Source organism: Pedococcus sp. P2_F6 (genome assembly GCF_056403675.1).
On the sequence record NZ_JBFUEZ010000004.1, the window covers coordinates 342692 to 400362 of the forward strand.

Here is a 57671-nt window from a genome sequence, read left to right on the forward strand (position 1 = left end):
CCACGGGCAGGCCGTGCTCCTTGGCGAAGGCGACGATCTCGTCCGCGGTGTCCACCGGGTCGGCGGTGCCGGGCACGAGGGGGGCGTTGGCGCGGGCGGCGATGTGGCGGGCCTTGACCTTGTCGCCGAGGGAGTCGATCGCGGCGGGAGAAGGGCCGATCCACCGCAGCCCGGCGTCCATGACGGCCTGGGCGAAGGAGGCGTTCTCGGCGAGGAAGCCGTAGCCCGGGTGGACGGCGTCGGCACCGGCCTTGCGCGCCACGGCGAGCAGCTTCTCCTGCACGAGGTAGGAGTCGCCGGGGGTGGTGCCCCCGAGCGCGTAGGCCTCGTCCGCGACCTTGACGTGCAGGGCGTCCCGGTCCGGATCGGCATACACGGCAACGGAACCGATGCCACTGTCCGCGCACGCGCGGGCAATGCGCACGGCGATCTCGCCACGGTTGGCAATGAGGACCTTGGAGATCGGCTTCGTCGTCGACTCGGAAATGGGCGCCATGCGCGGGAGCCTAGCCCGTTTCCGCGACGGCACGGCCACCCTGCGGGTGTGGTCTCGCCCACCCGTGGGGCGGCCTCGTCAGCACTCGGCGGGCTCAGCTGAGGACGCCACCCACCTTCGACCAGGTGTAGTGACCGCCGCGGCCGTCATAGGCGTACAGGGCGTTGTCCGTCCCGCGGCCGAGCACGACGTAGCTCGTCGCGGAGCGGCTGGTGACGGCGGGCGCGCCGCTCAGCAGCCCACCGATGGCTGTGGCGAAGCTGCCCTGGGTGATCACCGGCGTCTGGCCGTTCCGGCTGACCATGACGGGCGTGGGGCCCTGTGCCAGGGTCGGCCCGGACCACGTCAGCCGACCGAGGTTGGTGAACCCGCCCGCGACTCCTGTCGCGGACAGCACGACGCGGAAGATCTGCCCGTTGGTGCCACGGACGACCACCGAGACGGTCCCGGCGGCACGGTCCGCGCTCGCGGCGGGCGCGGCGGACAACACGCCGCCGACCTGGGTCCACGGGGTCCAGCGAGCGCCGTCCCACCGGATCCGCGACAGCGCATCCCCGGTCGTGCGGGCGACGATGTCGATCGTGCCGGTGCTCAGGGAGGCAGCCGAGGGAGCGCTGGTCAGCGCGCCGCCGACGTCCTCCCACGCGTGGTAGGCGCCGCCGGTGGAGTACGTGTGCAGGAGGTGGCCGTTGCTGCCCTTGGCGAAGAGGTCGACCCGTGAACCACCCCAGGTCACGGCCGCCGGGGCCGAGGCGATCGTGCCGGGAATGAACCGGAAACCGCTGAAGGCGCCACCGGCGGCGGACTGGGTCGTGTACCAGACACGGTTGTCCGTGCCACGCACGAAGGCGGTCACCGCTGACCCGCGAAGCACCGTCGCGACCCCGCTGGGCGAGACGTCGAGGCCGGGGGACCACCGCGGCAATGCGGGGGCGACCGGGTCGACCCGTGAGATGCGGTCGTTCCCGCCGCCGTTGCTGGTGCTGACGTAGACCGCGCCGCCGGCGGCACTCTGGACGGTGCGGATCCGGCCGATCGTGTCATCGAGCTTGCTCAGCTGCTCCTTGCCGATCACGCGCCCGTCCGGCGTCAGGGAGAGGACCCGGACACCCTGGTTCTTCAGCTCGGCGACCGCGAGCGCGCCTTCCCACCGACCCCAGGCCGCCCCGGCGAGGAAGGTGGCTCCGCTCGTGGCGACCGTCGGGCTGCCGGACCGCCACTTCGCGCGAATCGCCGCGGGGTACGTGACGGTGTCGGTCATCGGGACCGACTGGTCGTAGTTGTGCGTGGCGCCGTCCGGGTCCCAGCCGTAGTTGCCGCCGCTGCTCAGCAGGTTGACCTCGTCGTCGACGTCCGGCCCGTGCTCGGCGCTCCACATCTGGGAGGTGCCCGGGCGCAGCGCCAGGCCCTGCACGTTGCGGTGGCCGTACGTGTAGATGAACCGCGCATTCCCGCCCTCGCTGTAGAACGGGTTGTTCGTGGGCGCGGTGCCGTCCCTGTTGACCCGCAACGTCTTGCCCCCCAGGGACGTCAGGCTCTGAGGGGCCGGCCCGGTGATCGCGTCACCCGTGCCGACGTGGAGGGTGCCGTCCGGCGCGTTGCGCAGCCGGCACCCGCCGTGCTGCCCCGTCGTGATGGGTATGCCGGTCAGCACCGGGGAGCCGCTGCGAGTCGCCGACGTGCCGTCGGCAGCAAGGAGCCAGCGCAGCACGCGGATGTCCACCGCGGACGTGCCGGCCCCCTTGGAGGCCTGGCAGGTGTAGTAGAGGCGGTTGCTCGCGAACGAGGGATCCAGGGTGAGCCCCATCAGCCCGGACTCCGATCCGACGAACAGGTCCGACTGGTTGGTGGCCACGGTCTGCACCGAGCCGTTCGTGCGCCGCAGCCTCGTGGCGCCGCCTCGCTCGGTGAACAGCACCGACCCGTCGGGGAGCACGGCCAGGTCCCAAGGGAGGGTGAGCCCGGTGGTCAGGGTGGTCACCTGGACGCCTGGCGCGGGTTCTGCGGCTGCCGCGACCTGCGGTGCCACCGTGGGGGTGACCAGGCAGGCCGTCGACGCGAGTCCCGCACACAGTCGCACGGCCACCTTGCGGACTGCGTCCTTGCGCACCGCAACCGAACGTGCCGCAACCGAACGTGCCGCAACCGAACGTGCCGCAACCCGACGAACCGCAACCGAACGTACAGAGTCCATGCTTGGGACGGTACCCCCGCCGCACGACCTCGGCCTGTTGTCAGGAGGCGCTTCGCGGCGCCATAGGGTGGCGCCATGAGCGGTGATGACGCACGGTCGGTGCGGGAGATCGAAGAGGGTGTGCAGCGGGACTTCTCGGCTGCGATGTCCTACGGCGACTACCTGGGACTGGACCAGCTCCTCACGGCGCAGCACCCGCGGAGCGAGCCGGCGCAGCACGACGAGCTGCTCTTCATCATCCAGCACCAGACCTCCGAGCTGTGGCTCAAGCTGATGCTGCACGAGCTGCGCTCAGCCCGGGCCCTGCTCACCACCGACGACCTGGCGCCCGCCCTCAAGCGGCTGGCGCGGGTCAAGCGCATCCAGGAGATCCTCACCGACCAGTGGTCGGTGCTCGCCACCCTGACGCCGAGTGAGTACGCCGAGATCAGGCCCTTCCTGGCGACCAGCTCGGGCTTCCAGTCCTGGCAGTACCGCGCCGTCGAGTTCCTGCTCGGCAACAAGAACGCCGACATGGTCACGGTTTTCGAGCACGACCCGGTGGCGCGCGACCTGCTCGCCGAGCTGCTGGTCGAGCCGAGCCTCTACGACGAGTTCCTGCGCTACCTCGCCCGCCGCGGGTATGCCGTGCCCTCCGAGCAGCTCGAGCGTGACTTCACCCAGCCCTATCGGGAGAACGACGAGCTCGTCGACACGTTCGCATCGGTCTATGCCAGCCCGAGCGAGCACTGGGGCGTCTACGAGACCTGCGAGGAGCTCGTCGACCTCGAGGACAACTTCCAGCAGTGGCGGTTCCGGCACCTGCAGGTGGTCACCCGCACCATCGGCCACAAGAAGGGCACCGGCGGCTCGTCCGGCGTCGACTTCCTGCGCCGTGCCCTCGACCTGACCTTCTTCCCCGAGCTCTACTCGGTGCGCACCCGCGTCTGACTGCTGGCGGGCCGCCTCGTCGACCCTTCGCCACACACCGACTTGCCGCGTGTCGGGTCTCGAAGGGCTCTGGATCCCTCGCTCAGGTCTTCCGCAGGAGCAGCCCGTCCACCTGGACCGACCTCCCCTTCGTGGTCGCGCGCAGGGTCACCGTCCCCGAGCGTGCCGACGTGAGCACCGGCAGGGACTTCGCCTGCTTGGCCTTCGTCGTCGAGGACCAGAGGCTCACCGTCCCGATCCGGGTCGAGCCCACGTACACCTCCACAGAGCCACAGGTGGAGCAGGTCGTCGCCACCACGGCGACCCGCCGGAAGGCGCCCGCTGACCGGGTCAGCTTCGCACCCACCGTCGTCGTCCGGGTCAGCGTTCCGGCGTATGCCGTGGACGACGCCGCCCGCGTCCATCCCGAGGTCGTGGTCGAGAGGGAGCGGTCGTCGAGCGGACGTGCTGTGCATCGTTCCTTCGACCATGCGGACGTGTTTCCGACCTTGTCGCGGGCTCGCGCCGAGAAGCAGTACTCGTGGCCCGCTTTCGGCGTCACGACCTGGCTGGTTGCTGTCACCTTCGTCCACACCGTCGGCTGGCTCCACGCCGAGAAGGAGGAGGCGGAGCTCGAGGCGGAGCGGTAGCGGACGTCGTAGCTCGCGACCCCGCTCGCGTCCGTGGCGGCGTACCGGACCGCGAAGGTCCCGGTGAGGACCAGGGCGGGCAGGGCCGTCACGGAGACGGTGGGCGCTGCCGTGTCGACGATCCAGCGGTAGGAGGCGGTCGACGTGTGGCCGTGCGGGTCCGTGGCCGTCACCGTGAGGGTGTGCGTCCCCGCGGCAAGCGTGCCGGCATACCCGCTGGCGCACCGCGGCACCGCCTTTCCGTCCACCGAGCAGGCAACGGTGATGCCGCCGACCGGCACGGTGTCGTCGGTGACCCGAACGGGGATCCGTGCGGAGCCGGACGTCTTGGCGGGCGCTGCGGGGAAGCTGATCGACGGCGCGGCCGTGTCGAGCCTGCGCCACGCGACCGCTGAGATGTCGTTCGTGTGCGCGGGGTTGATCGTCGTGAGGCGCTCGGCCAGAGGAGCGTTCGGACGCCACAACAGCACGTTCTGCCCCGAGTAGGGCTGGTAGGTGGGCACGACGAGGGCGTCGCCTCCGGGAGACCACACCGGCCGGTCGTAGATGGTGTAGACGTCGGAGGCCCTGGCGACCTCCTGGCGCACCCCACCTGCCGTCGGCACGGTCCAGACGTGGTCGTAGCCGGAGTCGTCGGTGGTGACGAAGGCGAGGCGGTCACCCAGCGGGGAGACGGCGGGCCAGGAGCCCAGCTCGGTGCCGGTGACGGGAGTGCGCTTGCCCGTGGAGTCCAGGGAGAGCACGCCTCCCACCGTCACGTCGGTGACGAGGAGGCGGCTGGTGTCGGGGAGGAACGTCGGCTCCACCGTCAGACCGGCGCCCGGGAAGGCCGCCGGCACCGCACCCGTGCCCGTGCCCGTGCCGACGCACCACACGGCCACGGTCGTCGTGGTGAGCCGCGAGTAGCAGACCTTGGAGCCGTCCGGACTCCACGTCGGGTCGAGCTCGTCGGCCGTGGAGCTGTCCACGAGCACCCGAGGGGACGGGCTACCGACGAGCGACCTGACCCAGAGGCCGGCGTCACCCGTCTCGTCGTAGACCACATAGGTCAGTGAGCGGCCGTCCGGCGAGACGACCGGCAGGTCGGTGTCCTGGCCGGTGCCCAGGGCGTACGGCCGTCCCGTGGCAACGGGTGCCGACCAGAGGTCGCCGGTGGGGGAGGAGTCCTGGGTCGATGAGACGACGAGCTCCTCATCCGGGGCGACGAGGGTGGCGATGTCGGCGTCGCTGCTGGGCGTGCTGCCGTACTGGTTCGTCGCGACGAGGCGGTACCGGTACGTGGTGCCAGGGACAACCGTCGTGTCGACCCAGGAGAAGGTGTCGGCCGGCAGCTGCGCCATCGCGACGAAGGCGCCATCGCCGGTGGCGCGCTCGACGGCAATGCCCGTCAGGGGTGACAGTCCGTCGCCGCCGACGTCCCAGTGGACGAGCGCTCGGCCGAGAAGCCCGCTCACGTCGGGACGCCACGACCCGGGCGCACCGGATGCGAGGCCCGAGACCACGAGCTCCTGGGAGCCCACTGGCGTTCCGACGGGCACGACGACCGGGACGTTGTCGACGTTCCCGGTGGTGTGTGGGCGGAAGACGACGTCGACCATGCAGCTGGCCTGCGGGTCGAGCGAAGCCGGGCAGTCGGAGTCCGTGACGAAGTCGCCTGCCCCCGTGCCCGACAGGTGCGGAGCGCCCACGGAGGTCGTGACGCTGCCGACGTTCTGGACCCGGACCTGGAGCGGCGTCGAGGACTCACCCACGACGGCTTCGAGGAGCCTGGTGGCGCTGCTCACCGGCGAGACCTGGACCGCGCGGTACGACGCGTCCGAGCCCACGCGAAGCTGGAGCTCGAGGGGGGCAGTGCCGCAGGTGGCGTGCACGTCGGCGTCCAGGCGGTCGACCGTCCCGTCGGCCCCCACCCATGCCTCGCGCACGTCCACGGTGCCCGTCGGGGTCGAGCAGCCCGACGGGACCGTCGACAGGTTCAGGGGGTATGCCGTGTCGGCAGCCAGCGGGTAGGTGCCGGGTCCGGGGGGGTAGCGCGGCAGGTCGAGAGAGGAGTTGCCCGCGATGAGGGTCGTCGCGTAGGCGTTCGAGACCGGCGCCCTGGACGTGACCGTCCCCCCGGCCATCGTGTCGACCACCGTGACGGCCATCAGGCCCTCCACCACGACGGCGGACCGCCCGCTGGGTGTGGGCAGGTCGGGCAGGTCCGGGCGGGCGACCGCGACGGGCTCGCCGAAGACCTCGCCGGCCAGGTTCACGGCGGCAACCGTGTAGGTGGCGCGCTCCCCCTTGGCGAGCGTGGTGTCGACGAAGCCCGGGCTGGAGACCTCCGCAACGACGACGGGCTCGGCGCCGTCCACGCGGCGCACTCGCCACTTCTCGGGCGGTGGGCTGGTCGAGTCGGTCGACCAGCGCAGGCGCACCCCGTCGTACCCGGCGTCGGCCACGACGTTCGCGGGGGCGAGTGGAGGGTAGACGACCTCGGCAACGGACACGCCCACCCGGAGCAGGCCGGTGTAGAGGGTCGGGGCCGGGATGGCGAGCCACGCGGGATAGCCCCCACCGGGGATGCCGTCGTCGACGTACTCGACCGTGAGGGTGCACTGCGCGCCCGCCGCGAGGGTCTGCCCGGAGCAGGTGTCGGTGCCCGCGACGACCTCGAGGCGAGGCTGGTCGGCGGCCATCGTGGCCGGGGTCGCGTCGCCCAGGGGGAGTGGCTCGGTGCCGGTGTTGCGCAGGGTCATGAGCCGGGCCGACCGCGACCCTGCAGTGACCCTCCCCAGCTTCACGGCCGCCGAGGCGCCGGAGGTGTAGCCGCGCGTACTGGCGACCCGCACGATGCCGGAGAGCGTGCCACCGCCTGAGCAGGACATCTGGTACGACGCAGACAGGCTCGTGAGGACTCCGTCTGCGGCGTACTCGACGTCCTCCACCTCGAGCCGGCCGGGGGCCGAGCTCAGGGTGGTGCAGAAGCTCGGTGGCGACACCACCCGGACGACCGGCTGGGTTCTCGTCCCGCCCGGGAGGTAGCTCGTGGGACGGAACGAACCCACCGTGAGGCGGCCCGTCGAGTCCGGGATCACCTCGATCCCCGGTCCGGTCCGGGCATCGGTGGGCCGCGTCAGTCGCACCCCGCCGGGGGTCGCAGTGGCCGAGACCACTGGCGCGTTCCCGCGCAGCGAGTCGTACAAGGCCTGCGAAGTGTCCGGTCCGTAGTACGACGAGTCGTTGACGTGGTCGACGACGAGGGCGTCGCGCACGACCGGGTCCTCCGCGTGCGCCGTCGCAGGCACGCCGACCCACGTCCCCGCCACCGCCACGGCCGTCACGACCGCCCGGGCCGCCAGCCGCGTGGCCCTGTCCCCTATTCGCATGCGCGCCGTTCCCGTCCACCATCCCCAACCGCCCGGATCGGAGCGGCCGGGGAACCATATCCCGGGCCGGTGCGTGGTCGAGGACGAATCGGTCGGATCCGGACCTTCGGACGCCAGAAGGCTAGGGCGCGAGCCAGCCTTCGGGGCCGCTCGACCCCGCGGCATACGTCTCCAACGGCACCTTGTCGTCCGCCCACGCCTTGATGACCGGTGCCATCACCCGCCAGCACTCCTCCGCGGCATCGCCGCGCACCGTCAGCAGCTGGCTGCCGTCGAAGATCTGCGCCAGTACCTCCCCGTAGGGCTGCATGCGGGGCGCGGCGAGGCCGGCCGTCAGGGTCTTCTGCTCGAGGTCGACCGGGTCGCCCTCGGCGTTCATGGTCACAGTGAGCGAGACGGCGCCGGGCTTGAGGTCGATGGTCAGCAGGTCCCCGTCGGAGCCGCCGGTGAAGCCGGTCGGCAGGTGCGGGACGTCGCGGAAGTGGGCCACGATCTGCTTGCGCGGCGCGCCCATGGCCTTGCCACTGCGCAGCACGAACGGCACCCCGGCCCACCGCTGGTTGGCGACCTCGAGGGTGACCTGCGCGAGCGTCTCGGTGGACCGCTTCGGGTCGACGCCCTCCTCCTTGGCGTAGTCCGGCACCGTCCGGCGGCCGAGCTTTCCCTCGGTGTAGCGCGCGCGCCGCGAGGACCGCTTGGGTGAGCCGCCCCAGATCCTCGTGGCGCGCAGCACCTGGGCCTTCTGGTCCTGGAGCTCACGGGCGTCGAGGGCGGCGATGGACTCCATCGCGAAGAGCGCGAGCACCTGGAGCAGGTGGCTCTGCAGCATGTCCTTGAGCGCCCCGGCGCCGTCGTAGTACCCGGCCCGCCCTTCGAGAGCAAGGTCCTCGTCGTAGACGATCTCGACCCGCTCGATGTGTTCGGCACTCCAGATCGGGGCCAGCACGCGGTTGGCGAACCGAAGGCCAACGAGGTTGAAAACTGTTGCGACACCTAGGAAGTGGTCGATGCGAAAGATGTCCTCCTCCGGCACCACCTTGTGCAGGAGGGCGTTGAAGTGCACTGCTGACGCGTGGTCGGTGCCGAACGGCTTCTCCAGGGCGAGCCGCGTTACCTCGGGCAGCTCGACGTGCCGGAGCAGCTCACAGACCTTCATGGTCACCTGAGGAGGTAGCGCGAAGAAGATGACCAGGGGGCCCGCACCGCAGCCGGCCACCAGCTCGCGCAGCGCCGCCTCGTCGAGCAGGTCGGTCTTGACGTATGCCGTGTGCTTCGTCACCGCGCCGGTCACCGTCGCGGGTGGCTTGGCCTCGGCGAACGACTCCTTGACGCGGGCCTTCCACTGGGCGGCGGTGATGTCGACGCGGTCGGCGCCGACGACCCTGACCCGACGCTCGGGCTCGACCACCAGCAGGCTGGCCAGCCCGGGCAGCAGCAACCGCCTGGTCAGGTCGCCCCCTGCGCCGAGGATGAGCAGGGTCGTCTCCGGTGCCGTCGCCATGCCGTGCAGCATTACACGGCAGGGGGATCAGGTCGCCATGGGTCGCGCGGGGAGCACCGGACGCGCCCACCCGGCATACTCGCTCAGCATGAGCACCCACGAGGGCGCGCCGGACCGCGCGGCGGCTCCGCGGGTCATCCACACCGCACAGGCCCTCGTCGACGAGGTGGTCGTGGTCGAGGCGCTGCCGGTGCGTGGTGGCAACGCGGTGGCGCAGTCCTATGCGCGGTATGCCGGGGGAGCGGTCAACATCCTCGTGGCCGCGGCGCGTTCGGGGGCCCGGGCTGTGCTGGCTGGGGCCGTGGGGACGGGCGCCAACGGCGACCTGGTCCGGTCGGCGCTCGCGGCCGAGGGCGTGATCGCGAGCAGCCCACCTGTCACCGACCTCGACACCGGGATCTGCTTCGTGATGGTCGAGCCGAGTGCGGAACGCACCTTCGTGACGACCCAGGGCGCCGAGCGCCGGATCAGCGTCGAGTCGCTGCAGACCTCGTCCCCGGTGGCCGGGGACCTGGTCTGCGTGAGTGGCTTCTCGCTCGTGGGTCGCACGAGGGACCCGCTGGTGGAGTGGCTGGACGGACTGGCGACGGGTGTCGTCGTGGTCCTCGACCCGGGCGCTGCCTTCGCCGACCTGCCCGACGAGCTGCAACAGCACGTCCTCGCCCGCACGAACGTGTGGACCAGCAACGCCGAGGAGGCCGAGCAGCTCACGGGGCACGCCGATCCCGCGGCTTCGGTGGAGGCGCTCACCGGGCGTCTGCCCGCGGGTGCCGTCGCCATCGTGCGCGACGGGCCCAAGGGGTGCCACCTGCGCGAAAGGGGGCAGACGGCATACCTGCCGGGCTATCCGCAGGAGGCGGTCGACACCAACGGTGCGGGAGACACCCACACCGGCGTGCTCGTCGCCTGCCGCACCGCAGGCCTGGAGTGGGAGACGGCGGCGAAGCGGGCCAACGCGGCAGGGGCGATCAAGGTGACCCGCCGTGGCCCGGCGACCGCGCCGACGGCTGCCGAGATCGACGAGTTCCTCGCCCTCCAGGATCGGTAGGCGGACACCGGGTCGAGCCGGTGGCTAGCGCCAGGCGGCGGCGACCTCGACCGCTGCCAGCGCTGATGCGCCGGCGCAGACGAGGAGGAACGTGCCGTTCCAGACGGCTCGCGGCACGTGGGTGAGCGACGCGAGGACCGCCGGGTCGCTCGAGTGGGCACGTGTCCGCAGCACGGCGCCGAGGTGTCGCCAGGCCCCGACCAGCAGCACGATGCCGGACCCCACGAGGACCTGAGCCTGCACCGCGTCGTCGCGCCACCACCACAGCGCAGCCGTGGCGCCCAACGCGGCCAGCATCACCACCGCAGTGAGCAGTGAGCGCACCCGGACGAGCGCGACCAGCAGCACGACGCCGACCAGCGTGACGGCCGGGGCCGCCCACCCGCGACCCGCGGTCCAGACCAGCGCCGCACCCACCACCGCCGGCGCGGGATAGCCGGCCCACGTCGAGAGCACCCGACCCACACCACGCGACGGACCGACGGTGACCGCGTGCCCGGACATGTCGCCGCGCAGCACGAACCCGGTGAAGCGGCGGCCGACGGCAAGGCCCACCATGGCGTGACCGAGCTCGTGGACCAGGGTCACCGCGAGCCGCAGGACCTGCCAGACGGCGGGTACTGCCACCACGAGGAGGGCTGCCACCAGGGCGACGGTCACGGCGGGAGCACTCAGGGCGACGTCACCCGTCGAGGGCTCGATCCGGCCACGCACCTGTTCCCAGTCCACGGCGGCGAACCTAGCCGACGTCGCTGTGCGCGAGGGTGGGGCCCTCCTGGTGCGGGAGCCCTCCTGACTCGGGGCTACCGGCTGGGAAGACGGTGGGCCTCGACCAGGCGGTCGTACAGGGCGTCGAGCTGCTGGTCGACCGTCCGGCGGGCGGGATCCGCGTCGTGCCAGTCGACGATCTCCTGCGCCCCCTGCCGGAACGGCACGCGGGCGGTCCAGCCGGGCACGAGCGTGCGGATCTTGGTGTTGTCGAACACCATCGAGTGCGCCTTGTCGCCCAGCAGGCTGTCGCCGAACTCCTCGTCCACGGCGGCGATGGCCTCGGACGTCACGTGCACGAGGTGTGGCTCCACCCCTGCGGCCTCGGCGACGTCGGCGTAGATCCTGTTCCACGTCGGCGCCTCGTCGCCCGTGATGTGGAACGCCTCGCCGAACGCCTCACGACGGCCCAGCAACCCGACGAAGGCCCGCGCGAAGTCGGTGTGGTGCGTGATGGTCCACAGGGACGTTCCGTCGCCGTGCACGACGACGGCCTTGCCCTGCCGCATCCGCTCGACCACCGTCCAGCGACCCTCGAAGGGCGGCAGGGTGTGGTCGTAGGTGTGCGACGGCCGGACGATCGTCACCGGCAGGCCGCCGTCCCGGTAGGCCCGCACGAGCAGGTCCTCGCAGGCGATCTTGTCGCGCGAGTACTGCCAGAACGGGTTGCGCAGCGGAGTCGACTCGGTGACGGGCAGCCGCGACGGGGGCGTCTGGTAGGCCGATGCCGAGCTGATGAAGACGTACTGCCCCGACCGCGCGGCGAACTCGTCGAGCTGCTGCTGCACCTGGTCCGGCGTGAACGACAGGAAGTCGACGACCACGTCGAACTCGCGGCCGCCGACGGCCTCCCGCACTGCTTCCGCGTCCCGGACGTCAGCCTGCAGCGCCTCGGCGTCGGGGTGCGGCGGATGGGTGGTGCTGGTTCCGCGGTTGAGGATCGTGACGCGGTGTCCCTGCGTGACGGCTTCGGCGACGCACGCCGAGCTGATCACGCCGGTGCCACCGATGAACAGGACGGTGCGTGCGGCCATGTCACGAGCCTAGGACCAGGGCCCGGTGACTGCCCCTGATGACTGCCTGTCCCTGATGCCTGCCGCCTCGTGTCGGGGTTGCTCGCGTCAGCCCAGGCGATGGAGGTCCGCGCGGCAGCGGCGCTCGAACTCCCCGAGCTCGGTGATGGCGTCCTCGAGGTCGCGGCGACGCTGCTCGAGGTCGGCGCGACGCTCGTCGATCTGGTCCAGCACGTACTCCAGCTGGCTCGCCTTGCCGCGCGGCCGGTCGTAGAGATCGATGATCGTGCGGATCTCCTCGAGCGGGAAGCCGAGCCGCTTGCCCCGCAGGATCAGCGCGAGGCGGGTCCGGTCACGGCGGTGGTAGATCCGCACGGTGCCCCGTCGCTCGGGGGTGATCAGGCCCAGGTCCTCGTAGTGCCGCACCGTCCGGTGGGTGACCTCGAACTCGTCCGCGATCTCGCGGATCGTCCAGGTCTCCCGGACGCGCTCGTCGACGGCGGTGGAGGCGGGGGCTGGCATACCCGTGAGTATTGCTTTACGTTTACGTCAACGTCAAGCACCACCACACCCACGGTATGCCGCGTGGCCGGGAGCAGGTGTCCGATCGACACCGCCCCGGGCGCGCACCACGAAGGAGAATCGATGTTCGAGCTGAGCAAGGAGCACGAGGACTTCCGCAAGGTCGTCCGGGAGTTCGCCGAGGCAGAGGTCGAGCCGCACATCGCCAAGTGGGACAAGGACCACCACTTCCCGAGCGACCTCGTGCCGAAGATGGGCGACCTGGGGCTGTTCGGCCTCGTCGTGCCCGAGGAGTTCGGCGGGATGGGTGACGACGGTGACTTCACCTCGCTCTGTGTCGCCATCGAGGAGCTCGGCCGGGTCGACCAGTCGATCGGCATCACGCTGTCGGCCGGGGTCGGCCTGGGCATCAACCCGATCCTGACCTACGGCAGCCAGGAGCAGAAGGAGCGCTTCCTGCCCGACCTCGTGGCGGGTCGCGCGCTCGCCGGGTTCGGCCTGACCGAGCCCGACGCCGGGTCCGACGCCGGTGCCACCCGCACCAAGGCCGTCCGCGAGGGCGACGAGTGGGTCGTCAACGGGTCGAAGGCCTTCATCACCAACTCCGGCACGGACGTCACCTCCGTGGTCACCGTGACGGCCCGCACCGGCACGAACGACGACGGCTCGGCGCAGCTCAGCGCCATCATGATCCCCTCCGGCACCAAGGGCTTCACCGTCGAACCGGCCTACGACAAGCTCGGCTGGCACGCCTCCGACACCCATGGCCTGACCTTCGAGAACTGCCGCGTGCCGGCCGGAAACCTCCTCGGCAACGAGGGCGAGGGCTTCAAGCAGTTCCTCAAGACCCTCGACGACGGCCGCATCGCCATCTCGGCCCTCGCGGTCGGCATGAGCCAGCGGATGCTCGAGGAGACCACCGAGTACGCCAAGACCCGCAAGGCGTTCGGCAAGCCGATCGGCGTCAACCAGGGCGTGTCCTTCCAGATCGCCGACCTCGCCGTCATGGTCGAGGCGTCGCGCCAGCTGACCTACAAGGCCGCCTGGCTCAAGGACGAGCTCGAGCACGGTCGCCGCTCGGTCAAGGAGGTCAAGCAGGCCGCCGCGATCTGCAAGCTCTACTCGACCGAGGCGGCCGTCACCGCGACCCGCATCGCCACGCAGGTGTTCGGCGGCAACGGCTTCATGGAGGAGTACCCCGTCGCCCGCTTCTACCGCGACGCCAAGATCCTCGAGATCGGCGAGGGCACCTCCGAGGTGCAACGCATGGTCATCGCCCGCCACCTCGGCCTGCCGACCGCCTGAGCCCGTGACAACCGACGCAGACGCAGCAGCCCCCGAGACAGTGCGAGAGGGTATGCCGGTGACCTCCACCTCGTCGTCAGGCGCCTCGGCGTCCACCCCCGCCCTTCCGTTCGCCGTCGGAGCCGACTCCGGCACCGACCCGAAGGTGACCGACGTCCGGGAGCGGCTCGCCGCGGCATACCTGGCCTCTGCGGCGGCGCCCGAGAAGGCGCAGGCCAAGCTGGACGCGCAGGGCAAGCTCTACGTGCGCGACCGGATCGCGATGCTGTTCGACGAGGGGAGCTTCGTCGAGGACGCGCGGTTCGCCAACGCGACGGCGAAGGGCCTGCCGGCCGACGGTGTCGTCACGGGTCGCGGCACCGTCGACGGACGCCCCGCGATCGTGATCGCCAACGACCCGACGGTCAAGGCCGGGTCGTGGGGGGCGCGGACGGTCGAGAAGATCGTGCGGGCCACCGAGATGGCGCTGCGCGAGGAGCTGCCCGTCTTCTGGTTCGTCGACTCCGCGGGCGCCCGCATCACCGACCAGGTCGAGATGTTCCCCGGACGCCGCGGCGCGGGCCGCATCTTCCACAACCAGGTCGCACTGTCGGGCAAGGTGCCCCAGATCTGCTGCCTGTTCGGGCCGAGCGCCGCGGGCGGTGCCTACATTCCCTCCTTCACCGACCTGATCATCATGGTCGAGGGAAACGCCTCGATGTATCTCGGCAGTCCTCGCATGGCGGAAATGGTTGTGGGAGAGAAGGTTTCGCTGGAGGACATGGGTGGTGCGCGGATGCACTGCACGGTCTCCGGTGTGGGTGACCTGCTGGTCGCCGACGACACCGAGGCCATCGAGATGGCGCGGCTGTACTTCTCCTACCTGCCGGCCAACTGGCGCTCCGACCTTCCGTCCTACGCGCCGGAGGAGCCCTCGACGCCGCTGACGCGGCACACCGTGCCCGAGCGCGAGAGCCAGCCCTTCGACATCCACGAGGTCATCGACGGCCTCGTCGACGACGAGTCGTTCTTCGAGGTCAAGCCTCTGTTCGCGCCGGAGCTCGTCATCGGGTTCGGCCGGATGGCGGGGGAGACCGTCGGCATCGTCGCCAACAACTCCATCGTCAAGGGTGGGGTGCTCTTCACGGACAGCGCCGACAAGGCCGCGCGGTTCATCTGGCTGTGCGACGCCTACTCGATCCCGCTGATCTACCTCGCCGACGTCCCGGGCTTCATGATCGGGTCGGAGGTCGAGCGCGGCGGCATCATCCGGCACGGCGCCAAGATGGTGCACGCGGTGTCCTCGGCGACCGTCCCGCAGTTCTGCGTGATCGTCCGCAAGGCCTACGGCGCCGGGCTCTACGCCATGGGCGGTCCCGGCTTCGGTCCCGACGCGACCATCGCGCTGCCCACCGCGCGCATCGCCGTGATGGGCCCGGAGGCGGCCGTCAACGCCGTCTACGCCAACAAGATCGCGGCGATCGACGACCCGGCCGAGCGTGAGCAGTTCGTGCAGGACATGCGGCGCGAGTACGAAGAGGACGTCGACCTCGAGCGGCTCGCCGCCGACCTGGTCCTCGACCAGATCATCGAGGCCGACGCCCTGCGTGCCGAGCTCCTGCTGCGGCTGCGCTACGCCAAGGCCCGCGAGCGGCACTTCGCCACCAAGCGGCGCGACATCCCCCCGGTCTGACGGGTTGCGGTCAGCCGCGCTCGCCCTGGGCGCCCCGGTGCGCGGTGCTGCGCAGGTCGTGCCATGCCAGTCCGACCTCCATGAGCAGCTCGCGCAGCAGCGGCAGCGAGAGCCCGACCACGTTGCTCGGGTCGCCTGCGATGCCGGTGACGTAGGGCCCGCCGAGCCCGTCGAGGGTGAAGGCCCCGGCGACACGCAGGGGCTCGCCCGTCTCGACGTAGGCCTCGATCTCGTCGTCCGTCAGCTTGGCGAAGTGGACCGTGGTGGAGGCGGTGGCCCCGAGCGTGGCGCCCGTCCCACCATCGGCCTCCTCGCGGGTGTCGACGACCCAGTGGCCGGTGTGCAGGACGCCTGAGCGGCCGCGCATCTGGCGCCACCGCGACCTGGCCTCCGCCGCTGACGCGGGCTTGCCGTGGATCTCGCCGTCGAGGTCGAGGACCGAGTCGCACCCGACGATGATCGCGTCGTCGATCTGGTCGGCCACGTCCTCGGCCTTGGCGCGCGCCAGAACCAGCGCGACGTCCTCGGCGACCAGCTCGCCGTAGGTCTCGAGGGCCGCTGCGGTCACCGCTGCCTCGTCCACGGAGCTCACGACCACGCTGGGCTCCAGCCCCGCAGCGGCGAGCAGTCGACGGCGGGCGGGGGAGGCGGAGGCGAGCACGAGGGACGTCACGAGGCGAGGCTACCCACCCGAGGCGCCGACGCGGCATACCCGCGTGTGGCCGCGGCGCTCAGCCGAGCTGGTCGTCGACGAAGCACCAGCGCCAGGACTCGCCCGGCTCGAAGCTGCGCATCACGGGGTGGTCGGTCTCTCGGAAGTGCGCCGAGGCGTGCTTCTGGGGTGAGGAGTCGCAGCACCCGACGTGGCCGCAGTCGAGGCACAGCCGCAGGTGGACCCACGTCGTGCCGTCCCGGAGGCACTCCTCGCACCCGTGCGGGCTGGTCGGCGCCACGAACCGGTCGTGGTGGTCGGCGAGGTGCTGACACTCGTCCTCGGGGCGCTCCGGGGGCAGCAACGGGTCCTCACGGAGCTCGTCGGAGCGTTCCTCGATCCGGTCGAGCATCGACTCCTCGATGTCGAGCTGGGCGAAGACGTGACCCAGCACCTCCTGGTCGACCGTGCCCGCGTCGCGGATCCGCAGGAGCTCGGCGCGCTCGGCCCCGAGCATGATGAGCCGCACCCGGCGGTAGGTCGCGCTGGGCGTCTCGACCGCGTCGGCGCGCCCCTGGCCGAGCCGCTCCCAGACGATGTTCGTGCGGTTCTCGGCGCGCCGGCGCAGGGTCTCGATGACGTCGTCGTCGACGTCGTGGTGCTCCTCGAGCGCCTTGAGCCCGGCCGCGACCGACGACTGGAGGATGGTCGCCTCCTGCAGGGCGTCCTCGCGTGGGTCGGGGCCGCGCACGCCGAGGCTCCTGGCGAGCCAGGGCAGCGAGAGTCCTTGCAGGAGCAGGGTCGCCACGGTGACGGTCATGGCGGCCAACACGAGCGTGGAGCGCTCGGGAGTGCCCTCCGGCAACGTGAAGGCCGCGGCGAGGGTCACCACCCCGCGCATGCCCGCCCACGAGATGACGGCGGCTGCCCTGGGGTGGAACTTGCCCTCGCCCTTCGGGAGCTTGGCTTGGAGGAGCTTGAAGGGGAAGACCCAGATCGGTCGCAGGATCACCACCGTGGCCAGCACGGCAAGGCACACCAGGATCACCCGACCCCACCCCGGACCGGTCTGGCCGGCGTCCTCCACGAGCCGGCGCATCTGCATGCCGAGCATGAGGAACACGACGTTCTCGAGGATGAACTGGATGGTCGTCCAGTTGATCCGCTCGCTCAGCCGCGACGAGGCGTTCTGGATGATCGGCGACTTGTGCCCCAGCAGCAGGCCCGCGACGACCACGGCCAGCACTCCGGAGCCATGGTAGTGCTCAGCGGGCAGGTAGGCGAGGTAGGGGACGATGAACGAGATGGACGTGTCGATGGCCGACTCGGTGACCTTGCGCCGGACGAAGGCGATCACGACCGCCACGAGCACCCCGAAGCCCACCCCGAGCACGACCGCGCGGCTGAAGTCGAAGGCCACCGAGCCCATCGTCACCTTCTCGGCGTGCTTGCCGGACGCGACGGCGCCCGCGGCGAGCGGGAAGGCGGCGATGGCGGTACGCAGTGACACCAGCGCCGTGGCGTCGTTGACCAGCGACTCGCCCTCGAGGATGGTCACGATCCGTCTCGGCAGCCCGATCCGTCTCGCCACTGCCGTGGCGGCGACCGCGTCGGGGGGCGCGACGATCGCACCGAGCCCGAAAGCCACCGCGAACGGGACGTCGAGCAGCTTCCAGGTGACCAGGCCCACGCCCGCCGCGGTGAACAGGACGAGCCCGACGGACAGGCCCAGGATCGGTGTCCAGTTGGCGCGGAAGTCCACGAGCGAGGTGCGGATCGCGGCGGCATACAACAAGGGCGGCAGCAGGCCGACCAGGACGACCTCGGAGCTCAGCTCCGGCTCGGGGATGAACGAGACGTAGCTGACTGCGACACCCACCACGAGCAAGGCCAGGGGCGCGGCGACGCGCCACCTCTGCGCGAAACCCGCGACGACGATGACGGTCGCGATGATGGCGACGATGGCGCCGGCAGTTTCCACGGGGACATCCTCGCAGGCAGCCGCAGACGTGCCGGGCGTGGGCGGGTGAAGGCGGTCCACCGCCGGGGGTGGACCGCCTCAGGCGCCTCGGGTCACTCGGGCCGTCAGCCGAGCTCGCCCAGCACCGCCTCGCGCAGCGTGTCGAGGCCCACGCCACCGATGTCGAGCGCGCGGCGGTGGAAGTCCTTGAGCGAGAACTGGTCTCCCTCACGCTCCTCGACCTGGTCGCGCAGCTGCATCCAGAGCCGCTCGCCGATCTTGTAGGAGGGTGCCTGGCCGGGCCAGCCGAGATAGCGGTCGAGCTCGAACCGCAGCCACGCCTCGCCCTGGTTGGCGTGGTCGGTGAGGTACTGCCAGGCCTTGTCGTAGGTCCACTCACCCCCGCCGACCTCGGCCGGGGCGTCGAACCCGCAGTGCACCCCGATGTCGATGACGACGCGGGCGGCGCGCAGCGACTGGCTGTCGAGCAGCCCCATCTTGTTGCCCGGGTCGTCCATGTAGCCGAGCTCGTCCATGAGCCGCTCGGCATACAACGCCCAGCCCTCACCGTGACCGGAGGTCCAGGCGAACATGCGGCGCCACTTGTTGAGCAGCTCCGATCGGAACACCGTCTGCGCCACCTGGAGGTGGTGCCCCGGAACGCCCTCGTGGTAGACGGTCGTGAGCTCCTTCCAGGTGCCGAACTCCGTCACGCCCTTGGGCACCGACCACCACATGCGTCCGGGACGCGAGAAGTCCTCGGAAGGGCCCGTGTAGTAGATGCCGCCCGTCTGGGTGGGGGCGATGAGGCACTCGATGGTCCGCACCGGGTCGGGGATGTCGAAGTGGGTGGCGGCGAGGTTGGCGATGGCCTCGTCGGCCCGCTCCTGCATCCACGCCTTCAGCTCGTCGGTGCCGTGCAGCTGGTATGCCGGGTCGGCGTCGAGGGCGGCGATGGCCTCCTTGACGGAGCTGTCGGGTTTGATCTGGTGGGCCACCTGCTCCATCTGCGCGGTGATCCGCTCGACCTCCTGCTGGCCCCAGGCGTAGGTCTCGGCAAGATCGACCGTGGCGCCGAGGAACGAGCGGGAGAGCAGCGCGTACCGCTCCGGACCGCAGGCGTCCGCCTCGGGTGCGACGTCGAGCAGGTGGGCCTTGAGCCAGGTGCCGAGCTCGGCATACGCCGAGGAGGCGCGCTCGGCGGCGGTCGCGAGCACGTCCCTGGTCGACTCGGCCAGCTCGCCTGCGCCGCTGTCGTCGCCGCTGAGCCTGGCGTCCTCGACGAGCTTGGCGAAGTACCCGTCGTCCGCGACGAGGTCGACGCACTGCTGGATGCAGGCCTCGACCTGGCGACGCGGCGCGACGTTGCCCTTGGCTGAGGCGCTCAGCAGGCTCTCCTGCCACCCGGCGAGGGCGTCGGGCACGCGCTGGAGGCGTCGGCTGATGACTCCCCAGTCCTCGTCGGTGTCCGTGGGCATGAGGTCGAAGCAGCCGCGGACCTCCTGCAGCGGGGAGGCGATGACGTTGAGGGACATCTCGTCGAGCCCGGCCCGGTGGGTCTCCTCCGCCAGCCCGAGTCGCTCGCGCATCGCGGCCAGGGTGATCCGGTCGATCTCGTCGACGGGGGCTGCTCCGTCGAGCCGCGCGAGGGTGTCGGAGCGCAGGGCGGCGTGGGCCTCGTGGCCGGCGGGGGAGAAGTCGTCGAGCTCCTCGTCGTGACCGGCGATGCCGAGGTAGGTCGCGGTGATCGGGCTGAGGGCGACGAACTTCGCCAGGAAGTCGTCGGCGATGCGGTCGATGTCGGTGGCGGGTCGGGCCGCTGCGGTCGTCTCTGTGCTCACGCGAGCGAAGGTACCCCAGCGTCCTGACGGCGGGCACCGCAATAACCCGGGAGCGGCGCCCGCCCCTCTGCGTGCCGCAGGGCATACCCGGGCTGCACCGCCACACGGCGTTGCCACCGTCCCTAGGCTGGGCGCATGGCTGCACACCTGCTGTCGCTCAACGTCGGACGCGCCGAACCCAGCACCGCCAAGAACGTCGGCGTGACCGGCATAGCCAAGCGGCCGGTCGGGTCCGCCCACCTGCGTGCCCCGGGACCCAAGCACGGTGGGCTGGGCAGCGGTGTCGAGGGGGACTTCCTCGGCGACACCCGGCACCACGGGGGCGACTACCAGGCTGTCTACGCCTTCGCCCGTGAGGAGCTCGACTGGTGGGCGGAGCAGCTGGGACGGGACCTGCCCGACGGCATGTTCGGGGAGAACCTCACCACGAGCGGTCTCGACGTCGACGGGGCTCTGGTCGGTGAGCGCTGGGCGGTCGGCAACGAGGTCGTGCTCGAGGTCTGCGGGCCCCGGATCCCGTGTGCCACGTTTGCCGCACGGATGGGCGAGCGCAGCTGGGTCAAGCGGTTCAGTGGCGTCGGGCGCACCGGCGCCTACCTGTCCGTCGTGACCGGCGGGACGGTGCGCCAGGGGGACGCCATCGAGGTGGTGGCGCGCCCCCAACACGACATCACGGTGCCCGACACGTTCCGGGCGTTCATGGGTGACCTCGAGGCGGCCGAGCGCGTGCTTGCGGCCAACTGCCTCGTCGACGTCGAGGCTGCAGAGCTCCGCGAGACCGTCACGCGCCGCCGGGCCGCCGGCACCGAGCTGGACGAGTAACCCGCGTCGAGCACGGGCCCGTCGACCGACGACCACGGTCCGGTCGACGGTCACGGCGCGACGAGGTGTGAGGCGCATTGACGGTGGGGTTCCGGTCCGCCCTGGCTGACCAGGGTCGTCCGCCCACCGCGGGCGCGTGGGGGAAGTCGGTCAGCCGGGCCAGGCGGAGGCGCGCCAGGCGCCCCGACCAGGAGTGAGCGGGCGGCGCACCGCCCGGGCCGGGGAGGACCACTGCGAGGTATGCCGCGCGGCTGGCGCCTCGGCGCCGCCCGAGGCAGCGGACAGCACCGCCAACAGCGCGGCCACCTCTTCGGGGGTCGCGTCGCCGCGGACCAGCCGCAGTGGCGGCAGGCTCGACGCCCGTCCCGAGGTCCCCTCGGTGTCGCTCATCGCCCCGGCCCCCAGCCGTGAGCCTTCGAACGGGTCACAGCGGGATGTTTCCGTGCTTCTTGGGCGGCAGGGTCTCGCGCTTGGTGCGCAGCGCCCGCAGTGCCTTGGTGACGTTCATGCGCGTGTTCGACGGCGTGATGACGGTGTCGACATAGCCGCGCTCGGCCGCGATGTAGGGGTTGGCGAGGGTGTCCTCGTACTCGGCGATGAACCGGGCCCGCGCCTCGTCGACGTTCTCCCCGGCCTCGGCCGCGGCGGCGAGCTGCTTGCGGTAGAGGATGTTGACCGCGCCCTGGGCGCCCATCACGGCGATCTGGGCGGTCGGCCAGGCGAGGTTGATGTCGGCCCCGAGGTGCTTGGACCCCATCACGTCGTAGGCGCCGCCGTAGGCCTTGCGGGTGATCACCGTGACGAGCGGGACGGTGGCCTCGGCGTAGGCGTAGATCAGCTTGGCCCCGCGCCGGATGATGCCGTCCCACTCCTGGTCGGTGCCGGGCAGGAAGCCGGGCACGTCGACGAACGTCAGCACCGGCACGTTGAACGCGTCGCAAGTGCGCACGAACCGGGCGGCCTTCTCGGAGGCGTCGATGTCGAGCGTCCCGGCGAACTGCATCGGCTGGTTGGCGACGACCCCGACCGAGCGCCCCTCGATGCGGCCGTAGCCGACCAGGATGTTCGGGGCGAACAGCGGCTGGACCTCGAGGAACTCCCCGTCATCGAGGACGTGCTCGATGACGGTCTTCATGTCGTAGGGCTGGTTGGCGCTGTCGGGGATGAGCGTGTCGAGCTCGCGGTCCTCGTCGGTGACCTCGAGCGACGGCAGCTCGGCGGCGTCGTCGGCGAACGAGGGCGGCTCCTCGAGGTTGTTCGACGGCAGGTAGGACAGCAGCGCCTTGACGTACTCGATCGCGTCCTCCTCGTCGGTGCCCATGTAGTGCGCGACACCGGACTTGGTGTTGTGGGTCCGGGCGCCGCCGAGGTCCTCGAACGACACGTCCTCGCCGGTCACGGTCTTGATGACCTCGGGGCCGGTGATGAACATGTGCGAGGTCTGGTCGACCATCACGGTGAAGTCGGTGACCGCGGGGGAGTAGACCGCGCCGCCGGCACAAGGCCCCATGATCAGCGAGATCTGGGGGATCACCCCGGACGCGTGCACGTTGCGGCGGAAGATCTCGCCGTAGAGGCCGAGCGAGACCACGCCCTCCTGGATGCGGGCGCCGCCGGAGTCGTTGAGACCCACGACGGGGCAGCCGACCTTCATCGCGAAGTCCATGACCTTGCAGATCTTCTCGCCGAACACCTCACCCAGCGACCCACCGAACACGGTGAAGTCCTGCGCGAACACCGCCACGGTGCGACCGTCCACCGTGCCGTAGCCGGTGACCACGCCGTCGCCGTAGGGCCGGTTGGCCTCCTGGCCGAAGGCGGTCGACCGGTGTCGGGCGTACTTGTCCATCTCGATGAACGAGCCCTCGTCGAGCAGCAGCTCGAGGCGCTCGCGGGCGGTCTTCTTGCCCCGTGCGTGCTGCTTCTCGACGGCCCGCTCGGACCCCGCGTGCGCGACCTCGGCGACACGCCGCTTGAGGTCGGCCAGCTTGCCGGCCGTGGAGTGGATGTCGATCCCCGAGTCGGGGGCGGGAACGTCGGTGCCGCCGACCGAGAGCGGATCAGCGACGGAATCGGTGGTCTGCGCCATGCCGGCGAGCCTAGCCTTGCCTCCATGCGCGAATCGCTCGACCGTGAGGCATTGCACGAGGCGTTGGTCACGCCGGGTCAGCCGTGGACGGGGGTCGACGTCCACCCGGCGCTCGGCTCCACCAACCTCGAGGCGGCCCGCCTCGCCCAGCAGTGGCGCGTGGTGGTGACCGACCACCAGCAGGCCGGCCGAGGGCGCCTCGGCCGCTCCTGGGACACCCCTGCCAACACCTCGGTCACGCTCTCGGTGCTGCTGCCCGCCCCCGATCAGGGTCGCGGCTGGCTGCCGCTCGCCACCGGTCTGGCGGTTCGCGACGCCCTGAGCGAGGTCGCCGGGGTCGACAGCGCGCTCAAGTGGCCCAACGACGTGCTGCTGCCCGCGGACGACGACCGCAAGGTGTGCGGCATCCTCTGCGAGCTCCAGCCCACCGGGATCGTGGTCGGCCTGGGCATCAACGTCGACCAGGACCGGGACGAGCTCCCGGTCGACACGGCCACCTCGTTGCGGCTGGCGGGTGCCCCCGACGTGAGCCGGGAGCGCCTCGTCGTGGCGGTGCTCAGCCACCTCGCCCGGTGGCACGGTGAGCTCAGTGGCGCCGCGCCGGCGCGCGCCGGCGTCCACGCGGCATACCGCAAGACGTGCGCGACGATCGGGCGCGAGGTCGAGCTGCACGTGGCGGGCGGTGACGTGCGCAGCGCTCGGGCCCTCGGCGTGGACGACGAGGGCCGACTCGTCGTGAGCAGCGCGGGCAGCGAGTATGCCGTGGCCGCCGGCGACGTGGTCCACCTGCGCTCCACCACGCCCTAGGGTGACCGCATGAGCGAGGTTGGCCGGCACCGGGTGGTGCGCCCGGAGGACTTCGCGGCGCTGCGCGCGGACGACCTCGAGGCGCGGCTGCTCGGCAAGCCGGCCACCATGGCCCGCCGGGACGTCTCCCGCGGCGCCGAGGTGTCGCTCCTGTCGGCCCGCAAGTTCTGGCACGCGCTGGGCTTCCCGAACGTCGAGGACGACGACGCGATGTTCACCGAGGCCGACCAGATGGCCCTGGTGGCCACCGCGCGACTGGTGCGCGAGCAGGAGCTCGACGAGACGACGGCCCTGGCGATGACCCGGGCGTTCGCCCGCACCACCGACCGTCTCGCCGTCTGGCAGACCCAGCTGATGGCCGAGGCGCTCGCCGATCCCGATCTCGAGGCGGCGCTGGACGAGGCTGACGCCCGAGCCGTGCCCGACCTCGCTGCTGCCGAGGCCGCCGCGCGCAAGCTCACCGACATGGCCGACCAGCTCGAGCCCCTGCTCATCTACGCCTGGCGGCGCCACCTCACCGCCGCCATCTCGCGCATGCTGGCCGATGCCGACCCCCAGCAGTCCTCCCAGGGTGTGCGCCGGGTTGTCGGGTTCGCCGACCTGGTCAACTTCACCTCGCTGGTCCGGCGGATGACCGAGCGCCAGCTGGCCGTGGTGGTGCAGCGGTTCGAGGCGCTGGCGACCGACATCGTCACTGCGCACGGGGGACGCGTCATCAAGACCGTGGGCGACGAGATCCTGTTCGTCACCATCGACGCGGCGCCGGCGGCAGCCGTGGCGCTCGACCTGGTCGAGACGATGGCCGAGGACGACCTGCTGCCCGACGTGCGGGTGGGCATGGCCGTCGGACCGGTCCTGTCACGCCTCGGAGACGTCTTCGGCACGACGGTCAACCGCGCCAGCCGACTGACCAGCGTGGCGCCCGGTGGGGGAGTCCTGGTCGACGACGCACTTGCCTCGGCGCTCGCGGCCCTGTCGGGGTTCGAGACGACGGCGCTGCGGCGTCGCGCCCTTCGCGGCATCGGACCGGTCACGCCCAGCGAGCTGCGGCGGGCCGCCGGCGGTCGCCAGCCGACCGCGCAGGCCGTCACCCCCACCCGAAAGGCGTCCTCATGAGCGCAGAGCTGGTCCGCATCGACCGACACGGGGAAGGTGGCCACGTGGCCGAGCTCGTCCTCGACCGCCCCGAGGCGATGAACGCCGTCTCGACCGCGATGGCCCAGGCCCTCTCCCGGGCGACGACCGAGCTCGCCCAGGACGCGGGCGTTCGGGCGGTCGTGGTGTCCTCGACCCATCCGAGGGCCTTCTGCGTCGGCGCGGACCTCAAGGAGCGCAACTCCTTCACCGACGACGACCTGCGCGCCCAGCGGCCGGTGGCGCAGGCGGCATACCGGGGGGTCCTGGACCTTCCCGTGCCTGCGATCGCGGCGGTGGACGGCTTCGCGCTGGGGGGCGGCTTCGAGATCGCGCTCTCCTGTGACCTGGTCGTGTGTGGTGAGGACGCGGTCGTGGGCCTGCCCGAGGTGAGCGTCGGCGTGATCCCCGGCGGGGGCGGCACCCAGCTGCTCACGCGCCGGGTGGGTTGGTCGCGGGCGGCCCAGATGGTCTTCACCGCCCAGCGGTATGCCGCGCACGACGCGTGCGGCCTGGGTGCGGTGGACGAGGTGGTGGCCGCGGGGACTGCGCGCGACCGCGCCCTCGAGCTGGCGACCATGATCGCGTCCCACTCACCTGTCGGCATGCGCAACGCCAAGGCCGCCATGCGTCGCGGGTTCGACACCGACCTGGACTCCGGACTGCGCATCGAGGACGAGATGTGGGCGGCAACGGCCTTCTCCGGGGACCGTGCCGAGGGGGTCGCCGCCTTCAACGAGAAACGCCGTCCCGTGTGGCCTGGTCGCTGAGATGGGTCCCTTCTACATAGCATCACCCTCATGACCCGTGTGCTCCTCGCTGAGGACGACCCTGCCATCTCCGAGCCGCTAGCTCGCGCCCTGCGCCGTGAGGGGTATGACGTGGACGTCCGCGCAGACGGACGGGCGGCACTCGAAGCCTCCGCGGAGAACCCGGACCTGGTGGTGCTCGACCTCGGGCTGCCGTACGTCGACGGGCTCGAGGTGTGCCGCCGGATCCGTGCCGAGGGGCGCACCGTGCCCGTGCTGATCCTCACCGCCCGCGCCGACGAGGTGGACACCGTGGTGGGCCTCGACGCCGGCGCCGACGACTACGTCACCAAGCCGTTCCGGCTCGCCGAGCTGCTGGCCAGGGTGCGGGCGCTGCTGCGCCGCAACCCCACCGACGCCCCCTCCGCCCACGAGCTCGTCCGCATCGACCCCGAGGGTCGGCGGGCTTGGTTCAAGGAGGAGGAGCTCCAGCTCACTGCCAAGGAGTTCGACCTCCTGCGCGTGCTGGTGCGTGAGCAGGGCAAGGTCGTCTCGCGTGAGCAGCTGATGCGCGAGATCTGGGAGACCGCCTGGTTCGGGTCGACCAAGACCCTCGACATGCACATCTCCGTGCTCCGCCGGAAGCTCGGCGACGACGCTGCACAGCCGCGCTACATCGCCACCGTCCGTGGGGTCGGGTTCCGGTTCGAGCGCGGCGACGAGATCTGACCGCTGACGATGCGGCAGCAGCTGATCCGCTCGACCGTGCTCGCGGTGGCCCTGGCGATCCTGATCACCATGACCCCGGTGGCGTTCGCCATCTGGAACGCCACGGTCCACGGCAAGGGCATCGTCGCGACCTGGCTCGAGGAGGGCACCCCTGCCTCGACCTCGATGCGGCTGGTGCTCGTGGTCATCGGCCTCGGCGTGGCTGCCCTCGGTGTGGGGGTCCTGGTCGCGATCCGGCAGGCCCACCGCATGTCGCGGCCGATGACGCTCCTCGCCGAGCGCGCCGAGCGACTCGGTGCCGGTGAGTCCCGGATCCAGCCCATCAACTCCGGCATCGCCGAGCTGGACCAGGTGTCGGAGGTGTTGTCGCGGAGCGCGCAGCGGCTGACCAAGTCGCTCGCGTCGGAGCGCGACTTCGCCGCCGACGCCTCCCACCAGCTGCGGACGCCGTTGACCGCGCTGCTGATGCGGCTCGAGGAGATCGCCGCCACCGACGACCTCGAGGTCGTCCAGGAGGAGGCCAGCATCGCGATCGACCAGGTCGAACGCCTGACCCGTGTGGTCGACGACCTGATGTCCCGCACCCGCAGGGGCGGCGACGAGTCGAAGGCCACCGTCTCGCTCGACTCGGTCATCGCGGCCCTCCAGCGCGAGTGGCAGCCGGCGTTCGAACAGGCTCGACGCAGCGTCCGGGTCCACGGTGAGCGAGGGCTGGTCGTCCAGGCCAAGCCGGTCGACCTGTCGCAGGTGCTCTCGACCCTGCTCGAGAACGCGCTCGCCCACGGCCGGGGCACGGTCGACGTCCACGCCCGGCGGAGCGGTCCGTCCGTCGTCGTCGAGGTGAGCGACCAGGGCGAGGGGGTCCCGTCCTCGATCGCCCCCCACATCTTCGAACGCTCGGTGACCACGACCGGCACGGGCCTCGGGCTGGCGCTCGCGCGCGACCTGGCTGAGTCCAACGGTGGCCGCCTCGAGCTCATCCAGGCCCAGCCGGCGATCTTCGCCCTGTTCCTCAGCGAGTCCGACAGCACCTGACCGCCCGCCCCGCCTTTATCGGGTGACCCGATAAAGGTCGACTCCACCCCGAAACGGTTCCGGGGTGGAGTCGACCGTTGTCGGGTGAGGCTGCCCGGCCCGGGTGCTGGTTCGGGGCGCTCAGCCTTGGGTCTCGGCCATCGGTGAGGTGTCCTCGAGCGGCTCCTCGCTGAACACGAACCGGCGGTAGGCCCAGAACCGGAACAGGGTGCCGAGCGCGATGCCGACGAGCTTGGCGACGTTCTCGGCCACCAGGCTCTCCTGCCCGAGGAAGTGGTGCGAGAAGCCGACGCAGGCCGCCTGGATGAGCAGGGCCACGCCGTTGGTGAGAGCGAAGAGGAGGGCTTCGTGGTGCACGGGCCGGTTGCGGCGGTGCCGGAACGTCCACATCCGGTTGCCGATCCAGGCGACGCACGTGGCGACCGCTGCCGAGATGACGGTGGCCACGACCGCGCGGGAGAGCGGCCCGTTGCCGTAGCCCGACAGCACGGTGCTGCGCAGGATGTTGAACAGGCCGAGGTCCACGACGAAGGCCACTGCTCCGACGATCCCGAACTTGATCATCTCGCGGTAGAGGACGTCGATCGTGCCGCGCAGGCGGGCGACGACGGAGTGGTTCTCGGACACCAGAGGAGCCTATCGGCGGATGCCCGCGGCCCGTCGGCGACGGTGGCAGATATCCTCGCCGCGTGACGTCACCGCAGCGCGCCCCCGGAGGATTCCCGGTCGTCGGCATCGTCGGCGGCGGGCAGCTGGCGCGGATGTGCGCCGCCCCGGCGGCAGAGCTGGCGATCACCCTCAGCGTCCTCGCCGAGGCGCCGGACGCGGCGGCAGCCCAGGTCATCCCATCCTCACCGGTCGGTGACCACACGGATGTCGAGGCGGTCCTGGCCTTCGCCAGGGAGTGCGACGTCGTCACCTTCGACCACGAGCACGTCCCGCCGAACGTGCTGGAAGCCCTTGTCGCAGAGGGCATCCCGCTGCATCCCACGCCCGAGGCCCTGCGTTTCGCCCAGGACAAGCTGGCGATGCGCGAGCGCCTCACGGAGATCGGCGTCGCCTGCCCGGCGTGGGCCGGCGCCAAGACCGCCGCCGAGGTCGAGGCCTTCGCTGCCCGGGTGGGCTGGCCGATCGTCGCCAAGACACCGCGCGGTGGATATGACGGCAAGGGCGTGCGGGTCATCGACTCCGCCGCGGAGGTCGACGACTGGCTGGCCCTGGTCGCGCAGCAGGAGGGGACAGCCGACCTGCTCGCCGACGGCATCCTCGTGGAGGAGAAGGTCGACTTCGTCCGCGAGCTGGCCGTGCTCATCGCCCGCAGTCCCTCCAACCAGGCAGCCGCGTGGCCGGTCGTCGAGACCGTCCAGACCGACAGCATCTGCACCGAGGTGCTGGCCCCCGCGCCCGGCCTCGACCCGGCCCTCGCCGCGGTGGCCACCGAAGCCGGGCTGCGCATCGCCGAGAACCTCGGCGTGACAGGGGTGTTCGCCGTCGAGATGTTCGAGGTGAGGGACCCGCGGACCGGTGCCCCGGCATACGTCGTCAACGAGCTGGCCATGCGCCCGCACAACAGCGGGCACTGGTCCATGGACGGCGCCGTGACCGGTCAGTTCGAGCAGCACCTGCGCGCGGTCCTCGACCTGCCCCTCGGGGCGCCCACCCCGCGTGAGCCGCACACGGTGATGGCCAACGTCCTCGGCGGCGACTACCCCGAGCTCTACCCGGCCTATCGCCACATCATGGCGAGGGACCCCGGGCTCAAGGTGCACCTCTACGGCAAGGGCGTCCGCCCGGGTCGCAAGATCGGTCACGTCAACGTCTCCGGCACCGACCTGGCGCAGCTGCGCGAGCGGGCCGGCCACGCGGCCGACTACCTCGCAGGAGTGATCACCGAATGAGCGACAGCACTGCACCACCCGCCACCACCGAGGCGTCGCCCCTGGTCGGGCTGGTCATGGGCAGCGACAGCGACTGGCCGGTCATGGAGCTGGCGGCCCAGGCGCTCCAGGAGTTCGGCATCGCCTACGAGGCCGACGTGGTCTCGGCGCACCGGATGCCCGAGGAGATGATCGCCTACGGGCAGAACGCTTCTGGGCGCGGACTCCGGGTGCTCATCGCGGGCGCCGGCGGTGCTGCCCACCTCCCGGGGATGCTCGCATCGGTGACACCGTTGCCCGTGATCGGCGTGCCCGTGCCCCTGAAATACCTCGACGGCATGGACTCGCTGCTCTCGATCGTCCAGATGCCCGCAGGGGTCCCGGTCGCGGCGGTGTCCATCGGCGGGGCCCGCAACGCGGGGCTGCTGGCCGCCCGCATCCTCGCCGCCGGCGAGGGGGAGTATGCCGCGGGGCTGCGTCAGCGGATGACCGCCTTCCAGGCCGAGCTGCGGGACCAGGCCCACGCCAAGGGTGCGGCGCTGCGCGAGCGGCGCAGCGGCTCCTGGCAGGGCGCGCCTGGCTCCTGACGAGCCCGCCTGATCACTAGCGGGCCATGCCTGCCGAGCGCACCCCTCGCCACTCGATGCGCGGGCAGGTGTCCATCACGACGTCCATCCCGGCGGCGCGAGCGCGGTCCGCAGCGGCCTCGTCCACGACACCGAGCTGCATCCAGATGGCGTCGATCAACAGCCGGTCCTTGTTGGAGATGGCGTCGTCCACCACCGGCCCGACGTGCTCGGAGTTGACGAAGCAGTCGACGACCTTGATATCGGTGCCGTCGGGGATGTCGGACAGCGACGCGTAACCCTGTTCGCCGTGCACGGTCTCGGCCTTGGGGTGCACCGGGATCAGGCCCTTGCCGAGCTCGACCTTGAGCCAGCGGGAGACCCCGAACGCCTCACGCTCCTGGTTGTTCGACAGGCCGACCACGACCCAGATGCCGGGGTCGATGAGGAGCTCGCGGATGAGGTCGGGATCGTTCTGGTGGCGAAAGCTCATGCCTTCAGCATCACACGATGAGGACGCGTTGGGGAGGGGGACGGGAGGCGGGACAGGGGAGGGGGACAGGGGAGAGACAGGGGGAGTGCCGGCGGGAGGCAGTAACGTCGGCCCCATGAAGTTCGGACTGTTCGTGCCACAGGGCTGGCGCATGGACCTTGTCGGGATCGACCCCAGTCAGCACTGGGGCGTGATGGCGGGTCTGGCGCGACGGGCCGACGCCAACGAGGACTGGTCCTCGATCTGGGTCTTCGACCACTTCCACACCGTCCCGATCCCCAGCGAGGAGGCGACGCACGAGGCTTGGACCCTGATGGCCGCCTTCGCCGCCGTCACGGGACGGGTGCGCCTGGGACAGATGTGCACATGCATGGCCTACCGGAACCCGGCCTACCTCGCGAAGGTGGCCGCCACGGTCGACATCATCTCCGAGGGTCGGCTCGAGATGGGCATCGGGGCGGGCTGGTACGAGCACGAGTGGCGCGCCTACGGCTACGGCTTCCCGCGGGCCGGTGAGCGCCTGCGGGCTCTCGACGAGGGCGTCCAGATCTTCCGACAGATGTGGACGACCGGCACGGCGACGTTCGAGGGCAAGCACTTCCAGGTCGACGGCGCCCGCTGCTACCCGCAGCCGCTCCAGGGCACGACGGCCCCGGGGTCGAAGCACAACGGCATACCCATGTGGATCGCCGGCGGGGGCGAGAAGAAGACGCTGCGCATCGCCGCCCAGTACGCCGACTACACCAACTTCGACCCCAGCCCCGAGGGCTTTGCCGCCAAGAGCGCGATCCTCAAGGGGCACTGCGACGACGTGGGCCGTGACTTCGGTGAGATCGTCCGCAGCGGCAACCTCAACGTCTTCATCGGCGCCACCGAGCGCGAGGTCGAGGATCGGTTCGCCGCGCTGCGGGCGCGGCTCCTCTCGGTGGGGACGCCGGAGGCCCGCGTCGACCACCTGCTCGCGGACTACCGCAAGGCCGCGACGGTCGGCACCCCCGAGCAGGTGGTGGAGAAGCTCGGCGCCCTGGAGAAGCTCGGCCTGACCTACGCGATCCTCAACTTCCCCGAGGCGGCCTACGACACCACGGGCATGGCGATGTTCGAGCGCGACGTGATGCCCGAGCTGCTCGACCGTGAGGAGCACGGCCACCTCTGGCACCTGCCGCGTCGTCGCTGAAGCCGGCGACTCAGGCGGAGGGTGCGCTGGTGGGCCGCGCGGGGAACAGTGTCTGCCAGACGCGGGTGCGGCGCAGGCCCCTGCGCACCGAGGGGTAGTGGCGCTCGAACAGGAACCAGAAGCAGAACGCGACGACGTTCGCGACCACGAAGCCGAACACGATCGCCGCAGCGGGGTGGGCGCGTACCCTGGGCACGGTCTGCAGGTACACGAGCAGGCTGAAGTGGACCAGGTAGAGCGAGTACGAGTAGTCCGACACGTACTTGACGATCGTCCGCACGGGCGCGGGGATGCGTGACTGACCGGCCGGCATCACGGCTGCACCGGCCCCACCCCTCGTTGCCGCGTTCGCGGCCGTTGCCGCCGGGTTGGCCGGGTCCGTGGCTGGGGCCGGGCGGGCCGGGTCCGTGGCTGGCGCTGGGCGGGCGAACCCGAAGTAGAAGGACATCACTCCGACCGACAGCGCGAGCGCGACGAACTCGTCATAGACGTTCCAGTGCGTGCGATGCAGGCACACGGGGGTCGCCAAGAGCCCGACCACACCCAGGACCTGGTGGAGCCGGCGGTGGGTGAACCAGGCGAACCGGTCTCCGATGGCGTATGCCATGCCCACCACCCAGGCGAGGACGAGGCCCTCGCTCGCGACCAGCGTCTGGGCCACGACAGCGCCGGAGAAGAGCAGGACAAGCACGCCGACGACCCCTATTCGTCGGTCCCGCACCAGTCGGAGCAGGATCAGCCCGAAGGTGATGTAGATCCAGAACTCGATGACCACCGACCAGAACGGGTCGGCGGTTCCGATCGGGCCGGTCCTCAGGGGCAGTCCGGTGACTTCGGCGACCGTGCGCATGACTGGGTTGTTGTAGAGCATCGTGAGGTTCGTGACGGTGGTCCACACGTCGAGGGGGATCGTCGTGAACGGGTTTCGCCGCCCCTGCAGCACCAGGCGGTCCGCGACGGCTACGAGGAGGACGGCAGGGACGAACGGGACGAAGATCCGCGCGAACCGCTCGAGGAAGAACTCGCCGAAGGTGTAGCCCGGTGAGGCCATCTTGGTCAGCGCCGACCGGCTGACGAGGAAGCCGGACAGGACGAAGAACAGCAGCACGCCGAGGCTCTGCATGTAGAAGATGCCGGGCGTGGTGCGGTAGGTGCCGTTGGCACGCTGGACCATGAAGACGGCAGGCAGGAAGAGGTTGAGGGAGTGCCCGACCACGACCATCTGTGCGGTCAGGCCGCGGACCGCGTCGAAGTAGAAGAGCTGGTGCTTGCTCGCCGCCTGCAGGTGTGGGTGGGCGACGGTCGTGGTCGGTTCTACCACGCGGTCCACCCACCATCGACGGCCACCATCTGACCGGTGACGTAGGCCGAGTCGTCGCCGGCGAGCCAGGTCACCACGCCGGCGAAGTCCTGCTCCGTCGCCATCCGACCGAGGGGAGTGAGCCGGCTGTACCGGTCGAGGAACAGCGGGTCCTGCCCGCGTTCGATGCCACCAGGGGCGAAGCCGTTGACGCGGATGTCGGGCGCCAGCACGGTCGCGAGGTAGCGAGTGAGCTGGACGAGCCCACCCTTGGTGGCGCCGTAGGCGGCGGGGTTGCCCATCCGGGTGCCGTCGTAGAGACCCATGTTGGGCCCGACGAGCCCGTAGATCGAGGACACCGTGATGACGCTGCCGTGCCCACCGGCGCGGAGCAGCGGCGCCAGCCGCCGGGTGAGGGAGAACGGCACAGTGAGGTTGAGCCAGGTCGCCATCGCGAAGGCCTCGTCGGTCTGCTCGTCGAACGGCACGGCATACCCGGCGATCCCGGACGTTCCCGTGAAGGCGGCATTGTGCACCAGGACGTCGCAGGCCCCGAGCTCGGTGACAAAGTGCTCCACGGCCGTGAGTCCTTCGCCGGTCATCAGGTCCGCGGTGACGCCGAGATGACCATCCCCCAGCGCTGCGACCGTCTCGTCGACGCCGGCACGGTCGATGACGACCACTCTTGCTCCGGCAACCACGAGCGCGCCCGCGAGGACGCGGCCGAGAGGGCCGGCCCCACCGGTGACCACGGCGGTACGTCCAGCGAGGCTGGCGGTCATGCGTGCTCCTCCACCCAGGGGAAGGTGATCAGCCCGGCGGCGATGAGCGCCTCGATCAGCCGGAACTCGTACTCGTCGTCGATCGAGAAGGCCTGGGCCTCAGGGATCTCGATGCCGGCGTAGGTCCCACTGTCGAACCACGAGCGCTCCAGCGCACGGGCCGAGGCGGCACGCCAGATGTAGAAGTTGCCGTTGATCCGAAGGTAGCGTCCGGCGTCCTGACGTCGGACGACTCCGGTGCCGCTGGCGAAGTAGCGCTCCAGCGCTCCCTCCGCACCCACTTCCCGCACTCCGACCCACTCCGGCTGGAACGTCGGCTCGGACACCGAGATCACGCCGTCCAGGTCGGGGTTGCTCCAGAGCAGCTCAGCGGCCGCGTCGAGCTGCTGCGGCAGGCGAGCCGGGCTCGTGGGGTCGAGCAGCAGCACGGCGTCGTAGGGCTGACCCTCCTCCCTCTCGACCCACTCCAGCGCGTGGGTCACCACCGGGGCCATCGGCGTGTCGTCACCGGCGAGCTCGACGGGGCGCATGAAGGGGACGTCGCCACCGAAACGTCTCGCGACATCGGCGATCTCCTCCGAGTCGGTCGTCAGGATGGTGCGGGTGACGCTCGGCGTCATCGCGGCAGCGCGGATCGCGTGGCCGACCAGCGGTATGCCGCACAGCGGGCGGACGTTCTTGCCCGGCAGCCCGCGCGAGCCGCCTCTGGCGGGGATGACGGCCAGGACTCGGGGTGCAGCGCTCACGGGGACTCCGCTCCTCGGGTGCTGGGACGCGACGTCTCGATGGGGTCGGCCGACCCTCTGGCGCCGTCACAGATGCGCACGGCGAGGGCGCCCTCGGCGAGGGTTGCGGGCGCCCCTGCGCGCAGGAGCAGCTCAGCGTCTGCTGTCGGGGCCAGGGCCAGCGCGGCCTGCATCTGCCGGGCCATCACGCCGTTGCGCTCGAGATCTTCGGGAAAGGCGACCACGTCGACCGACCCGTCCGGCGCCGTGGACGACACCGAACCGGTCACCGGGTCCCAGGCGACACTGCCGTCGGCGCTGGTGACCAGGGCGCCCCGCCGAGCTGGGCGAGTCGTGTAGTCCAGCCGGAGCGTCACCGTCGCGGACGGCGTCCGCCAGAGCACCGTCGCTGCCTGCTCGGCGGCGATGTCAAGAGGTCCTTCCCACTCGACGACGGCCTGGATGCTGTCCTCCGCGGGCGGGCCGAAGACGGAGACGGCGTAGTCGATCTCGTGCACCAGGTCCCGCAGCACGCCGCCCTCGTCGGCCCGCGCCGAGTAGGACTGGCGGTAGTCGCGGTCCGGCCGCCAGTCGGGCAGCCAGGACTGCGAGTAGACGTGCGCGCTGGCCGGGGCAGGCAGGGCGAGGGCACGGTCGCGGAACTCGAGGAAGCCGAGGTGCGCTCGCAGGGGGGCGGCCACGAAGACCCGGTGCTCAGCCTCCGGATGCTGCCTGAGACGCCCAGCGTCATCGGCCGTCGGTGCGACCGGCTTCTCCAGCAGCACCCGCGCGGCGCCCGCGTCGAGTGCGGCGAGTGCGTCGTCGACGTGCCTGGCCGTGTCCGTGGCGATGACCACCAGGTCCGCCTGCCCGCTCATCTCGGCGCCCTGGACGTCGTCGAGCAGCGGCGTGCCGTCCAGGTCGCCCACGCGTGGGCGAACCGGCCAGCCGTGGACGTCGGCGCCGAGATCCCGGAGGACGGTGGCGTGCCGGCGGCCGATGGAGCCCAAGCCCCTGACGACGACCGTGCCGGTCATGGGGCCTCCTCCTCGCCTCGCTGCAACGACTCGAGCAGTCATAGTGCCATGACGTCGGGTCGCGGCACGCACGGCACGCACCATGGGGCGCCGGTCGTCCCCCCGGGGCTGGAGGGCGGGTAGTTTCTCCCCATGACCTCCCCTCCGACATGGATCGTGCTGGGTGCAGGTGGACACGCGCGCAGCGTCTGCGACGTGATCGAGCGAGCGGGCGGACTGGTGGTCGCCGTGGCTGGAGACCTCGAGGGCTCGCCCTGGTCGGTTCCGGTGCTCGCTGATGACGACGCCGCCGTGGCCATGGCCCTGGAGGAGGGGCACCGGGTCGCGCTGGGAGTCGGTGCCAACGCCGCCCGCGCTGCCCTCATCGAGCTCTTGGTGCACGCTGAGGTGTCCGTGCCCCCGGTGCTCGCGCTGACAGCGTCGATCGCGCGTGATGCCGAGGTCGGCATTGCGTGCGTCATCCACGAGCATGCGCACGTCGGACCGTTGACGCGGGTCGGCCGCGGTGTCGTCGTCAACACAGCCGCGGTGGTCGAGCACGACTGCGTCATCGGGGATGCTGCCCACATCGCGCCCGGGGCCGTGCTGCTCGGAGCGGCACGCGTCGGAGCCGGTGCCATGGTCGGTTCGGGTGCGCGCATCCTGCCTGGCCGCACCGTCGGTGCGGGTGCGGTGGTGGGCGCCGGTGCCGTCGTGCGGGACAATGTGGCGGCCGGGCGGACGGTCGTCGGCGTCCCGGCCGTCGAGCTCGGCTCGACGGCCGACCGCTTGAGCCCCGGCTGACCACGACCACGAGGAGAGGGCACATGCGCACTGCCGAGATCGCAGGCCGAACCATCCCCACGGCAGGAGACGTCTTCGTCATCGCCGAGGCTGGGGTCAACCACAACGGCGACCTGCAGCTGGCCCACGAGCTGGTCGACGTCGCGGCCGAGTCCGGCGCGGACGCGGTCAAGTTCCAGACCTTCGACCCCGCCATGCTCGTGTCCAGCACCGCGTCGTCGACGCCCTACCAGCGCGCCCGCGGGGGAGCCCAGGACCAGCGTTCGCTGCTGCAGGCGCTCACCCTGCCGCACACGGCGTGGGCGGAGCTCCAGTCGCATGCTGCCGAACGCAGCATCACCTTCCTCAGCACGCCGTTCGACACGGCCAGTGCGGAGATGCTGGTCGGCCTCGGCCTGCCCGCCCTGAAGGTGTCGTCGGGCGAGCTCACCAACATCCCCTACCTGCGCGCCCTCGCCTCGCTCGGGGTGACCCTGCTCGTCTCGACGGGCATGGGCACGGCGCAGGAGGTGGCCGATGCCGTGAGCGCCTGCGAGCAGGCGCCGGGCCTGATCCTCTTCCACTGCGTGTCGGCCTATCCCGCGCCGATCGAGGAGTGCAACCTCCGGGCCATCCCCGCGATGCAGGAGGCACACGGCATACCCGTGGGTTGGTCCGACCACACGCCCGGTCTGACCACGGCACTGGGTGCCGTTGCCCTCGGGGCGAGCATCCTCGAGAAGCACTACACGACCGACCGCACCCTGCCCGGCCCGGACCACCGCGCCTCGCTCGAGCCGGCGGAGCTGACCGCCTACGTGAGCCAGACCAAGGTGCTGGCTCTCGGGCTCGGTGACGGTGTCAAGCGGCGGATGCCGTCCGAGGAGGAGAACGCGGCGCTCGTCCGGCGCAGCTGGCACGCGGCAGCCGACCTGCCGGAGGGCACCGTCCTCGGCGACGAGCACCTGCTGCTGCTGCGACCCGAGGGGGGCGTGAGCCCCGCTGTCGACATCCGAGGCCGTGGCCTCGGTCGATCGGTGCAGGCCGGCGCTCCCATCGGCGAGGACGACCTGTCGCCCGCAGGGGCCCGATGACCGCCGCGGGGCACCCGCTGCGCGTGGCTGTGTTCGTGGGCACGCGCGCAGACCTCGGACCTCTGTCGCCCGTCATCACGGTCCTCGCCGAGGCGCCAGACATCGACCTGCACCTGTTCACGGGCGTCGCCTACGGCGGCGACGAGCTGGCCGCCGCACTTCCGGCCACCGACCGGGAGGGCGGGTGGCGCGACGCCGTCCACGAGCTGGCCGAGCCGATCGTGGCGATCACCGTCGACGCGATGCTCGAGCACGGCCCGCGGTTGGCGTCCGGCGCCTCGCGGATGCTGCGCGAGGTCGCGCCCGACGTGTTCGTCGTCCTCGGCGACCGCTGGGAGCTGTTGTATGCCGTGCCGCCGGCCTTCTTCGCGGGCATCCCGATCGTGCACCTGCACGGCGGAGAGGTGACCGAGGGTGCCTTGGACGAGCGCGTCCGGCACGCCATCAGCAAGCTCGCCGACCAGCACTGCGTGGCATCCGCGGATGCTGCTGCCAGGCTGCGCCAGATGGGTGAGCCCGCCGACCGCGTCCACGTCACGGGGGCGCCCGGGCTGGACCGGCTGGCCCACGCCGAGCCGTACTCCGATGCCGAGCTGGGCGAGGAGCTCGGCGTGCCGGTGCGCAGACCGGTCGCGCTCTTCACCTACCACCCCCCGACCGCCGAGGCCGGCGCGCCGGTGGGGACCTGGGCGGCTGAGGCGCTGGCAGCGACGGTCGAGCACTTCGGCACCGTCGTGGCCACCTACCCGGGCATGGATGCCGGCCGGGACGACATCATCGCCGCCCTCCTCGCGGCGGCCGACACCCATCCCGGGGTCGTCGTCGTCGAGGCTCTCGGGGCGCGCTTCCCCCGGGTCCTGGCCAGCGTCGACGTCGTGGTCGGCAACTCGTCCTCCGGCATCATCGAGGCCGCTGCGGCCCACCTGCCGGCGGTCAACATCGGCGCGCGACAGCAGGGCCGGTTGCGTGGCACCAACGTCGTGGACGTGGCCGAAGGCGGCACGGCTGTCGGAGCGGGCCTCGCCATCGCGCTCAGCCCGGAGTTCGGCGAACGCGCCCGTGCGGTGGTCAACCCCTATGGCACGGGAGACGCCAGTGACCGGATCCTCGATATCGTGCGGCAGGCGCCGGCCTCGCCGCGCGTGAAACCTTTCGTCGACCTCGTGCCGGCGATCCCGACCGAGGAGGACCGGTGACCCAGCGCCAGCTGCAGGAGGCGTGCGCCCCGACCACCGCAAGCCTGCGTGACGTCGCGATCGTCATCGACACCTTGGCCTCGTCGTTGTGCATGCTCACCGAGCCCGACGGCCGGCTGGCCGGGCTGCTGACCGACGGCGACGTCCGTCGGGCACTGCTCCGGGGGGCCCACCTCGACGATCCCGCGCTCCAGCACGCCACGACGTCCCCGCAGACCGTCGCCGCCGGTTCGCCGCGCGCCCTGGTGCTCGACCTCATGCGTGCCCTGCGCATCTCGGCAGTCCCCGAGGTGGAGGAGGACGGCACCGTCGTGGGGCTGCACACCCTCTCGGACGTCGTGGGCGCCGACCCCCTGCCCAACGTCGCCGTCATCATGGCCGGCGGCAAGGGCACCCGGCTCGGCGACCTCACCAAGAACACCCCGAAGCCCCTGATGACGGTGGCCGGCCGGTCGATCATCGAGTGGATCGTCCTCAACCTCGTCGGCGACGGCATCCGCGAGGTCTACGTCAGCGTCAACCACCTCGCCGACCAGATCGAAGAGCACCTCGGCGACGGCACCAGGCTCGGGTGCACCGTGCGCTACCTCCGTGAGGACCCGGACCACCCCCTGGGCACGGCGGGTTCGCTCACGCTGCTGCGCCAGGAGCGGGGCGACCTCGCCGACCCGGTCATCGTCATGAACGGCGACCTCATGGTCGAGTTCGACACGAGCCAGCTGCTCGAGTTCCACCGGCGGCGCGGAGCCCAGCTCACGATGGGCGTCCGCAGCTACCAGCACGAGGTGCCCTTCGGGGTCGTCGAGAGCGACGACCAGCACCTCGTGACCGCCGTCACCGAGAAGCCGACGATCCGCTTCAACATCAACGCGGCCGTGTATGCCGTGGAGCCCGCAGCGCTGGCTCTGCTCCCCGAGGGGCAGGCCAGTACGATGCCGGGACTGGTCCAGCAGTGTCTGGACCGCGGCCACCGTGTCGCCGCATGGACGATTTCCTCCGACTGGATCGATGTGGGCACCCCCGTGGACCTGGCCCGCGCGAAAGGACAGGCGTGACCGACGCTGAGCTCACCCCCCAGGCCATGCAGGGCAGCCTGAAGGGCAAGACCGTGCTGGTGACGGGCTCCGACGGCTTCATCGGCAGCCACCTGGTCGAGCGCCTCGTGGCCGACGGGGCACACGTCCGCGCATTCTGCCTGTACAACTCCAACGGTTCGACGGGTTGGCTCGACGAGTCCGAACCGTTCAAGCAGGCGGTGCGTGACGGCCAGGCGGAGGTCATCCTCGGAGACATCCGCGACCCGGAGCACGTGCTCGCCTCCGTCGACGGAGCCGACGCGGTGCTGCACCTCGCGGCCCTCATCGCCATCCCCTTCTCCTACGTCGCGCCGCGGTCCTACGTCGAGACCAACATCATCGGCACGCTGAACGTCCTCGAGGCCGTGCGCCGCCACGGCACCCCACGCATGGTCAACACGTCGACCTCGGAGGTCTACGGCACGCCCGAGGAGGTGCCGATCACCGAGGCCCACCCGTTGCGCGGTCAGTCGCCCTACTCGGCCACCAAGATCGGTGCCGACAAGATGTGCGAGTCCTACGCGCTCTCTTTCGACACCCCCGTCACCACGCTGCGACCGTTCAACACCTTCGGGCCCCGCCAGTCCTTCCGGGCGGTCATCCCCACCGTGCTGTCCCAGCTGCTTGCCGGTGCCACCCAGGTCAAGCTCGGCGCCGTCTCGCCCAAGCGGGACTTCACCTACGTCACGGACACGGCTGACGGCTTCGTGCGGGCGGCCCTCGCAGACGTCGCCCCCGGCACCACGGTGCAGCTGGGCACTGGCCGCACCGTGTCGGTCGGCGAGGTCGTCGACCTCTGCAAGAAGGTCACGGGATCCACCGCCGAGATCGTCACCGACGAGGCCCGGCTCCGCCCCGACGGCTCCGAGGTCGAGATCCTGCTGTCCGACCCGTCGAACGCGCACGCCACCTTCGGGTGGGCCCCCACCGTCTCGCTCGAGGAGGGTCTGTCCCTGACCGCGGAGTGGCTGCGGCCACGGGTCGACGCGGAGACCGCTGGGCGCTACCACCGATGAGCATCCCCGCCGGAGAGGCGCACGCACCGGGCGCGCGTGGCCCGGAGGGCACCATCCCCCTCGCCGTTCCCAACATCGGAGCCCTGGAGCGTCAGTACGTGCTCAAGGCGGTCGAGTCGGGTTTCGTCTCGTCGGTCGGTCCCTTCGTCAACGAGTTCGAACAGCGGTTCGCCGAGCGGGTCGGCAGCCGGTTCGCGGTTGCCTGCTCGACCGGAACCGCAGCCATCCACATCGCCCTGCTGCTGCTCGACGTGGGCCCGGGCGACGAGGTCTTCTGTTCGGACTTCACCTTCGTGGGCTCGGTCAACCCCATCGCCTACACCGGCGCCACGGCCGTCTTCATCGACTCCGAGACCGACACCTGGAACATGGACCCGGCCCTGCTCGAGGGCGAGCTGGAGCGCCGCCAGCAGGCCGGCGAGCCGATGCCCAAGGCAGTCGAGGTGGTCCACGTCCTGGGCCAGCCGGCTGACCTCGAGGCCATCGCCCCGATCTGTGAGCGCTACGGCGTGCCGATCCTCGAGGACGCGGCCGAGTCGCTCGGCGCCTCCTATGCCGGGACCGGACGGTTGGCGGGCAAGCACACCGGCAGCGTGGGCCGCGTCGGTGCGTTCTCCTTCAACGGCAACAAGATCGCCACGACGGGCGGCGGCGGGATGCTCGTCACCGACGACGAGGAGCTGGCCCGCCGGGCCCGGCACCTGACCACCCAGGCCAAGGTCCCGGACGTCGGCTACCTCCACGACGAGGTGGGGTACAACTACCGGCTCACGAACATCGCCGCCGGCCTCGGGCTGGCCCAGCTCGAGCGCCTGGACGAGTTCGTGTCCCGCAAGCACGAGATCGCTGCGCGCTACGACGAGGCGCTGCGGGACACCCCGCTCGTCCTGCCTCCGCGGCTCGAGGGATACGACCCCACCTACTGGCTCTACTCGGTCCTGACGCCTGAGGCGGACGGTCGGGACGCCTTCCTGGCCCACTTGAACGACCACGGTGTGGGCGCGCGAGCGCTCTGGCGACCGCTGCACCTGCAGCCGCCGTTCGCCGACCTGGCCGTCATCGGGGGAGAGGTGGGCACGAGCCTGTTCACCCGGGGCGTGTCGCTGCCCTGCGCGACCGAGCTGACCGTGGCCGACCAGCAGCGGGTCATCGACGCGGTCCTCGCCTACTTCGGCTGACGCGGGCACCGCGGCTCGCGACTCCCCGCACGTGCCCCTGGACCTCGGGTCTCCAGGTCAGCGAGGTGTCCGGTGACACACGCAGGGGCGGGGACGTCACGGCATACCAACGGGTAACCTGAGGCCCGTGAGCACCGGTAACGACGCCTTCGACCTGTTCAAGATCTCCGAGGACCACGAGGCCCTGCGCGAGGCAGTGCGCGCCGTCGCGGAGGACAAGATCGCTCCGTATGCCGCGGCCGTGGACGAAGAGGCGCGGTACCCCCAGGAGGCGCACGACGCCCTGGTGGCCTCGGACTTCTTCGCGCCCCACATCGCCGAGGAGTACGGCGGCGTGGGCGCCGACGCCCTCGCGACCTGCATCGTCATCGAGGAGGTCGCCAGGGTCGACGCCTCCGCCTCGCTCATCCCGGCCGTCAACAAGCTCGGCACGATGCCGTTGATCATCGCGGCGAACGACGAAGTGAAGAGGCGCTACCTCACGCCCCTCGCGGAGGGGAGGACGACGTTCTCGTACGGGCTGTCCGAGCGCGAGGCCGGCTCGGACACCGCGGCCATGAAGACGCGCGCGCGGCGGGACGGTGACGACTGGATCGTCAACGGGCAGAAGTCCTGGATCACCAATGCCGGCGTCTCCGAGTACTACACCGTCCTGGCTGTCACCGACCCCGACGGCAAGCGCGGCAACAACGTCACGGCGTTCGTCTTGGAGAAGTCCGACGAGGGCTTCACGTTCGGTGAGAAGGAGCGCAAGCTCGGCATCAAGGGGTCCCCGACCCGCGAGCTGCACTTCGACAACGTCCGTATCCCCGGCGACCGGATCGTGGGCGCCGAGGGTGAGGGCCTCAAGATCGCGCTGGCGACCCTCGACCACACCCGCGTCACCATCGGTGCGCAGGCCGTCGGGATCGCCCAGGGCGCACTGGACTTCGCGGTCGGCTACGTCAAGGAGCGCAAGCAGTTCGGCAAGCACATCGCCGAGTTCCAGGGCATCCAGTTCATGCTCGCCGACATGGCGATGGCCGTCGAGGCCGCGCGGCAGATGGTCTACGTCGCGGCGGCCAAGTCCGAGCGGGGTGACAAGGACCTTCCGTTCTTCGGGGCGGCCGCCAAGTGCTACGCCTCGGACGTCGCGATGCAGGTCACCACCGACGCCGTCCAGCTGCTCGGTGGGGCGGGCTACGTCCGCGACTTCCCGCTCGAGCGGATGATGCGCGACGCGAAGATCACCCAGATCTACGAAGGCACCAACCAGATCCAGCGCGTCGTGATGGCCCGCCAGCTCCTCAGGTAGGGACGGCTGAACCGCCTCAGGGCGGTTGCCAGGTCCGCGCTGCCGTACGACGTTGGCGCTACGCGATTCGGCGCACGTTCTTCGACATCTGGCATAGGCCGGGCGACGGATGAGCATCGGCGCGCGCCCCACTAGCGTTGTCGAGCACGCCTGCACGGGGTCGCGCAGGCAACCACTACGTGCTGAACCGCTGGTTGGAGGCAGATCATGCCTGGAACTTTCCCTACCAGGCTGATCGCTCGCCTGGCGGTCGCCGTCGTCGGCTGCACTGCGGGTCTCGCGCTGGCGCCACCGGCCTGGAGCACGGCTGCCGATGGCACCTTCGTGGTGACATCGACGGGTGATGGCGGCGACCCCCTGACCGTCGACAACTGCTCCGCCGGAACGGGCGAGTGCACCCTGAGGGCAGCCATCCTCGCAGCGAACGCCCATTCCAATGTCGACGGGGGGACCGACGTCATCAGCTTCGCGATTGCCGGCGCGGAGCCTCACGTCATCGCCCCGACGAGCGTGCTGCCTGTACTCACCGACCAGGTGACCATAGATGCCGGCCTGCCGGCCCCGTGGGCGCCCCGGCGCGTGGAGCTCAGTGGTGCAGAGTGCAACCCAACCGGAAACCCCTGCGATGGCTTGGTGGTGGGGGGATCGGGCACCATCATTCGAGGGCTTGCGGTGCATGAGTTCTTCGCGGGGATCCGCAACATCTCGGGACGTGGCGACGGCCTCGTGGTCGAGGGGGACTTCATCGGGACGAACGCTGCAGGCACGGCTGTCGTCCAGCGTCCCTTCGCGCCCACGAGCAGCGGGGTCCTACTGGACCACGTTGAGGGCGTGCGGGTGGGAGGCGATCTCGCACAGGGCGAGGGCAATGTCATCGCCGGGCACCCCTTTGCGGAGGTTGACGGCATCGCCACACCGGGGGTCGAGGTGCTGGGCAACCACATCGGCGTTCTCGCCGACGGCCTCACTCCGCGAAGCGGCGGCGCCGGAATCAGGCTGCAGCAGGCCAGCGGCAGCCAGGTAGGCACCAGCGCAGCGCCCAACGTCATCTCCGGCGGCAGCTCGGGCGTGGGACTGCTCCTGCTGGACACGGCGGGAACCAAAGTCCAAGGCAACCTGATCGGGGTGGACTGGACCGGGAGTGTGCGCGCGGGAAACGGAGGAATCGACGTTCAGTCGGAGGGCATCCTGATCGGTGGGGCAGGTTCCGGGAACGTCGTCTCGGGAGGTTTCGGGATCCACGTGTCCTCGAACCCGGCGACAGGGGCGGAGGGCTCCACCGTGGTGAGCCACAACCTCGTGGGAACCGATGTCACCGGAACGGTCGCCATCCCGAATGCCGACGGAGTCACGATGGTGGACACCGGCAGCCTGGTGGAGGACAACGTGATTGCTGGCAACTCGGGCAACGGACTCGTGATCGGAACGAATGCCGGTCCAGGACATCGTGTCCTCCGGAACTGGATTGGCGTCGGCACGGACGGAACTGCGCTGGGCAACGGAGGCTTCGGTGTCTTGGTCTCGGACGACTTCGAGGGCGGCGCCCACGTCGTCGGCGGCGCGGCCGGGGATGGCAACACGGTCGCCTTCAACGGCCGGGGCGGCATCGCGATCGCACATCGCCCAGAGATTCCCGGGTTGCCGCTGCCACGCGGCGTCACGATCCGATACAACTCGGTGCACGACAACGGCACGCAAGGCTCGCCCGCGCTGGGGATCGACCTGCCGAGCGAGGCCGCACTGGGTGCGCCGGATGGCATCGACGACCTCGACGCCGACGCGGGCGCCAACGACCTCCAGAACGCTCCGGAGATCCTCGCGGCGACGACGACGGACACGGCGACCGTGGTCAGCGGTCGACTGCGCAGCACGCCGGGCGAGCGGTTCGACATCGATCTGTACGAGAACGGGGCATGTGACGAGACCGGGTACGGCGAGGCAGAGAAGTTCGTGGCCACGCAGGCTGTCACGACTTCGGGGTCAGGAAGCAGCACGCCGGGAGTGGCGTCCTTCAGTTTCACCGTGACGCCGCCCGTAGCCGATGGACACACTCTTGCCGCCTCCGCCACGAACGCGAACGCAAGCACCTCCGAGCTGTCCCGGTGCGGCGCCCCGTTGCCTGGGGCGAGGGTGTCCTACACGGGGCCCACCACCGTGACCTACTCGGACCCCGCCACCCTGAGCGGCCGACTCGAGACGGTGGCGGAGCCGCCGGCGCCGATCTCTGGCAAAACCCTCTCGCTCACGCTGGGGAGCCTGTCCACGGTGACGGCCGGGCCCACCAGTGCCGCGGGCACCGCCAGCGCCGCCGCACTCACCGTGACTCTCAAACCAGGCCCAACCACCGTCACGACCGAGTTCGCCGGCGACGACGTCTACAACCCCGCGACTGACACGGATCCCGTGACCGTCGCGAAGGAGAGCTGCACCCTCGCCTACACGGGCGACACGTCGGCGACCACCGGAACAACGAGCACGCTGAGCGCCCAGTTCGGCGAGAGCGACACCAACCCCGGTGACTGGTCCGGACACGTGCTCGACTTCGCGGTCGTCGGCTCCAGCGGGAACACCTCGCACTACACGGCCACGACCACCGACGCAGGTTTGGCCAGCACACGGGTCCAGCTCCCGCCCGACGCGCGTCGTGTGGGGGTGAGCTTTGCGGGTGACGACTACTACCTACCCTGCGCCACGTCCGCCGACACCAGCCTGATCGTGCAGCCGGCGAACACGGTGGTCACCTACACAGGACCTGCCACCGCCACCTACTCCGATCCCCTCACGCTCAGCGGACGGCTGGTGACCGGCGGCACCCCTGCGTCACCGATCGCAGGGAAGACCCTGTCCTTCACGCTGGGCGCGATGCCCACCGTGACCGGTGGCCCCACGGCGGCCGATGGCACTGCCTCGTCGACGCCGTTCGCCGTGACGGCCACACCGGGCCAGCGAACCGTGACCACCCACTTCGCCGGCGACACGGCATACGGGGAGGCGACCGACACGGATCCCGTCACGGTGCTGCGAGAGGACTGCACCTTGAGCTACACCGGTGACCTGCTCGTGAGCCCGCTGGCGTCGACGACGCTGCGCGCCCAGTTCGGGGAGAGCGACACCACCCCCGGCGACTGGTCAGGACATGCCGTCGAGTTCGTCGTTCTCGACTCGGCGTCCGCGACCACCGTGTACGCCGCTGCCACTGATGCGCAGGGGGTCGCGTCGCGAACCGTTGCCCTGCCTGCCAACGTCTATGGCGTGGGCGTCACCTTCGCCGGGGACGAGTTCTACAACTCCTGCCGCACCGCCCGCGACGCGGTGTTCACGGTCGAGCAGGCAAGAGCGAAGGTGACAGGTGGCGGCTGGGTCAGCACCGGAATCGGGCGCACCTCCTTCGGGTTCAACCTCATCCCGCAAGCGGGAGGCGCCTTGACCAGCCAGTTCCAGGCGCGTACGGCAGACAAGGACACGTTCCACGGATCTGGCCCCGCGACGGCGACCGTGCTGTCAGCCGCCTCAGTTCGCTGGACGGGTACCGGACGGTGGAACGGTGTGACCGGCTACGGATACACCGTCACCGTGGTGGACAACGGATCCTCGGGCGCCAAGAAGGGCGACACCATCTCAATCGTCGTCTATCGAGTGGCAGATCCTGCACATCCGGTCTTCTCCACGGGGAGTCAGACGCTCAAGGGCGGCAACATCACCGTCCACTGAGGCGGGGAGGGCCATACCTCGGCGGTCAGCCGCCGGAGGGCTTGCCGTCGGTGCCGGCCGGGGGCGCCTCGAGGGGCTCGTCGTTGCGGAGCATGGTGAACAGCGCCTTGGCGCGCTCGGAGTTCCACTTGACCGAGCTCCCGGCCGACGTCTGGTAGTTCACGCTCTGGATCGGGACCACGAGGCTGAGGCCCTGGTCGTTGGAGACGGCCCGCATGGCGAGCAGCACGCGGCTGGCGTCACGCATCGAGGTGTCCTCACCGACGATGAGACCCTTGGCTGCGGCGTGGGTGAACCCCCAGTAGCGCGTCGGGACGAGCACGGTGGAGGGGGTGGCGGCCTTCTTCATGATGGCGGCGAGGAACTGGCGCTGCCGCTCCGCGCGACCGATGTCGCCGCGCGGGTCGGAGTAGCGCGCGCGGACGAAGCCGAGGGCGTTCTTGCCGTCGAGGACCTGGCACCCCTTCTTCAGGTTGATGCCGGCCTTCTTGTCGTTCATGCGGAACGGCACGCAGATGTTGACGCCGTCGACGCTGTCGACGACCGAGGCGAAGCCGGCGAACCCGATCTCGACGTACCCGTCGATGTGCAGGTCGGTGACCTGCTCCACGGTCTGGACCAGGAGGTTCGGCCCGCCGAAGGCGAAGGCTGCGTTGATCTTGTTGCTGCCGTGCCCGGGGATCGGCACGTAGGAGTCGCGCGGGATCGAGATGAGGGCGGGCTTGCCACCACTCTGGGAGACGTGCACGAGGATGATCGAGTCGGTCCGACGGCCCGCGGCGTTGCCGGTGGCGTACTCCTTGCGCTGGGCCGCGGTGAGCCCCTCGCGACTGTCCGACCCCACGAGCAGGTAGGTGAATCCCTTGCTCTCCGGGGGTCGCTTGCCGGCGGGCGTGGTGTCGACCTTGGTCACCGAGTTCCACGCGTGCAGCGGCGTGAAGACCATGAACGCCACCCACGCCACGACCAGCAGTAGGACGACCCGCACGATCGGGAACCTGCGCCGGCGCCGAGGGGGTGACGTCTCGTCATACCCCGGGCCTGCAGGTGTCGCCGACGAGCCACGGCCGGACCCGGCAGCGGCGACCGAGGCCGGGGGAGCCGACTCGGCCGCGCGGGCGGCCTTGTCGCGCCGTCGGCCACGCACGTCGACGGTGTAGACCCCTTCGCCCTCGGGCGTCCCCTCGCCGTCCGACAGCCCCCCGGCGTCGGCGCCGCTGCCACCGCCACCCTGGGGGATGGGGCGTGCGTCGTCGGGGCGTTGGGGGCGTCCACTCATGCGGCAAGTCTGGGGTGAGGGGGTGGTCGAGGCAAAACGCCGCACGAAAGTTGCCTAGACGCAGAACAGCCAATTCCATGACGAAACGACCCGGCGACACGACACTCTGGAATCCCACGCGTCACAGAATTCTCACCTGTTGCGTCCCATACTGATGCACCATGAGCCGCCCGACCGTTGCCGACCCGGGACTGGTCGTCCCTCGCCGCGCGACCGGGCCCCGGCCGTCGCCCTCGGGCTGGCCGGCTGACGGCGTCTACCTGTCGGGAGGCCCCGGTCGCCGACTGGGCGATGCCACCCCGGCCAGCCCCCGGATGCGACGACGGCGGGCGTTCACCCTGGTCGCCCTGACGTTGGTGCTCCCGGGCGCCGCGCAGCTCGTGGCGGGGAACCGTCGGCTCGGACGCCTGGGTCTGCGGGTGTGGCTGACCATGGTCACGCTCGTCGTCGCGGTGGGGCTGCTCTTCCTGGCGAGCCGGTCGACGGCCCTCGGGCTGGTCGGCCGACCCTGGCTGATGCTCGGCCTGCAGTGGGTGCTCACGGGCTTCGCCGTCCTGTGGGCGGTGCTCTTCGTGGACGCCTGGCGGCTGGGTCGCCCCAACGGGCTCGTCGCCGCCTCGCGGCGCTGGCTCACCGGGCTGACGGCCGCGCTGCTCGTGGTCACCTCGGGCGGCCTCGTGTATGCCGCGCAGACCGTAGGTGCCGGGCGCGAGGCCCTGGGGGCGATGTTCCAGGGCAACAGCGCGATCGCGTCGACGAACGGGCGGTACAACATCCTGCTCCTCGGGGCCGACTCCGGCCGCGACCGGGTCGGCACCCGGCCGGACAGCATCCAGCTGGTCAGCCTCGACGAGAAGACCGGCCGGGCGGTGACCTTCGGCTTCTCCCGCGACACGGAGAACATCAACTTCCGCCCCGGTTCCACCATGGCTCGGCTGATGCCCGAGGGCTGGAACTGCGGCGACGAGTGCCTGCTCAACGGCCTCTACACCTGGGGGCAGGAGCACGCTGCGCTCTTTCCCGCGGGAACCCGCGATCCGGGCATCGTCGCCACCCGCGAGGCGGTCGAGGCGCTCAGCGGTCTGGAGGTGCACTACTACGTGATGATCGACCTCAAGGGCTTCCGCCAGATGGTCGACGCCGTCGGCGGCCTGGACATCACCGTCAAGCACCGCACCCCGATCGGCGGGGGCACCTCGCCCATCGTCGGGTGGATCGAGCCCGGTCACCAGCACCTCGACGGGTACCACGCCCTCTGGTACGCCCGCTCCCGCCAGGGGTCGACCAACTACGAGCGGATGGCCAGGCAGCGGTGCGTCACCACGGCGATGGCCAGCCAGCTCGACCCCCAGACGGTCCTGCTGCGCTTCCAGAAGATCGCCTCGGCCAGCGCCGGGCTGATCGAGACCGACCTGCCCCAGTCCGAGCTCGGGCGCTTCGCCGACCTGGCCATCAAGACGCGTTCGCAGAAGATCCGCGGCGTCAACTTCGTCCCGCCGCTGATCAAGCCGTGGGACTACGACCCCTCCGTGGTCACCTCGACGGTCCGGTCCACCATCGCCGCGTCGGAGAAGGCGGGCAGTACCAGCTCGAAGAGCAAGGCGCCGGCCGCCCCCCGGCCCGTGGTCAAGCCCAGGCACCAGCCGGGCACGGCCGTCCAGGACCCGGCCAAGGCGGCGGGGAACGCGGCGGAGAGCGATCTCTCCTCCGTATGCTCATCCTCCTCATGACGAGTACGCCGCCCGACGAACCGCTCCGCACGGCCCCCTTGGCGCCGCTGCCGTCGCTGCCCAGCGTCGGAGTGGTGATGCCGATCCTCAACGAAGAGCGGCACCTCGAGGAAGCGGTGGACGCCGTGCTGGGGCAGGACTACGACGGCCCCGTCCACCTGGTCCTCGCGCTCGGACCCAGCCACGACCGCACCGACGAGATCGCACGGGGCATCACCGATCGCGAACCCCGGGTGCGGAGCGTAGGCAACCCGTCGGGTCGCACCCCGGAGGCGCTGAACGCCGCCCTGGGCGCGCTCGACGAGGTCGACGTGGTCGTCCGGGTCGATGGGCACGGCGTGCTGGACCGCGACTACGTCAGCACCGCGGTGAGCCTCCTGACCGAGACGGGGGCAGCCAACGTCGGTGGCCTGATGGACGCCGAGGGCGTCACGTCGTTCGAGCGGGCCGTTGCCGCAGCCATGACCTCCAGGCTCGGCGTGGGAGCTGCCCGGTTCCACACCGGTGGCGAGGCCGGGCCGGCCGACACGGTCTACCTCGGCGTGTTCCGGCGTGAGTGGCTCAGCAGGTTGGGCGGCTACGACCCGCGTTTCGTCCGCGCCCAGGACTGGGAGCTCAACCACCGGATCCGGGAGGCAGGCGGGCTGGTCTGGTTCTCGCCCCGGCTCCGGGTGGCCTACCGCCCGCGGCCGACCCTCCGGGCACTGGGCCGGCAGTACCGCGACTACGGCCGCTGGCGCCGGGTCGTGGCCCGCACCCACGCGGGCACGATCAACGCGCGCTACCTCGCGCCTCCGGCGGCGCTCGTCGGAATCCTCGCCGGGCTCGTGGGGGGCTTCGTCTGGTGGCCCCTGTGGCTGGTGCCCGCGGCATACCTCGCCGTCATCACCGTGGGCGGGCTGTCGGTCCGCGACTCGCGGCTGCACCTGGCGGACCGCCTGTGGCTGCCGGTCATCCTGCCCACCATGCACCTGTGCTGGGGCTGGGGTTTCCTGTCCAGCCGCGTGCGGATCGACACCTGAGCGGTCGCGTATGCCGTGGGGCCGGCACCGCGCGGCGCCACGCCTCGCGGGTGCCGGCGGACGGCTCAGCGGCAGGCGTCGAGGCGGTAGAGCGTGTAGTCCCCGGCTTTGCCGACCACGGTGAACCCAGGGGCGTCGGGAACCGCGTCGATGCCTTCGTAGAGTCGTTTCTGGTACGCGCTCCCCGTCTTCGACCTGCCTCCCGCGAGGACGTGGGTGACGCCCAGCCGGCGGGCTGCCGTGCACACCTCGGGGTCGTTCGAGACCTCGTCGAGCTTGCGACCGAGAAGGGCGCGGTCGCCTTCGGTCCACGACTTCTCGGTGGGGAAGAGCAGTGACCGGTCACTCGTGAGATAGAGGTAGGTGCCACCTCGCCACGGGTTGGCCGCCACCACATCGCCCGGCGGCACCTTGGCCCCCAGGGTGCGCAGGGCGTCGAGGTTGGACTTGGACACCCAGGCGCCGCGACCGCTGGTGACGAAGAAGGGGCGCAGGGCTTCGCGATGCGAGTGCAGCCCGAGCCCGGCCGTCCCGGCCACGAACGCGACGGCCACGACGGCGGCGATCGCCGGCGTGGGCTGGGTGCGTGGTCGGCCACGGCGGATGGCGGCCACGACGAGCTCGGTGACCCCGGTCAGCGCCGCCGCGGCCAGGACCGCCCCGGTGAGCACCATGAGTGCTCCGAGCCTTGGCGAGTTGTTGTACCAGGGCCAGGTGAACCAGCGCGTGTGCGGCGTGTCGACCAGGGTGATCGCGAGGTAGAGCGCGAGGACCCCGCCGTGCGCCAGCACGAGCCACACGTGCGACCTCCGCACGAGCAGCACGAGGCCGCCGACAGCCACCGCCAGACCGACGCCCCACACCGGCAGCAGGTTCCTCGGGGCGAAGAAGGCGACGTCGATCAACCCGTCGTGCACGGACATCTCCGGACCGGGCCCGTTGGAGGCGCGCATCGCCGTGGACACCCAGGTCGCGCCCACCCAGATCAGGGCTGCCACGAGCAGCACCCCGAGGGCCGCGCCGGCGAGGCCGACGGCGGCGCGGGCGTTCCTCCGTCGCTGCCGCCAGGCGCCGCGCACGAGTCCGGCAACCCCGGCCAGGGTGCCGAGGAGGAAGAAGGCGATCAACGCGCTCGGGTGCGCCGCCGCGAGGCCCGGAAGGGCGGCGGTCCCCACGAGCGCCGAGCGGGCCCGGACCGGCCCATCGACCACGACGACCAGGAGCGCGAGCGCGCCCGGCAGCAGGGCCTGGCCGTAGAGGTTGGGCCACAGGACGCCGTACCCCTCCATCCAGAACGGATAACCGGAGAACGCCACGGCGGCGAGGGAGGCGGCCAGGGTCGGCCACCAGCCGGTGCCCAGCACCCGGCGGGCGAGCAGCATGAGTCCGAGCGGCCACACGACTGCGGCCAGGACGAGGCTGGTCGCGGAGGCCGCCACGACGGGCGTGCTGCCGGTCAGCTGGGCCACCGTCGCGGCTACGGCGTGGAAGGCCGCGGGGTAGAAACCGCCGGCGCCGGAGGCGGCGAAACCCCCGGCGTGGAGCGTGGAGACGTCACCCCGCTCGAGCATCCACTGGATGGTCCCGAGGTGGAAGATCGTGTCGGGGCTCTGGGGGAACGTGGTCGGCCGACCGCTGACCGGCAGGACGACGAGGGCAACCACCACGGCCGACACGGTCCCCCCGACCAGCAACGACCACAGGCTGCCGTCGTCGCCGACCTCGGGGCGTGAGCGCAGCAGCCGCCCCACGATGGCGCACGCGCCGACCAGGAGGAGGAAGCCGGACACCAGGGGCAGGGCGCCCCACGAGACGCCCGCCGTCGCCGCTGCGACGCCGGCCAGCGCGATGGTCGTCGTGCCGAGCAGGGGCCCGACGGCGAGGGCGGTCGGCCACCGCAGCCCGGTGAGCCGGGCGCCAAGGGCTCCGGGGACGACCAGCAGCACCGTGGCGACCAGGACGACCGGAAGGGCTTCCAGCCAGGTGGTGCTTCCCAGCCCCATCAGGGTCGCGTCGCCAGGTCGACGATTCCGCGGTTTCGGAAGGCGTGGCGGCCGGGCGGGCGCGTCGGTCGGGTCATGGCGGACAGCATACGAGCGGGGTCTGGCCGACCTCGTCGTCGCCACCCGGGCCGAGGGTGCCGGCGGCTATGCTGCATTGCCCCTGCTCCCCTCGAGGAAGAACCGCATGCCCGACGCGCCTCGCGGCGACTGGTGCCTTCGATGAAGTCCTGGCGCGCCCTCCTGCGCACCGCGGTCGGCAGCGGTCTCTCGTCCGGTCCGTTCCTTCCGGGATGGCTGGCCATGACCCGGGTGCTGGTCGTCGTCGCCCTCACCGTGGGCTACCTCGCGAGGCGCCCCCACGACGTCGTGGTCTGGTGGCCGGTGGCCGTCATCCTCCTCAGCACCGCCGGTGAGACGCTGGCCCGTCGGCTGCTCCCGACTCCCCGGGCGGTCCAGCTGCCGGGCTACGCCGACCCCGACGTGTCGTGGGTGAGTGGCGTCGTCCCGGCCGCCCTCTCCGCGCTGCTCCTGCTGGCGCTGGCCGTCGCTGCGCGCTGGTCGCCCGGCGTGGTGGCGGTGGCCGCCGCCGTCCAGGCAGCCGTGCTGCTGGCTGCCGGGCTGCAGCTGGTGGCTGCGTATGCCGGGCGGCGGGCCCGGGGCGCAGCCGTGCGTGAGGCGCTGGCTGCCTACGCACCCGAGTTCGTCCTCTACACCGCCCGTCGGGGCGGCGCCTACCAGCTGGACATGTGGCTGCCGCACCTGCGCGCCCTCGATCGCCGGTTCGTGGTCGCGACCCGCGACCCGGTGGCCCTGGCGGCGCTCGGGGGAGTGGCGGAGGTGCCTGTGCTCGCCTGCCCCGCCTGGCGTGACCTCGACAACGTCGTCGTGCCGAGCCTGCGAGCGGCCTTCTACGTCAACAGCGTCGCGGCCAACGCCGACTTCGTCACCTACCGCCAGCTCACCCACGTCTACCTGGGGCACGGGGAGTCCGACAAGGCCCTGTCACACCACCCCGCGCACGCGATGTACGACCGGATCTTCGTCTCGGGCCAGGCCGCCATCGAGCGGTACGCGCGGCACGGCGTCCAGGTGCCCGCCGGCAAGTTCGTGGTCGTGGGCAGCCCCCAGTCGGCCGCCGTCCTGCGCGCCCAGCGGCCGGTCGCGGAGCTCGCAGCGCCGACGATCCTCTACGCGCCGACGTGGCAGGGCTACAACGACGACTCGTCGTACTCGTCTCTGCGACAGGGAGTCCGGCTCGTCACGAGCCTGCTGCGCCGACCGGGCGCCGTCGTCTTCCGGCCCCATCCGTTCTCGCGCTCGCGTCCCGCCGAGGCCGTCCTCGTCAGCGCGATCGAGCAGTTGCTCCTCGAGGACGCCCGCGTGACCGGAAGGTCCCACGTGGTCGGGCTCGACGAACCGTTCGCCGCGTCGGCCAACCGCGCCGACGTCATGGTGGCCGACCTGTCCAGCGTGGTGACCGAGTTCCTCGCCGCGGACAAGCCGTTGGCGATCATCGCCGACGCCGACCTCTCGACCTTCAGGCAGCGCAACCCGGTCGCCGACGCGGCATACCTGGTGGCCTCCGATCTCGCCAACCTCGACGAGGTGCTCGCGGAACTGCTCGGGGCTGATCCGCTGAAGCAGGAGCGCGCCGCCGTGCGCGCCCGCTACGTGGGCGCTGACGGGGACCGCGCGTTCGGCGAGGCGGTGCTGGAAATCCTCGACCGAGCCCAGCCGCCTGCCGGTCAGACACCTGCCAGCCGGTAGGGTCGCGTCCGTGACAGAGTTGCGCACGGTGGCCGTGGTCCTCGCGGGTGGAGTCGGCAGCAGGGTCGGGCTCAGCATCCCCAAACAGCTCATCAAGATCGCCGGTCGGCCGATCATCGAGCACACGATCGAGGCGCTCGACAGCAGTCCCCTCGTCGACGAGATCATCGTGATGATGACGCCCGGCCACCTCGACCCGGTCCGCGCAATCGTCGCCACCGGCGGCTACTCCAAGGTGACCCAGATCCTCGAGGGCGCCGACACCCGCAACGGCACCACGGGCCGGGCCCTGCAGGCCCTCGGCTCCGAGGAGTGCAACGTCCTGTTCCACGACGCCGTGAGGCCCCTGCTCAGCCAGCGCATCATCGCCGACTGCGTGGCCGCCCTGAAGACCCACGAAGCGGTCGACACCGCCATCCCCTCGGCGGACACGATCATCTCCGTCACCGACGAGAGCGAGATCAGCGACGTCCTCAAGCGCTCGGAGCTGCGTCGCGGCCAGACGCCCCAGGGTTTCCGCCGGTCGGTGATCTCCCGGGCCTACGAGCTGGCGTCCCGCGACCCGAACTTCGCGGCGACGGATGACTGCACCGTCGTGCTGCGGTACCTCCCCGATGTGCCCATCGCCGTCGTGGCGGGCGACGAGCGCAACATGAAGGTCACCGAGCCGATCGACGTCTACCTCGCCGACAAGCTCTTCCAGCTCACCAGCCACGACCTGCCCGAGGACCACACCGACGACGAGTTCGGTGAGGTGCTGCGCGGCAAGACGATGGTCGTCTTCGGGGGCAGCTACGGCATCGGCGCCGACATCGTGACCCTGGCCGAGCGCTTCGGGGCCACGGTGCGTTCGTTCAGCCGCTCCGGCACCCGCACCCACGTGGAGCGCAGGGCCGACGTCGTGGCTGCACGCCAGAAGGTCCTCGAGGAAACCGGCCGCGTGGACTTCGTGGTCAACACCGCTGGGGTCCTCCCGCGGGGGACCCTGGAGGAGACGACGGAGGAGACGATCTACGCGGCCACCGAGGTCAACTACATCGCACCGATCCTGATCGCCCAGGAGTTCTACCCCTACCTGCGCGAGGCGGGGGGAGCCCTGCTCCTGTTCACCTCCAGCTCCTACACCCGCGGTCGTTCGGGTTACAGCCTCTATTCCTCGGCCAAGGCCGCCACGGTCAACCTGACCCAGGCGCTGTCGGACGAGTGGGCCTCCAGTGGCGTCCGGGTCAACTGCGTCAACCCTGAGCGCACCGGAACTCCCATGCGCACCAAGGCCTTCGGTCAGGAGCCGGCAGACAGCCTCCTCGACTCCGAGACCGTCGCGAGGGCTGCCCTCCGAGTGCTGGTGTCCGAGCTGACCGGTCACGTCATCGACATCCGTCGCGCCGACCCGTTCTCGACCCACGAGCTGACGTCGGCCCTGGCTGACGACATGCACCAGACAGAACCGCATGACGAGATGCCCGAGAACGCCGAGTCGGCCAGCGGTAGCGACCGCTCCTAGGGCACGAACCCGTTGCAACGAGAGGGAGTCCAGTGTCGGTAAAGGTGAGCGTGGTCGTGCCGGTGTACAACCCGGGACCGTACATCGACCCCTGTATCGAGTCCCTGCTCGGACAGACCCTGCCCGCCGAGGAGCTCGAGCTCATCTTCGTCGACGACGGTTCGACCGACGACTCCCTGGCGAAACTGCGTGCCGTCGCTGCCAAGCACCCCCAGGTGACGGTGATCCCGATCCCCAACTCGGGCTGGCCGGGGAAGCCACGGAACATCGGGGCGGACCAGGCCAAGGGCGACTACGTCATGTTCGTGGACCAGGACGACACGATGGAGCCCGAAGCCCTCGAGCGGATGCACACCCTGGCTGCGGCCCACGGCGCCGACGTCGTGCTGGGCAAGGTCATCAGTGACTTCCGGGGGGTCAACCACGAGGTCTACCGCACCCATCGCCCGTCCTGCACCGTGTTCGACGCACCCCTCATGGAGAGCCTCACCCCGCACAAGATGTTCCGCGCGGAGTTCCTGCGCGAGAAGGGGATCCGCTACCCCGAGGGCGCCCGGCGCCTCGAGGACCAGCTCTACATGGCGAAGGCCTACTTCCAGGCCAAGGCGGCGACCATCGTCGGCGACTACGTCTGCTACCGCTACCTGCGCCGACCCGACGGCGGCAACGCCGGCTCGAAGCGCTTCGACCCGGCCATCTACTACGCCAACCTCCGCGAGGTGCTCGACGTCGTCGACGCGCACACCGAGCCCGGCGAGGAGCGCGACCACTTCTACCGCCGCTTCCTGCGCGTCGAGCTGCTCGGTCGCCTGGGCGGCGGCAAGGTTCTCAAGCACCCCGAGGACTTCTTCGAGGCGCTGCTGCGAGAGGTCCGTGCCCTGCTCGAGGAGCGTTTCCCGCTCACGGTCGACCAGGGCATGGGCGCCGCCATGCGCGTGCGGGCCGGCATCGTCCGCGGTGGAGACCGGGAGCAGATCCTCGCCCTCGCGCGTGAGTACAACGCCGTCAAGGCGCTCGCGGTCCTCACCGGTATGCGCACGGTCGGCTCCACCTTCGAGGTGGACGTCGAGGTGCGACTGACCCATCGGGGCAGTCCGCTCGTCCTCGAGTCCCGCGACGGAAAGCTCTACCTGCCCAGGGCTGTGGTCGGCGACGCCGCCACCGACGAGGAGCGGCGCGTCGACGACCAGGTCGACGCGGCATACGGCGACGTCGTCCTGCGCCACCGCGACCTGCGTGACGAGTGGTTCCTGCCCGCCCCACTGGAGGTCTCCCTGGAGCCGAGTGGGAGCGGCAAGCAGGTGGTGTGGCGGGGGACCGCGACGGTCGACCCCGCGACCGCCGCGGGTGGCTCGCCGCTGCGCTCCGGCAAGCAGGACTTCTACCTCCGGCTCGGCTGCTTCGGGTGGGCCCGGCAGCAGCGGATGGGCGCAGACCGCCGCGACGGACTCCGGGTGCCGGACCTGTTCGTGGAGCCGGGTGGACGGCTCGTCGAGCGGTTTGACACCGACCCGCACCGCAACCTCAGCCTCAACGTCGGCATCCCCAAGGACCGCGCGCGGACCCTGCTCGCCAAGTCCGCCGTGCGGTCGGCCTCACGCACCACCGTCGAGATCGCCCCCAACGTCCATCTCGCCGGGGCCAGCGGCCAGGGGAGTCTGGGGCTGCGTCGCGCCGACGGACACCGCACCTCGTGGAAGGTCGCCACGGAGGGTGGTCCCACCTGGGTGGCCACCGCTCCGGAGGGTGACCAGCTGCGCCCAGGCACGTACGAGCTGACCCTGTCGGCGCCGGGACCGTGGGGTGCCGTGCGAC

At 71.0% G+C, this 57671-nt stretch carries 46 protein-coding genes (2 of these 46 running past the window's edge); 26 read left to right on the forward strand and 20 right to left on the reverse strand.

What is annotated here, in order from left to right; genetic code table 11:
- Together AC1DWP_RS13115 and AC1DWP_RS13120 are read right to left on the reverse strand one after the other, a co-directional pair.
- On the reverse strand, positions 1-496 hold the start of the coding sequence (locus AC1DWP_RS13115; protein WP_477614914.1) for an acetyl/propionyl/methylcrotonyl-CoA carboxylase subunit alpha. 1298 nt of this gene lie to the left of the window's left edge; 496 of the gene's 1794 nt are visible here — the first part of the coding sequence; it begins with the start codon at positions 494-496; its stop codon lies off the left edge, out of view.
- 94 nt (positions 497-590) lie between these two features.
- Positions 591-2606 (reverse strand): PQQ-dependent sugar dehydrogenase, encoded by a 2016-nt coding sequence (locus AC1DWP_RS13120; protein ID WP_477614915.1) that lies wholly within the window; start codon positions 2604-2606, stop codon positions 591-593.
- A 159-nt stretch (positions 2607-2765) separates the two neighbouring features.
- On the opposite strand from AC1DWP_RS13120, the gene kynA reads away from it, so the two are divergent.
- A complete protein-coding gene (gene kynA, locus AC1DWP_RS13125; RefSeq protein WP_477614916.1) occupies positions 2766-3620 on the forward strand; it encodes a tryptophan 2,3-dioxygenase in 855 nt (284 codons plus the stop codon).
- Between the two features lie 82 nt (positions 3621-3702).
- On the opposite strand, the gene AC1DWP_RS13130 is transcribed toward kynA, so the two are convergent.
- Both AC1DWP_RS13130 and AC1DWP_RS13135 read right to left on the reverse strand, forming a co-directional pair.
- Positions 3703-7620 (reverse strand): hypothetical protein, encoded by a 3918-nt coding sequence (locus tag AC1DWP_RS13130; protein WP_477614917.1) that lies wholly within the window; start codon positions 7618-7620, stop codon positions 3703-3705.
- 121 nt (positions 7621-7741) lie between these two features.
- Positions 7742-9121, reverse strand: coding sequence for a glucose-6-phosphate dehydrogenase (locus AC1DWP_RS13135; protein WP_477614918.1), 1380 nt, complete (start codon positions 9119-9121; stop codon positions 7742-7744).
- 88 nt (positions 9122-9209) lie between these two features.
- Here AC1DWP_RS13135 and AC1DWP_RS13140 point away from each other — a divergent pair, with 88 nt between their 5' ends.
- Positions 9210-10169: a PfkB family carbohydrate kinase gene (locus AC1DWP_RS13140; RefSeq protein WP_477614919.1), complete on the forward strand. Its 960-nt coding sequence runs from the start codon at positions 9210-9212 to the stop codon at positions 10167-10169.
- A 24-nt stretch (positions 10170-10193) separates the two neighbouring features.
- Here AC1DWP_RS13140 and AC1DWP_RS13145 read toward each other — a convergent pair whose 3' ends face one another.
- From AC1DWP_RS13145 to AC1DWP_RS13155, 3 genes are all read right to left on the reverse strand, one after another.
- Entirely contained in the window at positions 10194-10898 is a 705-nt protein-coding gene (locus tag AC1DWP_RS13145) for a M50 family metallopeptidase (protein ID WP_477614920.1), read from the reverse strand.
- Positions 10899-10972: 74 nt separating this feature from the next.
- Positions 10973-11971 carry an SDR family oxidoreductase gene (locus AC1DWP_RS13150; protein WP_477614921.1) on the reverse strand — a complete coding sequence of 333 codons (999 nt, stop codon included), beginning with the start codon at positions 11969-11971 and terminating at the stop codon, positions 10973-10975.
- 87 nt (positions 11972-12058) lie between these two features.
- Complete coding sequence (locus AC1DWP_RS13155; protein WP_477614922.1) at positions 12059-12472, reverse strand: MerR family transcriptional regulator; 414 nt, start codon at positions 12470-12472, stop codon at positions 12059-12061.
- A gap of 123 nt (positions 12473-12595) precedes the next feature.
- Here AC1DWP_RS13155 and AC1DWP_RS13160 point away from each other — a divergent pair, with 123 nt between their 5' ends.
- Complete coding sequence (locus tag AC1DWP_RS13160) at positions 12596-13777, forward strand: acyl-CoA dehydrogenase family protein (protein ID WP_477614923.1); 1182 nt, start codon at positions 12596-12598, stop codon at positions 13775-13777.
- 52 nt (positions 13778-13829) lie between these two features.
- Positions 13830-15449: an acyl-CoA carboxylase subunit beta gene (locus AC1DWP_RS13165; RefSeq protein ID WP_477615306.1), complete on the forward strand. Its 1620-nt coding sequence runs from the start codon at positions 13830-13832 to the stop codon at positions 15447-15449.
- A 10-nt stretch (positions 15450-15459) separates the two neighbouring features.
- Here the strand turns inward: AC1DWP_RS13165 and AC1DWP_RS13170 are convergent, their stop codons facing one another.
- The 3 genes from AC1DWP_RS13170 to AC1DWP_RS13180 all read right to left on the reverse strand — a co-directional run bounded on the left by AC1DWP_RS13170 (position 15460) and on the right by AC1DWP_RS13180 (position 19902).
- A complete protein-coding gene (locus AC1DWP_RS13170) occupies positions 15460-16122 on the reverse strand; it encodes a Maf family protein (RefSeq protein ID WP_477614924.1) in 663 nt (220 codons plus the stop codon).
- Positions 16123-16180: 58 nt separating this feature from the next.
- Entirely contained in the window at positions 16181-18082 is a 1902-nt protein-coding gene (locus AC1DWP_RS13175) for a Na+/H+ antiporter (protein ID WP_477614925.1), read from the reverse strand.
- Between the two features lie 104 nt (positions 18083-18186).
- Complete coding sequence (locus tag AC1DWP_RS13180; protein WP_477614926.1) at positions 18187-19902, reverse strand: DUF885 domain-containing protein; 1716 nt, start codon at positions 19900-19902, stop codon at positions 18187-18189.
- Between the two features lie 135 nt (positions 19903-20037).
- Between AC1DWP_RS13180 and AC1DWP_RS13185 the strand changes: the two genes are divergently transcribed.
- A complete protein-coding gene (locus AC1DWP_RS13185) occupies positions 20038-20724 on the forward strand; it encodes an MOSC domain-containing protein (RefSeq protein WP_477614927.1) in 687 nt (228 codons plus the stop codon).
- A gap of 150 nt (positions 20725-20874) precedes the next feature.
- On the opposite strand, the gene AC1DWP_RS13190 is transcribed toward AC1DWP_RS13185, so the two are convergent.
- Positions 20875-21114, reverse strand: coding sequence for an acyl-CoA carboxylase subunit epsilon (locus AC1DWP_RS13190; protein WP_477614928.1), 240 nt, complete (start codon positions 21112-21114; stop codon positions 20875-20877).
- 34 nt (positions 21115-21148) lie between these two features.
- Positions 21149-22813 (reverse strand): acyl-CoA carboxylase subunit beta, encoded by a 1665-nt coding sequence (locus tag AC1DWP_RS13195; protein WP_477614929.1) that lies wholly within the window; start codon positions 22811-22813, stop codon positions 21149-21151.
- 24 nt (positions 22814-22837) lie between these two features.
- Between AC1DWP_RS13195 and AC1DWP_RS13200 the strand changes: the two genes are divergently transcribed.
- Genes AC1DWP_RS13200 through AC1DWP_RS13220 form a run of 5 tightly spaced genes read left to right on the forward strand, consistent with a single transcriptional unit; the run spans position 22838 to position 27267 of the window.
- Complete coding sequence (locus tag AC1DWP_RS13200) at positions 22838-23620, forward strand: biotin--[acetyl-CoA-carboxylase] ligase (protein ID WP_477614930.1); 783 nt, start codon at positions 22838-22840, stop codon at positions 23618-23620.
- 9 nt (positions 23621-23629) lie between these two features.
- Positions 23630-24736, forward strand: a complete 1107-nt coding sequence (locus AC1DWP_RS13205) for an adenylate/guanylate cyclase domain-containing protein (protein WP_477614931.1) — start codon at positions 23630-23632, stop codon at positions 24734-24736.
- Positions 24733-25524: an enoyl-CoA hydratase/isomerase family protein gene (locus AC1DWP_RS13210; protein ID WP_477614932.1), complete on the forward strand. Its 792-nt coding sequence runs from the start codon at positions 24733-24735 to the stop codon at positions 25522-25524. Before AC1DWP_RS13205 ends, AC1DWP_RS13210 begins: the two co-directional genes overlap by 4 nt.
- 30 nt (positions 25525-25554) lie before the next feature.
- Positions 25555-26232 carry a response regulator transcription factor gene (locus AC1DWP_RS13215; protein ID WP_056922896.1) on the forward strand — a complete coding sequence of 226 codons (678 nt, stop codon included), beginning with the start codon at positions 25555-25557 and terminating at the stop codon, positions 26230-26232.
- A gap of 9 nt (positions 26233-26241) precedes the next feature.
- Positions 26242-27267, forward strand: coding sequence for a sensor histidine kinase (locus tag AC1DWP_RS13220; RefSeq protein ID WP_477614933.1), 1026 nt, complete (start codon positions 26242-26244; stop codon positions 27265-27267).
- 120 nt (positions 27268-27387) lie between these two features.
- Here the strand turns inward: AC1DWP_RS13220 and AC1DWP_RS13225 are convergent, their stop codons facing one another.
- On the reverse strand, positions 27388-27894 hold the full coding sequence (locus tag AC1DWP_RS13225) for a GtrA family protein (RefSeq protein WP_477614934.1): 507 nt from the start codon (positions 27892-27894) through the stop codon (positions 27388-27390).
- A 62-nt stretch (positions 27895-27956) separates the two neighbouring features.
- Between AC1DWP_RS13225 and AC1DWP_RS13230 the strand changes: the two genes are divergently transcribed.
- Both AC1DWP_RS13230 and purE read left to right on the forward strand, forming a co-directional pair.
- Positions 27957-29165, forward strand: coding sequence for a 5-(carboxyamino)imidazole ribonucleotide synthase (locus AC1DWP_RS13230; RefSeq protein WP_477614935.1), 1209 nt, complete (start codon positions 27957-27959; stop codon positions 29163-29165).
- Positions 29162-29731 carry a 5-(carboxyamino)imidazole ribonucleotide mutase gene (gene purE, locus AC1DWP_RS13235; RefSeq protein WP_477614936.1) on the forward strand — a complete coding sequence of 190 codons (570 nt, stop codon included), beginning with the start codon at positions 29162-29164 and terminating at the stop codon, positions 29729-29731. The genes AC1DWP_RS13230 and purE overlap by 4 nt, the downstream gene beginning before the upstream one ends.
- Positions 29732-29747: 16 nt before the next feature.
- Here the strand turns inward: purE and AC1DWP_RS13240 are convergent, their stop codons facing one another.
- On the reverse strand, positions 29748-30203 hold the full coding sequence (locus tag AC1DWP_RS13240) for a CoA-binding protein (protein WP_477614937.1): 456 nt from the start codon (positions 30201-30203) through the stop codon (positions 29748-29750).
- 115 nt (positions 30204-30318) lie between these two features.
- Here AC1DWP_RS13240 and AC1DWP_RS13245 point away from each other — a divergent pair, with 115 nt between their 5' ends.
- Positions 30319-31380: an LLM class F420-dependent oxidoreductase gene (locus AC1DWP_RS13245; protein WP_477614938.1), complete on the forward strand. Its 1062-nt coding sequence runs from the start codon at positions 30319-30321 to the stop codon at positions 31378-31380.
- Positions 31381-31390: 10 nt separating this feature from the next.
- On the opposite strand, the gene AC1DWP_RS13250 is transcribed toward AC1DWP_RS13245, so the two are convergent.
- The 4 genes from AC1DWP_RS13250 to AC1DWP_RS13265 are packed head-to-tail and all read right to left on the reverse strand — an operon-like array spanning position 31391 to position 35224.
- Complete coding sequence (locus AC1DWP_RS13250; protein ID WP_477614939.1) at positions 31391-32701, reverse strand: acyltransferase family protein; 1311 nt, start codon at positions 32699-32701, stop codon at positions 31391-31393.
- Complete coding sequence (locus AC1DWP_RS13255) at positions 32695-33462, reverse strand: SDR family NAD(P)-dependent oxidoreductase (RefSeq protein WP_477614940.1); 768 nt, start codon at positions 33460-33462, stop codon at positions 32695-32697. The genes AC1DWP_RS13250 and AC1DWP_RS13255 overlap by 7 nt, the downstream gene beginning before the upstream one ends.
- On the reverse strand, positions 33459-34208 hold the full coding sequence (locus AC1DWP_RS13260; RefSeq protein ID WP_477614941.1) for an acylneuraminate cytidylyltransferase family protein: 750 nt from the start codon (positions 34206-34208) through the stop codon (positions 33459-33461). Before AC1DWP_RS13260 ends, AC1DWP_RS13255 begins: the two co-directional genes overlap by 4 nt.
- Positions 34205-35224: a Gfo/Idh/MocA family oxidoreductase gene (locus tag AC1DWP_RS13265; protein WP_477614942.1), complete on the reverse strand. Its 1020-nt coding sequence runs from the start codon at positions 35222-35224 to the stop codon at positions 34205-34207. The genes AC1DWP_RS13260 and AC1DWP_RS13265 overlap by 4 nt, the downstream gene beginning before the upstream one ends.
- A 132-nt stretch (positions 35225-35356) precedes the next feature.
- Here AC1DWP_RS13265 and AC1DWP_RS13270 point away from each other — a divergent pair, with 132 nt between their 5' ends.
- The 8 genes from AC1DWP_RS13270 to AC1DWP_RS13305 all read left to right on the forward strand — a co-directional run bounded on the left by AC1DWP_RS13270 (position 35357) and on the right by AC1DWP_RS13305 (position 46551).
- Entirely contained in the window at positions 35357-36007 is a 651-nt protein-coding gene (locus AC1DWP_RS13270; RefSeq protein WP_477614943.1) for a NeuD/PglB/VioB family sugar acetyltransferase, read from the forward strand.
- A gap of 23 nt (positions 36008-36030) precedes the next feature.
- Positions 36031-37080 (forward strand): N-acetylneuraminate synthase family protein, encoded by a 1050-nt coding sequence (locus AC1DWP_RS13275; RefSeq protein WP_477614944.1) that lies wholly within the window; start codon positions 36031-36033, stop codon positions 37078-37080.
- Entirely contained in the window at positions 37077-38276 is a 1200-nt protein-coding gene (gene neuC, locus AC1DWP_RS13280) for a UDP-N-acetylglucosamine 2-epimerase (protein ID WP_477614945.1), read from the forward strand. Before AC1DWP_RS13275 ends, neuC begins: the two co-directional genes overlap by 4 nt.
- Positions 38273-39331 carry a nucleotidyltransferase family protein gene (locus tag AC1DWP_RS13285; RefSeq protein ID WP_477614946.1) on the forward strand — a complete coding sequence of 353 codons (1059 nt, stop codon included), beginning with the start codon at positions 38273-38275 and terminating at the stop codon, positions 39329-39331. The genes neuC and AC1DWP_RS13285 overlap by 4 nt, the downstream gene beginning before the upstream one ends.
- Positions 39328-40368 carry an SDR family NAD(P)-dependent oxidoreductase gene (locus AC1DWP_RS13290; RefSeq protein ID WP_477614947.1) on the forward strand — a complete coding sequence of 347 codons (1041 nt, stop codon included), beginning with the start codon at positions 39328-39330 and terminating at the stop codon, positions 40366-40368. Before AC1DWP_RS13285 ends, AC1DWP_RS13290 begins: the two co-directional genes overlap by 4 nt.
- Positions 40365-41546 (forward strand): aminotransferase class I/II-fold pyridoxal phosphate-dependent enzyme, encoded by a 1182-nt coding sequence (locus tag AC1DWP_RS13295; RefSeq protein WP_477614948.1) that lies wholly within the window; start codon positions 40365-40367, stop codon positions 41544-41546. Before AC1DWP_RS13290 ends, AC1DWP_RS13295 begins: the two co-directional genes overlap by 4 nt.
- A gap of 127 nt (positions 41547-41673) precedes the next feature.
- Positions 41674-42840, forward strand: a complete 1167-nt coding sequence (locus AC1DWP_RS13300; protein ID WP_477614949.1) for an acyl-CoA dehydrogenase family protein — start codon at positions 41674-41676, stop codon at positions 42838-42840.
- Positions 42841-43047: 207 nt separating this feature from the next.
- Positions 43048-46551 carry a CSLREA domain-containing protein gene (locus AC1DWP_RS13305; protein ID WP_477614950.1) on the forward strand — a complete coding sequence of 1168 codons (3504 nt, stop codon included), beginning with the start codon at positions 43048-43050 and terminating at the stop codon, positions 46549-46551.
- Between the two features lie 25 nt (positions 46552-46576).
- Here the strand turns inward: AC1DWP_RS13305 and AC1DWP_RS13310 are convergent, their stop codons facing one another.
- Positions 46577-47830, reverse strand: coding sequence for an LCP family protein (locus tag AC1DWP_RS13310; protein ID WP_477614951.1), 1254 nt, complete (start codon positions 47828-47830; stop codon positions 46577-46579).
- A gap of 161 nt (positions 47831-47991) precedes the next feature.
- Between AC1DWP_RS13310 and AC1DWP_RS13315 the strand changes: the two genes are divergently transcribed.
- Together AC1DWP_RS13315 and AC1DWP_RS13320 are read left to right on the forward strand one after the other, a co-directional pair.
- On the forward strand, positions 47992-49560 hold the full coding sequence (locus tag AC1DWP_RS13315) for an LCP family protein (protein ID WP_477614952.1): 1569 nt from the start codon (positions 47992-47994) through the stop codon (positions 49558-49560).
- Positions 49557-50582: a glycosyltransferase family 2 protein gene (locus AC1DWP_RS13320; RefSeq protein ID WP_477614953.1), complete on the forward strand. Its 1026-nt coding sequence runs from the start codon at positions 49557-49559 to the stop codon at positions 50580-50582. The genes AC1DWP_RS13315 and AC1DWP_RS13320 overlap by 4 nt, the downstream gene beginning before the upstream one ends.
- A gap of 65 nt (positions 50583-50647) precedes the next feature.
- On the opposite strand, the gene AC1DWP_RS13325 is transcribed toward AC1DWP_RS13320, so the two are convergent.
- Positions 50648-52585, reverse strand: coding sequence for a DUF6541 family protein (locus AC1DWP_RS13325; RefSeq protein ID WP_477614954.1), 1938 nt, complete (start codon positions 52583-52585; stop codon positions 50648-50650).
- Between the two features lie 219 nt (positions 52586-52804).
- Here AC1DWP_RS13325 and AC1DWP_RS13330 point away from each other — a divergent pair, with 219 nt between their 5' ends.
- The 3 genes in view from AC1DWP_RS13330 to AC1DWP_RS13340 are tightly spaced (at most 44 nt apart) and all read left to right on the forward strand, a layout consistent with a single transcriptional unit that may run on beyond the window.
- The gene (locus AC1DWP_RS13330; protein ID WP_477614955.1) at positions 52805-54352 is read left to right on the forward strand and encodes a CDP-glycerol glycerophosphotransferase family protein; all 1548 of its coding nucleotides are present in this window, start codon (positions 52805-52807) and stop codon (positions 54350-54352) included.
- 10 nt (positions 54353-54362) lie between these two features.
- A complete protein-coding gene (locus tag AC1DWP_RS13335) occupies positions 54363-55856 on the forward strand; it encodes an SDR family NAD(P)-dependent oxidoreductase (protein ID WP_477614956.1) in 1494 nt (497 codons plus the stop codon).
- 44 nt (positions 55857-55900) lie between these two features.
- Positions 55901-57671 carry the 5' portion of a glycosyltransferase family 2 protein gene (locus tag AC1DWP_RS13340; protein WP_477614957.1) on the forward strand. 122 nt of this gene lie beyond the right edge of the window, so the window shows 1771 of its 1893 coding nt (coding positions 1-1771); it begins with the start codon at positions 55901-55903; its stop codon lies beyond the right edge, outside the window.

Coding starts and splice junctions, on each gene's coding strand:
- AC1DWP_RS13135 (WP_477614918.1), bottom strand. CDS start 9,121: ATGGCGACGGCACCGGAGACGACCCTGCTCATCCTCGGCGCAGGGGGC.
- AC1DWP_RS13265 (WP_477614942.1), bottom strand. CDS start 35,224: ATGACCGGCACGGTCGTCGTCAGGGGCTTGGGCTCCATCGGCCGCCGG.
- AC1DWP_RS13140 (WP_477614919.1), top strand. CDS start 9,210: ATGAGCACCCACGAGGGCGCGCCGGACCGCGCGGCGGCTCCGCGGGTC.
- AC1DWP_RS13325 (WP_477614954.1), bottom strand. CDS start 52,585: ATGGGGCTGGGAAGCACCACCTGGCTGGAAGCCCTTCCGGTCGTCCTG.
- AC1DWP_RS13195 (WP_477614929.1), bottom strand. CDS start 22,813: ATGGCGCAGACCACCGATTCCGTCGCTGATCCGCTCTCGGTCGGCGGC.
- AC1DWP_RS13220 (WP_477614933.1), top strand. CDS start 26,242: ATGCGGCAGCAGCTGATCCGCTCGACCGTGCTCGCGGTGGCCCTGGCG.
- AC1DWP_RS13185 (WP_477614927.1), top strand. CDS start 20,038: ATGGCTGCACACCTGCTGTCGCTCAACGTCGGACGCGCCGAACCCAGC.
- neuC (WP_477614945.1), top strand. CDS start 37,077: ATGACCGCCGCGGGGCACCCGCTGCGCGTGGCTGTGTTCGTGGGCACG.
- AC1DWP_RS13155 (WP_477614922.1), bottom strand. CDS start 12,472: ATGCCAGCCCCCGCCTCCACCGCCGTCGACGAGCGCGTCCGGGAGACC.
- kynA (WP_477614916.1), top strand. CDS start 2,766: ATGAGCGGTGATGACGCACGGTCGGTGCGGGAGATCGAAGAGGGTGTG.
- AC1DWP_RS13310 (WP_477614951.1), bottom strand. CDS start 47,830: ATGAGTGGACGCCCCCAACGCCCCGACGACGCACGCCCCATCCCCCAG.
- AC1DWP_RS13205 (WP_477614931.1), top strand. CDS start 23,630: ATGAGCGAGGTTGGCCGGCACCGGGTGGTGCGCCCGGAGGACTTCGCG.
- AC1DWP_RS13160 (WP_477614923.1), top strand. CDS start 12,596: ATGTTCGAGCTGAGCAAGGAGCACGAGGACTTCCGCAAGGTCGTCCGG.
- AC1DWP_RS13210 (WP_477614932.1), top strand. CDS start 24,733: ATGAGCGCAGAGCTGGTCCGCATCGACCGACACGGGGAAGGTGGCCAC.
- AC1DWP_RS13315 (WP_477614952.1), top strand. CDS start 47,992: ATGAGCCGCCCGACCGTTGCCGACCCGGGACTGGTCGTCCCTCGCCGC.
- AC1DWP_RS13240 (WP_477614937.1), bottom strand. CDS start 30,203: ATGAGCTTTCGCCACCAGAACGATCCCGACCTCATCCGCGAGCTCCTC.
- AC1DWP_RS13190 (WP_477614928.1), bottom strand. CDS start 21,114: ATGAGCGACACCGAGGGGACCTCGGGACGGGCGTCGAGCCTGCCGCCA.
- AC1DWP_RS13245 (WP_477614938.1), top strand. CDS start 30,319: ATGAAGTTCGGACTGTTCGTGCCACAGGGCTGGCGCATGGACCTTGTC.
- AC1DWP_RS13270 (WP_477614943.1), top strand. CDS start 35,357: ATGACCTCCCCTCCGACATGGATCGTGCTGGGTGCAGGTGGACACGCG.
- AC1DWP_RS13305 (WP_477614950.1), top strand. CDS start 43,048: ATGCCTGGAACTTTCCCTACCAGGCTGATCGCTCGCCTGGCGGTCGCC.
- AC1DWP_RS13150 (WP_477614921.1), bottom strand. CDS start 11,971: ATGGCCGCACGCACCGTCCTGTTCATCGGTGGCACCGGCGTGATCAGC.
- AC1DWP_RS13200 (WP_477614930.1), top strand. CDS start 22,838: ATGCGCGAATCGCTCGACCGTGAGGCATTGCACGAGGCGTTGGTCACG.
- AC1DWP_RS13215 (WP_056922896.1), top strand. CDS start 25,555: ATGACCCGTGTGCTCCTCGCTGAGGACGACCCTGCCATCTCCGAGCCG.
- purE (WP_477614936.1), top strand. CDS start 29,162: ATGAGCGACAGCACTGCACCACCCGCCACCACCGAGGCGTCGCCCCTG.
- AC1DWP_RS13130 (WP_477614917.1), bottom strand. CDS start 7,620: ATGCGAATAGGGGACAGGGCCACGCGGCTGGCGGCCCGGGCGGTCGTG.
- AC1DWP_RS13165 (WP_477615306.1), top strand. CDS start 13,830: ATGCCGGTGACCTCCACCTCGTCGTCAGGCGCCTCGGCGTCCACCCCC.
- AC1DWP_RS13330 (WP_477614955.1), top strand. CDS start 52,805: ATGAAGTCCTGGCGCGCCCTCCTGCGCACCGCGGTCGGCAGCGGTCTC.
- AC1DWP_RS13275 (WP_477614944.1), top strand. CDS start 36,031: ATGCGCACTGCCGAGATCGCAGGCCGAACCATCCCCACGGCAGGAGAC.
- AC1DWP_RS13255 (WP_477614940.1), bottom strand. CDS start 33,462: ATGACCGCCAGCCTCGCTGGACGTACCGCCGTGGTCACCGGTGGGGCC.
- AC1DWP_RS13320 (WP_477614953.1), top strand. CDS start 49,557: ATGACGAGTACGCCGCCCGACGAACCGCTCCGCACGGCCCCCTTGGCG.
- AC1DWP_RS13295 (WP_477614948.1), top strand. CDS start 40,365: ATGAGCATCCCCGCCGGAGAGGCGCACGCACCGGGCGCGCGTGGCCCG.